The sequence below is a fragment of the Streptomyces sp. BV286 genome, from assembly GCF_019090165.1.
Taxonomy (GTDB): Bacteria; Actinomycetota; Actinomycetes; order Streptomycetales; family Streptomycetaceae; genus Streptomyces.
Genome location: NZ_JAHRIB010000209.1, coordinates 1 through 56,881, shown reverse-complemented (window position 1 = coordinate 56,881; position 56,881 = coordinate 1). Strand labels below are relative to the sequence as shown.

Below are 56,881 nucleotides of genomic sequence, written 5' to 3'. Positions count from 1 at the left end.
AGACGATCTGCGTCCCGGGCCTGGAGGACCAGTCCGCAGCGCTCGACGCGCTGCTCGCCGCCGAGGGTGCCGTACTGTCCGGCGGTCGCCGTTCGGACCTCGCCTCCCGCTACAAGTAGCCGCTGCCGCAGGGAGCCGACGTTCCGTGGACGTCGGAGCCGACCAACGAAACGGAGATCGACATGGGTAGGTTCAACGCGCAGGAAGTCGCTTACCTGAGCGAACACATCCTTGGGCGGCTCGCCACGACGGGTACGTCCGGCAAACCGCACGTGGTGCCCATCCGGTACCACTTCGATCCGGAGCGCGAGGTCATCAAGATCGGGGGGCGCGTCCTTGAGGGGCGTGGACAGGAGCGGCTCTACATCCGTCACCTCACGGTCAACCCGCAGGCGGCGTTGGTGGTCGACGACGTGGCGGACGGGCAGGCCTGGCAGCCGCGCGGGATCCTGATCAAGGGAGCGGCGGTCCTGCACACGGAGGGCGGCGAAGTGCTCGGGCCGGGCTTCGGTCCCAACTGGGTCGAGGTAGTGCCCGACTTCGTCACGTCCTGGAGCATCGACACCCCTGCGTGACAGTCCACTGTTCGCGGCGGGCACGGCTGCTCAGCACCGTGCCGAACGACGCGAGCGGCTGCGACTGTGCGTGAATGAGTCCCTCGGAACTGAGTTGGTGACATGAGTGAAGTAGTAGTGGCGACTGAGTACGGAAATCCCGAGGTGCTGTCGGTGATCGATGTCGCCGTCCCGGAACCCGGGCCGGGCCAGGTGCGCATCGCGGTCCGCGCCGCCGGGGTGAACCCTTTCGACCACAAGATGTACGACGGCACCTTCGGGACGGATCCGGCGAAGCTGCCGATGCGGCTCGGCGCCGAGGCGGCGGGTGTGGTGACCGCGGTGGGCGCCCACGCGACCGGCCCCGCAGGTCCGGTCGAGGTAGGCGACGAGGTGATCGCCTATCGTGCGCCCGGCGCGTACGCCGCCGAACTCGTCGTCCCGGCCTCGTCGGTGGTGCCGAAGCCCGGCGCGCTGTCCTGGGAGCAGGCCGGCGGCCTGATGGTCGTCGGCGTCACCGCCGCACACGTTCTCGATGCGATCGGTCTGGGCAAGGGCGAGTCGGTGCTGATCCATGGGGCCGCCGGAGGAGTCGGCCTGATGGCCGTGCAACTGGCGGTGGCGGGCGGCGCCACCGTCGTGGGAACGGCAAGTCCTGGCAAGCACGACCTGCTGCGCGAGCTGGGGGCGGTGCCGATCGCGTACGGGCCCGGTCTGGCCGACCGGGTACGTGCGGCAGCGCCGCAGGGTGTCCACGGGGCGGCCGACCTGGTGGGCACCGACGAGGCCGTGGACGTCTCCGTGGAACTCGTGGCGGACCGTTCCCGCATCGCCACCATCGCGGGGTTCGCGCGCGGGGCCCGGGCCGGCATCAAGCTCCTCGGCGGCGGGCCTGGCGCGGATCCGGGCACGGAGGTCCGGGACGCCGCCCGCCTGCGGCTCACCGTGGCCGCAGAGGCAGGGCGGCTGAACGTCCTGATCGCAGGCAGCTACCCGCTTCACGAAGCGGCTGCCGCCCATCGCCAGGTCATGACCGGTCGCACCAGCGGGAAGATCGTCCTGGTGCCCTGACCCGACCGGACCGTGCCTCGGCCGACGACCTTACGGACGCCGAAGCCACGGTCGGCAGACCGGGACGACTGTGTCCCCCCGCCACAGGCGGGGGGACACGGTCATGTCTACGCCAAACAGCCACCTCGCAGGCTTCCGAGATGCCCGGCACCGTCGTGCCGCCGCTCTTTCGGCAAGAACTCTTCATTGCGGTTGGGCCGGTTCAGCTCGCTGTCTACACTCAGTTGAGACGAGCTGAACACATCAGAGGAGCCCGGGATGCCGCGTAACCGCCAACAGATCCCCCGTGAAGAGCGGACTGGTGATCTGCTGGCTGCGGCCACCGAGCTTTTTCTCGCCAAGGGGTACGCCAAGACCACGATGGCGGACATCAGTGCCGCCGCCGGGGTGGCCAGGGGCAACGTCTACTGGTACTTCGACTCGAAGGACGACATCTTCGCCGCGGTGATGGACCGGATGCTCAGCCGCGAGATCCGTACCCTCAGCGCGGAGCAGGCGGGCACCGACCCACTGAGTCGACTGGTGCGAGGGCTGTCCGACATGCGCTATTCCCGGCCGCTGCACCAGGCCATGCACGACCGGCTCCCGCATTCCGAGGCGGTTCGGGCAGCCCACGACACTTTCCTGGGCTGGATCGTCGGACTGGTCGACGAGGTCATGGCCGAGCACGGCCTCGACGGCGACCCCGACATCGATGCCACGCTCCTCCGCGATACGGTCGTCACCGTGTTCGAAGGCGCGCACGTGCCCAACGACCGGAACAGACCGGCACACGAGATGCTGCGCTTCCTGATGGAGTCCGTCCTGGCCGGGCGGTCACCGGTCAAGAGGGCGTGACCGCTGACCGCTGATAGTGGTGGGCCGGAGTCGCGACGCCCGGAGTGGCGAGTGGTCAGAGGTGGCGAGTGGCGACTCCCGCCGACACCGCCCGTGTCTCCGTGACCGAACCCGTGGCTGGATTCCCGGCCTCCGCTCCGCGCAACCGGTCGAGCACAGCACCGGGGTCGGCCGGAGCCTCCTCGCCCCGCCACCCGACATGCCCGTCGGGGCGAACCAGCACCAGCGGCCTCTCGTAGAGCCTTGCCGCGGTCGGATCAGCGAGGAGCAGCACCGTCAACGGCACGCCACGATGGTGCGCGGCCTCCACCAGCGCGGACGGGTCCGCCGACCCCGAGACCACAAGCACGAACCCGCGGCCGAAGTGGTCGAGCACCGAGCTGCCGTCGGGCAGCCATGCGTGCGGTGCCCGGCAACCGGGCCAGGTCGACGGGACGTAGTCGTCCGGCTCGTCGGGCGGCTCCGGAGTTCCGTCCGGCACGCAGATCGGGGAGCCGCTGTAGCGGTATCCGAGCTGGATGCCCGTGCAGCGGAACTCCTTGCCCCTCGACCGGCGGATCATCTCGCCCATCTCACCGCGGACCCGGTCGCCCTCCGCGTCCGCGCGGCCGAGTGCGGCGTCGGGTGCGAGCTGGGAGTCGGACCGCCAGTTGCTCGACGCCTCCGTGACGTTGCGGACGGCGATGGGCCGCCGCTCCGACTCGTAGCTGTCGAGCAGTGCGGGGCCCGCCCAGCCCTGAAGGACCGCGGCGAGCTTCCAGCCGAGGTCGACGGCGTCACCGATCCCGGTGTTGGCACCGAAGCCTCCCTTGGGCCACAGCAGATGCGCCGCGTCACCCGCGAGGAACACCCGCCCCGCGCGGTAGCTGCGGGCCACGACGCAGTGCCCGCTCCAGGGCTGGGCGGCGAGTATCTCCACGTCGATCGGCGCGCCGACGGCTTCCTGCACCCAGGCGACCGCGTCCCCGGGATCCGGCTCCTGCTCCAGGTAGACCGAGAGCCGCCACTCGTCCACGCCGTTGACCACCGTGATGTATGGCCTGCGCGCCGATGACAGCGTGTGGATCTGCACCGCCGGGCCGCCCAACCGCTCCCGGAGCAGGGCCGGCAGTTGCGGCGCACGGAAGTGCACCGCGAAGTTCTGGCCCTGCGCGAACATGCCCTCGAACTCGACGCCCAGAGTCCGCCGGACGCTGCTGCGGCCTCCATCACAGGCCACGAGGTAAGCGCCGGTCAGTGTTTCGGAGGCGCCGCTCTCCAGGTCGCGCACCACGGCGAGGACACCATCGGAGTCCTGCTCGAACGTCTCCAGACGCGTGGCGAACCTGATCTCCACCGAGGGCAGGCCTCGTGCCGTCCGTTCGAGCAACGGCAGGAACGAGAACTTGGACAGGAACGCGGGACCCTCCGGCGTCAGCGGGCCGTACACGCCGGGAGACCGGTTCGTGACACCGTAATCGAACTCGGCGAGTACGTGTCCCGTCACTGACGTGGCGAACACTGTGCGGTGCGGATAGTCCGTGGGTGGTGCCGACTCCGCGCGCGTCTCCTCCGCACAGCCCCAGCGCCGAAGGTGTTCCATGGTGCGGGAGAAGATCGCCTCGCCCGCCGGGAAAGGCACGAGGCCGTCGCCTTGGTCGATCACCGTCACTGGAACACCGCGCCACCCCAGCTCGATCGCGAGCGAGAGGCCCACGGGGCCCGCCCCGACGACCAGGACACGCCGGGATTCGGCTCTTTCGTTGCGGTCAGACACAGGGGACCTGCCTTCCTGAACACGGGTTGGATCAATCGCGACCCAAACTCTTGAACCTGAGTCAGGCTCGCACGTTCAGGTCTCTTTTTGGAAGAGCAAGAGGGATCAGGCATCTTTCGGCAATGTCGGGGCGGTGCTACGCTTGACCCGAGTTCAAGAGATAGGGGAACGTTGTGGTGTCTCCGGCGGATCGAAGCGATGCTGTGGGTCACTGTCGGGCCCTGATCGTCGGCTACCACCGCGACATCGACAGCGGCCGGGCCACCGCCGGGATCGGCACGTTCGCCGACGACGTCGAGTTCGAGGCACGCGGACGGGTCGTCCGCGCACGGGACGAGATACTCGGCTTCCTCAAGGGGCGAGAGGCCGACACCGGACGGCAGACCGTCCATGTGCTCGCCCACGAGGTCGTCACCGGTCAGGACGACGAAGACGACGGAAGTGGCCGCAAGCGGGTCGAGCTGCAGGCCATGGTCGTGCTGCACGTCCAGCCACCCGACGGCGCCTATGTCTTGGACCGCGTCCTCAACACCGTTCACCGGTTCCGCCACTCAGGCGGGGAATGGCGGATCACGCGCCGCACTCCGAGGGCGCTGCACACCACCGTCTGACGGGCAAGGAGTCCCTCACGATGACGACCACCCCCCAGAGCACCGCCGCCTCCGCGGTCACCGAGACACAGGCTGTCGCGCTACGGATAGCCGAACTCGTGCTCAAGACCGGCCGCTACGACGACATGGCCGCCTTCTACACCTACGTACTGGGACACGGTCCGTTCTACGAGCGGACCCCGGACCCCGACGCCCCGCCGCGTCCCGCGGGGATGCCCGAGCGGGCGGTCGATGTCCGGCTGGGCTTCTTCCGCGTGCATGACGCCCCGCACGGCAGTCAGGTCCTCGCGCTGTTCGGCATCGACAGCCTGATCGGGACCGACGCGTCAGGGCCGGGCCTGCACCACTTCCAGTTCGGTGTCGGCTCGCTCGGTGAACTGGTCACCCAGTACGAGCACATGGCGTCCCTGGGTGCCCGCCCGCACCGTGCCGCCAACCACGGCCAGGCCACCAGCTTCTACTACCGCGACCCGGACGGGAACATCGTCGAGTTCTCCTGCGACAACTTCGCCACCACGGAGGAGGAGGTGACCTTCATGTCAGGCCCCGTCTTCGCGGCGAACCCCTCCGGCCTGGAGCTCAACGCCGAGCGCTTCGTCGCCCGCTACCGCGCCGGTGACCCCAAGGACGAGCTGTTGCGCCTGGACAACCAGGCGGTGGCCCTGTGACCAGGCTCGTCAGCACGGCCAAGGGGATCGGCAGACTGGAGGCCGACGGCGAGACCGTCGCCCTCCTCGACCTCGACGCGACCGACCTCGGTGCAGCCCTGCAGGCCGGTCTCGACATCGCGTCCATCGCCACGGCCACGGTCCGCGACCGGGTTCCCATGACCCGGGCCCAGCTCGTGGCGCCCGTCCCCAGGCCCTCGAAGATCTGGGCGGTGGGTTACGCCTACGCCGGTCACCGCACCGAGGTGGGGTACGCCGGCACGGCGGAGGACCCGGTCGTCTTCCTGAAGGCCCCGTCCTCGGTGATCGGCACCGGAGAGCGAATCCGCTTCCCGAAGGCCGCCCCGGACGAGGTCGACTACGAAGGCGAGCTCGCGGTCGTCATCGGTAGGCGCGCCACCGACGTGCCGGAGGCGGATGCCTACTCGTTCGTCGCCGGCTTCACGATCTGCAACGACGTCAGCGCGCGCGATGTCCAGAAGGGACGCGTTCCCGGCCGAGCAGCCAACGTCACCGCGGCCAAGAGCTTCGACACCTTCACCCCCATGGGCCCCGCCCTGGCCACGCTCGAAGAGTTCGCCGATCCTGATGACGTGCACCTGCGCACCTGGGTCGCAGGCGAGCTCCGCCAGGACGCGCGTACCTCCCAGCTCATTCACCCGGTTCCCGCGCTGGTCTCGTACCTGTCGCGGCAGACGACCCTCGAACCCGGCGACGTGATCGCCACAGGCACTCCGGCCGGGGTGGGGCACAAACGAGGCCTGTTCCTGCGGTCCGGGGACGAGGTCCGGATCGAGATCGAGGGCATCGGCACGCTTGTGAACACCTGCGCCTGACGCGCGGAGGCCATCTTGAGGACGCCGGAGTCGTGGCGTCCTGGAGGTCGGGAAAAGTCAATTCTGGCGGCCGTCGCATGTGCGAGGGCCCAGTGGTAGGAGGCAATTCAGGTGAGCAGCGATCCCCAGAGCAATTTCGGCGGCGGAAACCCATGGGACCACGTTCAGCCGTGGGACGAGGAAATTTTCGGGAAGGAGGTCCACGACGGCAGCCTGCAGAACAAGTGGGGGACCGCCGTGTCGATCGCCGGCGGGCTGCCCTACATCTGGAGGGAACTGGCCCGGCCGATCTCCGAAATCGTCTATGGCCTCCTCGAACTCCGCGCCGGAGACAAGGTCCTGCTCATCGGCGAGGGCATCGCCCCCGCGGGATGGGTGGAAGACATGCGGGAGATCGTGGGACCGGATGGCGTCGTGGATGAGGTGGAGATCATCCACGAGGGGCGCAAGGCGGTCCTGGGCAAGCTCCCCGGGCGGAACGGTCAGACCGGCTGCTGGCGCTGGGACTACGCCGACTCGAAGGCCGACGAGCAGTACGACTGCGTCGCGGTGCTCCAGGCGACCCAGCACTGCGACGACTGGGAGGAGACGGCCAGGAACCTGTTGCGCGTGATGAAGCCGGGGCGGCGCATCGTGCTGGCCGAGTCGGTCCTGAAGGGGCCGACGTTCACCGCGCGCATCAACTCCGACGTCCATCTCCGGCAATGGTTCGACAAACTGTTTCAGCAGGTCCCGGTGGAAGACATTCCCTACTGGTCCGGCGAAGAGGTCCGCGACGCATTCGGGGACACCGTCGACAGCCCACAGCTGATGGAATGGCGCGGCATCGAGATGTTCTGGGGCCGAAAGAAGTAACACCGCCGACAGCACTGAAACCATTCCGTAAAGACCCCGATCCTGCCGAGTTCCGGGCAGCGGGATCGGCTGACAACCTGAGCCGCATCAAGCGACGCCACCCCGAATGAGGAGGTTGCCGTGAGTGTCAACGAGGACATCATGGTCATGGCATCGGACCAGCCGCTGCAGAGCGTCGTCCGCGACGAGCACATGCTGCTGTCGCCGCCGCATCCGTCCAAGGTGCCCATGAAGCTGTGGGACGAGCAGCCGCCCCTGGCCGTGGTGCACTACCCGCAGGAGTACCAGGCAGAGGAGTTCGCCCCGCCGCGCGGTGTGTACGAGAACGACGAACTCCGCGTCGAGTGGCAGAAGATGGACGGTCGGCAGCCCTTCTATCACCGCAACTGCGACGTGGACGAGCTCTCCTACCAGATCGCCGGCGAGCGCACCCTGATGACCGAACTCGGCGTGATCGAGCACCGGCCCGGCGAGTTCTCCCGCATCCCGCGGGGCGTGGCCCATGACAACTACGGCCGCGCCGCAAGCCACCTGCTGTTCTACATCCCCGCCCCGGTCGCCGAGCTGGTACCGGCCCAGCGCGAGTCCCAGGCGGTGTTCCCGCCGTTTCCCGGCTGGCAGCCCGCCCCGGCCAACGAAGCAGTCAGCTGGAACCTGGGTACACCCGGTCGCGACATCACCCTTTTCGGGGTCGATGAACAGCAGCTCCTCGAACATGTCCACAGCGACGACCGCCGGATTCAGGTACTGCGCCCCGGTCGTTCCCAGGACACCACCTGGCTGTACGGCACCGACCGCGTCCGTATCGGCCTCGTCAGCACCGTGCCCGGCGGTGAACGCCGCTATCGCCGCACCCTTGATGCCGACGAGATCCAGTACCAGGCCAATGGCCACCGCACCCTGATCACCCAGCACGGCATCCTCGACCTCGAGCCCGGCGATTTCGTGCGCATCCCGCTCGGGATCTCGCACGCCAGCGTCGCGACCGAGGCGGGCGACCATGTCAGCCTGCTCTCACGCAGCGAGGTTCCCCAGGTCGCCAAGACCTCCCGTACAGCCGACCACTACTCGCCCGAACGGCTCGCGGCCCTCACCACGGAGGTCCACTCATGACGACGATGCTTGCCCTGCGCGCCCATCGCGACGCCAGCACCCTGGTCCTGGAGGACATCCCCGTTCCCGAGCCCGGTCCGATGGACGTCGTCGTGCGGGTCGCATCCGCCGGCCTGGCCCCGGGGATCATGCGGCTGCTCCACATGGGCGCGTTCAAGCATCTGCCCGCCACAGTCGGCTTCGAGGCCGCCGGCACCATCGCCGCCGTCGGCAGTGACGCCACCGGCCTCGGCATCGGCGACCGGGTCCGGGTACACCCTTTCCTGAACTGCCGCACCTGCACCTACTGTCGTACCGACCGCGACATGATGTGCCCGCAGCAGTCCATGATGGGCTACGCCGCCTTCAACGACGCTGCGATGCCCCTCTACGACGAGTACCACAACGGCGTCCTCGCGGAGTACGTGCGGCTCCCGTACTGGCTGGTCGACCCGCTGCCGCAATCCGTCGGCTTCGACGTCGCGGCCAAGGTGCACACCCTGGCCAACGCCGTACGCGCGCTCAAGTGGGCCGAGCTGCCGATGGGATCCACCGTCGTCGTCACTGCCCCGACCGGTGCCATGGGCACCGCGACGGTCAAGCTCGCGAAGCACTTCGGTGTCGCCGACCTCATCCTTGTCGGCCGCCACAGGGACCGGCTCAAAGCCGTCGCAGAGCTGTCCGGTGGCATCCCGGCCGGCATCGTCGCTCTGGAAGAACTCCCCGACGACTGGGCGACCACCGGAGCACTCGCCGGTCGGCTGCGCGAACTGGCACCCGGCGGGGCACACGCGGTCCTCGACTACGTCCCCGACGGGCCGGTCACCGGTCAGGCCATGGCGGGGCTCGCGGCCGGCGGCGCCCTGGTGCACATGGGAGGCAATCAGACGCCGCTGCCGCTGTCACCGATGGCGATGATGCTGAACATGTGGCGGTTCGTGGGCACCCGTACCTGTACCCGCAACGACGCGCTGGAAGTCCTGCGCCTGCTGGAGACCGGCGCGCTCACCGCTGACGAGCTCATCACGCATCGGTTTCCGCTCAGCGACGTGCTGGGGGCCGTCGATGCCGTCCAACGCCGCGACGAACCCATGTGGATGCCCGTGATCAATCCCTGATCCTGGGCACGAGTCCGCCTTCGTGTTCCGCCGAGCCACAGAGGATCCAGCCCTCGCTCCTGGTGGGCCTGCACGGCGGCGGTTACGACAGCCGTTACTTCGACGCGCCCGGTTCCTCACTGCTCAGCCGGGCAGCTACCGCGGGCTTCCCGGCCCTCGCAATCACGCGCCCCGGCCATCCCGCCGACGAGGAGTCCGCTCGCCGGCAACCGCCGTTCGCCGAGGCGGCTTCCATCATCGCCGAAGCGATCGCCGATGCCTGGCAGCAGTTCGGCGACGGACGCCCCGGCGTCGTGCTGCTCGGCCATTCGATCGGCGGAGCGATCGGCGTGCACATAGCGGCTGCCCGGACACTCACGTGGCCGTTGTTCGGGCTGACCGTCTCGGGCGTGGGCGACGTCATCTCGCTCCGCGCGATGGAGCAGTTCACGCGCTTGCCGCCGGGCACCGCCGTGGACTTCCCGTTCGAAGCCATGAGCCCAGTGCATCACCGGCTCGGCGACGCCTACGTCCGGGCTGTGCTCGTATTTGCCGAGCGCTGCGCGATGGAGCGGCGTCGGCCGGCGATCGTCAGCGCATGGTCATGGCGCCAAGGACATGCTCGACCTCCCTCGCCCGCATGTGGCCCACGAAGTCCGCCAACGGCCCCTGCCGAGCTTGACGTCATGGTCTGGCCAAGGAACATGAGGCACTGCTGGAGGCACTGCGGGCGAGCAACCCGGCCGAGGGGGACGAGCGTGATCGCTCGTCGTCTCGCGCGCACGGTCCTGAGCGTGCTGGCGGACGTCGCCCCGGAGTACGAGCCCACGGTCACGCGGACCGCTCTGGGTATCGCGGGTGGTGGTCAGTTCTGGCTCCGGCATGTTCGGCCCGGCTGCGGTCCTCGTGGACGACGTCGCCTCGACAGCGGCATGCCGAACGGCCGGGTGTCCTCCTGGACGGTTTCCCAGCAGGGTGTCGAAATTAAATAAACCTTAGTATAAGGCTGCTTGATACATGGACGCTTGCTTGATAGTCATCAGGAGGTTAATGCTTGGCAGGTGTTCCGAATCCCGGCCTCGATCCCCGACGTCTGCTTGGTCAGTGGTGCCGCCTGTGCCTCGCCCCTGTCCGCCGGCTACGGCTCCGTCCTGGTGCCCCGGTGGAGTGGATGCTCCTCCCGGGCTGAAAGGCCGGTGCGCCGCGCTTCCGGGAGCCGGTTCCGTCCCGTCGTCCAGTGGGAGCCTTCCTCCTCCGTCGTTACGTCAGCGGGAGCGGCTGCCTGCCCGGGTCACGTGAGCTGCGCGCCTTCGCGGAGGCGGCAAGGGAATCGGCACACACCCGACAACCGCAAGCGTCACCGATGAGAGAGAGTGGACATGTCCACCGAACCTCCCTTCCATGCCGTGACTCCCTCCGCCGATTCCCCGGCACCGCCCACCCGGCGTGCCTTCATCGCCACGACGACCGCTGTCGGAGGAGCCGCCGCGGTAGGCGGATTGGCCGCGGGATCATCCCTGTCCGCCGCCGAGGAAGCGGTGGCCGCCGAAGCGCCGCCCGGCAGCCATGTCTCGTTGACGGTCAACGGGGTCCGGCGCACCCTCACGGTCGACAACCGCACCTCGCTCCTCGACCTGCTGCGCGAGCATCTCGACCTGACCGGTTCGAAGAAGGGCTGCAACGCCGGGGCCTGCGGCGCCTGCACGGTCTTGGTCGACGGACGCCGGGTCAACTCCTGTCTGACACTGGCGGTGCGCCTTGAGGGCGCCGAAGTCACCACGATCGAGGGCCTGGCAAAGGGCGACCGGCTCCACCCGTTGCAGCAGGCATTCATCGACCAGGACGCCTTCCAGTGCGGCTTCTGCACGCCGGGGCAGATCGTGTCCGGTGTCGGGTGCATCCAGGAGGGTCACACCGGTTCGCCGGAGGAGATCCGGGAGTGGATGAGCGGCAACATCTGCCGCTGCGGCTGCTACGTGAAGATCGAGCGCGCGGTCGAGCAGGCCGCCGGCCGGAAGGGCTGATCCCATGTATCCCTTCACCTACACCAAAGCCGCGGACACGCGTGAGGCCCTCGACGCCGGTCGGCGCGGCGGTCGATACATCGCCGGCGGTACCACGCTCGTCGACCTCATGCGGGAGACCGTCGAACGCCCCAGCTCGCTGGTCGACATCAGCACCCTGCCGCTGCGCGACGTCACCGTCACCGAGCGCGGGGGCCTGCGCATCGGCGCGCTGGTGCGGATGGCGGAGGCCGCCGCCCATTCCAAGGTGCGCGCCCTGTATCCCGTTGTCTCCGAAGCACTGGAGCTGAGTGCGTCGGCTCAGTTGCGGAACATGGCAACCATCGGCGGCAACATCATGCAGCGCACCCGCTGCACCTACTTCCGTGACGTGAGCGCCGACTGCAACAAACGCGACCCCGGCTCGGGCTGTGCGGCCCGGGAGGGCTTCAACCGCACCCACGCGATCCTCGGCACCTCCGACGGCTGCGTGGCCACCCACCCCTCCGACGTCGCCGTCGCCTTCGCCGCGCTGGAGGCGACCGTGCACCTGCTGGGCCCGGACGGAGAACGCCGTGTCGCCTTCGCCGACTTCCTGCTGCGGCCGGGCAGCACCCCACAGCGTGAACATGCCGTCGGACAAGGCGAGTTGATCACGGCGGTCGAGATCCCGGCCCTTCCGCGCCCTCTGAAGTCCGGCTATGTGAAGGTACGCGACCGGCAGTCGTACGAGTTCGCGCTCACGTCGGCCGCCGTCGCACTGCACGTGCGCGGTGGCGTGATCCAGGAGGCGAAGGTGGCCGCCGGGGGAGTGGGCACGGTGCCGTGGAAGCTGCCCGCCGTCGAGTTGCATCTCGTGGGTGAGCGTCCCTCTGAGTCGTTGTGGGCGGCCGCCGCGCAGCAAGCGGCCGTCGGGGCCCGCCCCCTCGCGCACAACCGTTTCAAGGTCGAGTTGCTCAAACGCACCGTCGAACGTCAGCTGAGCACCGTAGGAGGCACCAAGTGAGCCAGCCACAGGCAGCCGTCGGTGCGGCGGAGCCTCGGGTCGACGCACGGCTGAGGGTGACCGGGAAAGCGAAGTACGCCGCCGACAACAGCCCCGACGGGTTCGTGCACGCGGTTCTCGTCGACAGCAGTGTCGGCCGGGGCCGTGTCATCGGCATCGATGCCCGCGCCGCCGAAGCCGAAACCGGCGTCCTGAAGGTGATCAGTCACCTCAACGCGCCCAAGCTGCCGCCCGTCCAAGGAGGATTCCCGCCGGGCCGGCGGCTGCGTGCCTTCCAGGACGATCGGGTCCGGTTCTTCGGTCAGCCGGTCGCGGTCGTGATGGCGACCACGCTGGAGATCGCCCAGCACGCCGCGAGCCTGGTGCAGGTCTCCTACGACGCCGAGTCCGTCTCGACCGACATCAGCGTCGCCGAACCCGCCGACGACCCCGAGACCTATGCACGCGGCGACGCCGACGCAGCCCTTGAATCCGCTCCGGTCCGGCTGGATCTGACGTACCGGATGGCCCGCAACCACCACAATCCGATGGAACCGCACGCCACCGTCGCCCGCTGGGACGGTGACCGGCTGACCGTCTGGGAGAAGACCCAGAACGTGGTGGGCGCCGTGCGCACCCTGGCCGGTGAGTTCGGCATCGCGCCCGGCAACGTCCGCGTCATCTCGCCGTTCGTCGGCGGGGCCTTCGGCAGCGCCGCCCGCACCTACGTGCACGCCGTCACCGCGGCCCTGGCCGCCCGCGAAGTGAAACGCACAGTGAAACTCGTCCTCACGCGCAGGCAGTTGTACTTCGGCGTGGGATTCCGGCCCGCCTACGAGTACGAACTGAGCCTCGGCGCCAACCGGCAGGGCCGCCTGACCGCGTCGGCGCACGACATCCGCACCGAGAGCTCCCGCTACGAGAGGCACAGCGAACACGTTCTGGAACCCGGCCGGATGCTCTACAGCACCCCCAACGTCCGCCAGGCCTACCGCCACGTCCCGCTGGACGTGAGCACCCCGTGGTTCATGCGCGGCCCCGGCTACGCCAGCGGCGCCTTCCCTGTCGAATCGGCGATGGACGAACTCGCCCACGAACTGGGCCTGGACCCGATCGAGCTGCGGCTGCGCAACGAACCCGCCGACGACGAGTCCACCAATCTGCCGTTCTCAACCCGCCGCCTGCGCGACTGCTACCGCACGGGTGCCCGCGAGTTCGGCTGGCACCGGCGCAACCCCAAGCCCCGCTCGACGCGCGACGGCAACTGGCTCATCGGTATGGGCATGGCCGCCGGTGTCTACGACACCCAGCGCAGCGCGGCCCAGGCGTCGGTCCGGCTCGACGCCGACGGCACCGCCCTGGTGCAGTCCGCGACCAGCGACATGGGCCCCGGCACGGCCACCTCGATGACCCAGGTCGCCGCCGACGCCCTTGGCCTGACCATGCGGCAGGTGACGTTCCGGCTCGGCGACTCACTCATGCCCCCGGCCCCCGTCCACGCCGGCTCGCAGACCATGGCCAGTGTCGGCTCCGCCGTCCAGGACGGCTGCGACAAGCTGCGCGAGCAGGCCATCACGCTTGCGGTCGACGACGACGGATCACCCCTGCACGGAGCCGGCGCCGCTGACATCGTCGTACGAGGCGGACGGCTGTATGTGAAGGACGAGCCCACCCGCGGGGAGACGTACCAGCGCCTCCTGGCCCGCAACAACCGCACCCACCTCGAAGCGATGGGCTCGTACGCCGGAGCGCCGGAATCGGAGAAGTTCTCCTTCTACGCCTATGCCGCGACCTTCGCCGAAGTCGCCGTCGACTCCCGCCTGGGCCTGGTCCGGGTGCGGCGCATGGTCGGCGTGTACGACGCCGCCCGCATCATCAACCCCAGGCTCGCCGACAGCCAGGCCATCGGGGCCATGGTCGGCGGTATCGGTCATGCCCTCCTGGAGCACACGGTCACCGACCACCGCGACGGCCGGATCGTCAACGCCAACCTTGCCGACTACCTCGTGCCGACCCACGCCGACATGCCCGACATGAAAGCCATCTACATCGAGGGTGAGGACTACGAGGCCGACCCGATCGGCGTCAAGGGACTCGGTGAGATCGTCATCGTCGGAGTGGCGCCCGCCATCGCCAACGCGGTCTTCAACGCCACCGGCCGGCGTATCCGCGAACTGCCCATCACCGCCGAAGCACTGCTCTGAGCCCCCGGTTGGCCGGTGCACCCACCCGGCCACCCGGCTGTCGGGGCTCCCAAGCGTCCGGCGGCTTGCCATGCCGCACCGCCGGGCACCGGGTCCGCCGCCACGTTCTCTCCCCCAGGACGCGGCGGCGGACCCCTCACAAGTCACCCCGCACGCTGTCAGGCAGCGCAGCCGACGGGCAACCGGCGTACCGAGCGGTGTGCGGTCGGTCATGCGCCGGGGTAGGCGTAACCGTTCTGGTAGGCGATCACGACGAGTTGGGCGCGGTCGCGGACACCGAGCTTGGTCATGATGCGGTTCACGTGGGTCTTGGCGGTCGATGGCGAGATGTGGAGCTGTTCGGCGATGGCGTCGTTGGAGAGTCCGGCGGCCACGAAATGGAGCACCTGGCGCTCGCGGTCGGTCAGGGCCGTAAGCGCCGGGGTCGGGATGCTCGTCCTGTCGGGTGAGGCGAGGTAGTGGGCGATGAGTGTCCTGGTCGCCCTGGGGGACAGCAGCGCCTCTCCGCGGGCGACCAGCCGGATGGCGTCGAGGAGGTAGGAGAGCTCCACGCCTTTTCCGAGGAACCCGCTGGCCCCGGCTCGCAGCGCGTGGAAGACATGCTCGTCGGCTTCGAAGGTCGTCAGGATCAGCACCCGGACGCCCGCGAGATCTTCGTCGGCCGAGATGGCGCGCGTGGCGGCGAGGCCGTCCATATCCGGCATCCGGATGTCCATCAGCACGACGTCGGCACGGGCGCTGCGGGCCAGCGCGACCGCCTCCTCACCCGTCGCAGCCTCTCCGACGACCTCCAGGTCCGGCTCCGACTCGATGAGCATACGGAAGCTGGAGCGCACGAGGGCCTGGTCGTCGGCGAGCAGAACACGGACGGTCATCCCTGCCTCCCGTTGGCGGCGGTCGCGGGCAGGGCCGTGCCCGGCCACTCTGACGTGCGAGTGTCGGACGGTGGTCCGGCCGGGGGCAGCGGTAGACGCACAACGAGACGGAAACGACCGTCGACGTCTGCACCGGCATGGAGGCTGCCGCCGAGCGCGTGGGCGCGCTCGCGCATGCCCGTCAGCCCGTGGCCGGTGCCCGTCGCGGCCGCCGGATAGGGGCCGGAGTCCACTGGGTTGGTGATCCGGATGCGCAGTTCGTCGGGCCCGTAATCGACGAGAAGTCCCGCCTCGGCGGTCGCCCCGTGCTTGTGTGCGTTGGTCAGCCCCTCCTGGACGACGCGGTAGGCGGCCAGGTCGATGGCGGTCGGCAGGGGGCGCGGGTGGCCGGCCTGTCGCTGGCGGACGCTCAGCCCGGCTGCGGTCAGCGATTCGAGGAGCTCTCCGAGGCGGGACAGGCCGGGCACGGGTTCGGTCGGTTGCGTCTCCGTCGACTCGTCGCCGGACTGGCGCAGTACGTGCAGCAGCGGGCCCAGTTCGTCCAGGACCGTGCGGCCGGCGTCACGGATGTGACCGAGCGCCACCTCGGCCTGATCCGGCCGGCCTCGCAGGAAGTGACCGGCGACTCCTGCCTGAATGGTGATGAGGGCGATGTGGTGGGCGATCACGTCGTGGAGTTCCCGCGCGATGCGCAGCCGCTCCTCGGCGACCCGGCGGCGGGCCTCTTCCTCCTTGCTCGCCTCCGCCCGCAGTGCTCGCTCCTCCATCGCGGCGGCGTAGTCGTGCCAGGTGCGCACGGTGGCCCCGACGGCGGCGAACATCCCGGTCCAGGCCAACACGGCACCGGCCTCCGGGCCGGCGGCCGAATCCGTCGCATAGGTGATGACCGCGTACAGGGTGAGGGCCGTGGCCGAGACGGTGATCAAGGCGATCCGCCGGCGGACCGTTCGGGCCACGGTGTAGACCGCGATCAACGCGGCGACCTTCAGCACCCGCGACGGATACGACGCGAGGACGGTGAAAGTCACCTCCCCGAGCACTGTCAGCGCCAGGACCAGCAGCGGGGCCCGGCGGCGGCCCAGCAGAAGCAGGAACGCGGCCGCCGCGGCGACGGCGTCGGCGCCCGACGGCCGCACGCCGTCGGGCCACCGTCCGAACAACAGGGGCAGCAGGCCGATACCGCCCACAAGCGTGGCGAGGGCGGCGTCCAGCAGGCGCGGGTGAGCGCCGGTGATCCGTTGCAGCGACGCCGGTCCGATCACGGCTTCACCGTTCCTTGGTACATATCGTCAGTGCAGATCCTTGGTTTCGGACAGATACGGCCGCCGGTCCTCACGCCTGAAGGCGTATGAGCGGGTCGACGGCGTGACCGCGGCGACCGGGATCACGCGTCGCGTCGCTTGAACAGTACGGCCGCGCCGGCCAGGAGCACGACGATGTAGACGGCGAACACCGCGAGCCCGGACCCGGGCGACAGCGAGTCACCGGCCGTCCGCACCGTCATGACCGCGTTCGCCGCGTTCGACGGCAGATACGGCCCGATGGCGTCGTTCCAGCTGCTCGGCAGTAGCTGGATCAGGCCGGGCACCACGAACAACGCGCCCACCACGAGGGTGATCGCTCCGGCGGTGTTGCGCAGCAGGACGCCGACCGCCAGTCCGATGAGCCCGGCACCGGTGAGGTAGACCGCCGCGCCGGCCAGCGCCCGGAACACTCCTGGATCGGAGAGGGAGGTGGTGTCAAGACCGCGGGAGGACATGACCGACTGACCGGCCAGGAAGGCCCCGAGGACCGCGACGAACATGAGCACGAAGCTCACCGCGGCGAAGACGGTCACCTTGCCCCACAGCACCGGCAGGCGTGAGGGGACCGCGGCCAGCGTGGCGCGGATGGATCCGGTGGCGTATTCGCCGGCGCTCATCAGCACCCCGAGCACCGCGACGGCCAACGCGGCGAGCATCACCCCGCCCAGGCTGATCGAGGTCGGGTCGCCGAAGTCATCCTCTCCCGGGCCGTCTCCCGAACCGACCACACTGCTGAAGAGCAGTCCGAAGCCGATGACCAGGGCCACGGTGATCGCCAGCGTGTAGAGCGTCGAGCGCAGCGACCGCAGCTTGATCCATTCCATGTGGACGACCCGCGCAAAGGTGACCTGCTGACCGCCCGAGTGCCGACCGGCGGTCCCGGTCGTTTTCCGTGAGTCCTGTGCGTCCTGGGTGTCGAGGGCGGCGGTGCTCATCGGCTCGTCCTTCCGGCGGTGGCGAACTCGGCGGTGGTGGCGTGGTACTCGACGGAGTCGCGGGTCAGCTCCATGAATGCCTCCTCCAACGACGCCTCCTGAACGAACAACTCGTGCAGCACCAGCCCGGCGGCCGCGGCGCGTTCGCCGATCTCGGCGGCCTCCAGCCCCTGGACGTCCAGCACGCCGGGCCGGCTGCTGCTGACCGAGACCCCGTCCCCCAGCAGAAGGTCACGCAGGGACGCGGCCTGCGGTGACTGCACCCGCACGCTCCGGCCGGCGGACTGGGCGATGAAGTCGGCGAGCGGGCCCGCGGACAGCAGCCGACCGCGCCCGATCACGATGAGGTCCTCGGCGATCAACGCCATCTCGGTCATCAGGTGAGAGGAGACGAAGACGGTCCGCCCCTGGTCCGCGAGGTCCTTGAGGAGGTTGCGGATCCACAGCACGCCTTCGGGGTCGAGGCCGTTCACCGGCTCGTCCAGCATGACGATGTGCGGGTCGCCGAGCAGGGCCGAGGCGATGCCCAGCCGCTGCCCCATACCCAGCGAGAAGCCGCCCGCACGCTTGCGGGCCACCTCCGTCAGACCGACCATGTCGATCACCTCCAGCACCCGCTGCTTGCCGATGCCGTTGCTCGCCGCCAGCGCGAGCAGGTGGTTGTACGCCGAACGACCAGGGTGGATCGCCTTGGCCTCCAGCAGTACCCCGATCTCCTGCAACGGGGCCTTGTGCTGCTCGTAGGGGCGGCCGTTGACGCGAATGGTTCCGGACGACGGCCGGTCCAGTCCCATGACCATCCGCATCGTCGTCGACTTGCCTGCCCCGTTGGGCCCGAGAAATCCGGTCACCACACCAGGGCGCACGGTGAAGCTCAGCGCGTCGACCGCGAGCTTGTCGCCGTACCTCTTACTGAGGTTGTTCACCTCGATCACAATCCACCTCCGGGTTGCTTCAGGCCTCAAGGCTCGTGCAACGGGGTCGGTCTTTGCGTCGCCCTGCGGCGGTCACTGCCCGTACCACGACCGCGGTACGCCGCTGCAGGCAGCATCGACCTTGGGGTGACGCTCGTCGTCGCCCGCTGTGATCGAAATTCCTGGGCGGGCCCGGAGCCAGGGCGAACGCTTGCCCCGCTGCGTTCCACAGCCGTTGGCTCGTCGGAAATCCCTCGCAAGGCCGCTCCGGATGTCGCGTTTCCGCGTTCTGGCGGCTGTGGCTGGCTCGGGAGGCAGGAGTGGCCGGAAGGTGTCCACGTGTCAGCAGAGTGCGGCCCCGCCGCGCCACAAGGGAGAGTTTCGTGAACGTCGCGCCATCGGTGAACGAGCCACGAGAACGTCAGGTGGCCACCGCGTGCCGGGGTCAGCGGTTCGGTTCGTAGTTGAGTTGCTTGACCTGGCGCAGGATGAGCGCCGACTCCACCGCTTGGATGCCGCTGAGGGCACCGATCTTCTCGCTCAGATAGGTGTACAGCTCGTCGGGGCTCCGGGAGTGGACCGAGGCGACGATGTTGGCCTGGCCCGTGGTGGCGGACGCGAAGTGCACTTCAGGGTGTTCGGCGAGGCTGCGGCCGACCTCGGCGAGCGCGTGGGGTGCCACGGTGAGCCAGAGCATGGCGCCGACGTCCTGCCCGAGCGGCCCGTGGTCGTACTGCACGTCGAAGTACAGCACGCCGGTGGAGAGCAGGGTTTCGAGCCGCCGCTTGACCGCGGACTCCGACTGGTCGGTGGCCTTCTGCAGGTCGGTGAGGGTGGCCCGGCCGTCTCGGCGGACCATCGCGAGCAGCGCCTTGTCGGCCGCGTCCAGAGTGACGGGTGCATCCGGCGACACCGGAGGCGGCAGTCGCAGAGCTGCCTCCTGGTCGGGGGTGAGCGCGTTGGCCTTGTTCAGCGGGCCAAGTGGGCCGCCGTAGAAGGAGTGCAGCAGGCAGTGGGCGGTCACCGTGACGATCTGCCGGGTGCGCTGGAGCCGGTCGAAGAGCAGCTCGTCGCGCGCTCCTTGCTGCTGCGTGGTTTCATGCCGCAGACGACCTCGGTGCCACCGGAGATGAGATTCACGTAGAGCGTGTCAGGGCGCTTGGCGAGCGCGTCCGCGAGCTGTTCCGTACATCCGGGGTGCAGTGCATGCGTACGAGCCAGCTCTGGCGGCCGAGGCGGTTCTCGTCCGTCATGCCGAGCACCCGCACGTTGACGGTGCTGCGCAGCCGTCGGTACCGCCGGGCGACGGTCTGGTCGGAGACACCGAGGACGGTGGCGATACGGCTGAACGGGGCGTGCCCGTCGAGCTGGAGCGCTTGCATGATCTGGAGGTCGAGGGAATCGAGTGTGGGGACGCCCACGGGTCTCCTTCGGTCAGGGGCGGAACGCGCAGCTGGGAGCGCGGAACAGCACGGGCGGTGATCGGCGCGCTCGGCGCAGCCGGGCACGGGCCCGCTTCCCCTTTGGAACGGGACCGGTCAAGGCGCCCGGACCGCGTCAGCCACCTCATCGAGGAGTGCCCTCAGCTGCGAGGTCTTCTCGGGACCGAGCTTCTCGGCGATCTGCCGTTCGATCTCCACGATCACGGCATCGGCCTCATGCAGGACCTCGCGGCCGGCGTCGGTGAGGTGCAGTTCCTGTACGTGGCGGTGGCGCGGGTGCGGTCGGCGTTCCAGGTGGCCACGCTCCTCCAGGCGGGCCACCTGGGAGGCCACTGCCTGCGGGGTGACGTTCAGGCGGCGGGCCAGTTCCGCGCCGGTCAGGCCGGGATCGGAATGGATGTTGATCAACAGGGTGTACTGCGCGGCCGCGAGACCCAGCGGTCGCAGCCGCTGATCCTTCCAGGCCTGGGCAGCCCACTCCGCCCGCCGCATGGCCCAGGTCACCCGGTCCAGTGCGTCGGCGGCGATCAGCCGGTCATCATCGTGTCTCACGCCGTGAGAATACGACACCTGGGCATATGTAAAACGCCTGATCACAGCCAACTACCTGACCACTGGTCCTTCTGGAGGGCCTGCCGCGGCTCAGTCCTCGCGAACCGTTTCGGCCACCCGGTCGAGCAGCCCCCGCAGTTGGGCGCTCTCCTGCGGGCCGAGACCGCTGGTGATCTGCAGCTCGATGCCGGAGATCACTTTGTCGGCCTCACGCAGGACCTCGCGCCCCGCATCGGTGAGGTGAAGCTCCTGCACATGCCGGTGGCGCGGGTGCTCGCGTCTCTCCAGCTGCCCGCGGCTCTCCAGCCGCGCCACCAGTGAGGCGACGGCCTGCGGGGTCACGTTGAGGCGGCGGGCCAGCTCGGCGCCCGTCAGTCCAGGGTCGGAGTGCACCGACATCAGGAGCGTGTAGTGCGAGGCCGCCAGGCCCAGCGGGCGCAGCCGCTGCTCCTTGAGTGCCTGTACAGCCAGTTCAGCGCGGCGCAACGCCCAGGTCACCCGGTCAAGAGCGCTGGGCTCGACGAGCTCCTCATTGTTTCGTTTCACCGGAGAAGGATATGACACTTCACGACCATCAAGCGTTTGACAGTGCTCTAGCGCTTGAGTGACACTGGCCCCATGACTCGTACCACCGCTTTGATCACTGGCGCATCCTCCGGCATCGGCGCCGCCTATGCGCGACTCCTGGCCGACGACCACGACCTCGTCCTGGTGGCGCGACGCGCCGACCGGCTCGCCGACCTCGCCGGGGAACTCCGCACCCATGGAGCAGCCGTCGAGGTGCTGCCCGCCGACCTCATGACTCACGACGGAATCACCGCTGTCACCGACCGCCTGGCTGCCGGGGACGTACGCACGCTGATCAGCAACGCCGGCGCCGGCGGCTACGCCCCGCTCACCGACGTCGAGTCGGCTGACATCGACCGCCTGCTCACCCTCAACGCCGTCGCTCCCGTCCGGTTGGTGCACGCCGCGCTTCCCGGAATGCTCGCGGCAGGCGAAGGTGCCATCGTCACCGTCGCCTCGCTTCTCGCCTTCAGCGCGGGTGTCACGGATCCGCGAGCACCCCGGCGCACCCTGTACGTCGCCGCGAAGGCCGCCACGCTGGGTTTCACCCGCACCCTCGCCAATGAACTCGCCGACACCCCGCTCCGCGTCCAGGTGCTGTGCCCCGGCGTGGTGGCAACGGAGTGGAACAGCGGCGCCGGCCACAACATCCCCTGGGCGATGACGCCCGAGGACGTGGCGTCGGCCAGTCTGGCCGCGCTGCGCCTGGGTGAGACAGTCTGCGCCCCCGGTCTGGAGGGTCAGGATGCCGCACTGGATGCCCTGTTCGCCGCGGAGGCCGCTTTCGTCTCGGGCGGCAACCAGCCGGCACTCGCGGCCCGCTACGCGGCTTCGCGCGCTTAGGGCAGCCGCGGTCGGTGGGTGGGTGCTCGCCTCCTGCCTGCCCGTCGAGACAACCTCGACTCTTGGCTATGAGTCATGAGAAGGGAACAGTTGATTCCGCGCTCTTGTCCTAGGTGTTGACTGGATCAATGCCTCATCACTAGCTTGGCTCCAGTTCAAGAGCGGCTGAGTGGACCTCTCACGCGTTGATGGCCAGGTGGCCTCTTCGAAGTCGCCGCCGACCGCAGGAGTTGGTCAGTCATGAGCAGCCCAGTCACCAAGCCGCCCGGCAACCGGGACGAGTTCGGCGTTCTGTGCGAGGTGGAAAGCAGGGTGCTCTGGCTGTCATCGGCGATCACCCGCCACGCGAACCGCGTCTGCGCGAACCTCTCGGGACTCAAGGTGGGCGGGCGCCAGGCGCCGTCGGCGTCCATGGTGTCGATCATGGCGTCGCTCTGGTTGCGGCGTCTGTGGCCGCAGGGCCGGGTGTCGGTGAGGCCGCACGCATCGCCCGTGCTGCACGCGATCAACTACCTGCTGGGCGAGCTGGACCCGTCCCATCTGCCGAGGCTGCGCGATTTCGGCGGCCTGCAGAGCTGTCCGAGCAGGTCCAGGAATCCGGACCCGGTCGACTGCTCGACCGGGTCCGTCGGCATAGGTGCGACCGCACCGATCTGGGGGCGCTCTCGCGGCGCTAGGGCAACGCCACGAGCGGCGACGTGAGTACCGGGCGGCATTTCTCGTTGGTGGGGGACGCCGAGCTGGACGAGGACGCGGTGTGGGAGGCGGTGCTCGATCCCGCTGTCGGCGAGCTGGGGGAGGTGGTCTGGGTCGTCGACCTGAACCGGCAGTCGCTGGACCGGGTCGTGCCCGGCATCGCCGCCGAGAAGCTGCATGGCATGTTCACCGCGTCCGGCTGGCAGGTGATCACACTCGAGTACGGGCGGCGGCTCGAGGAGTTGTTCGTCCGGCCGGGAGGCGAGGAGCTGCGGCAGCGGATCGATGCGATGACCAAGCCGGTATATGGGCGACTCCTGCGGTGCGACGCCGGGCAACTGCGCCGGCGGCTGCCCGAAAACCCTGGCGCCGACCGGATCCGCGCAGCTGCTCCTGCCGATCGGCGGCTCGCCGACCTGGCCAGGTTCGGGAGACCGGACGGCAGCTCCGCGTACGTACGGTTGTCGACGCGGCCGGTCGACGAGACGCCGGCCGCGATGCCCGATGACCCTGCCGCCCGGGAGCGTCGCCGGCGCCAGGCGGTCGCGGGGGTGTATCGCCTGCTGCGCACCGACGGTGCCAAGGCTGCCATCGCCGCGCTGGTGCTGGCGGCCGCTGATCGTCTGCCGCAGGTCGGAGTGCCGGCGGAGGTCGTGTGTCACCAGTCCCGATCTCCTGCACCGGGCGGTGCGTGCCAGGCAGGGCCACGAGCAGGCCGAGTCCTGGGTGCTGAACCAGGTCTTCCCGGCCGAGCGCGCCACACCCCGACTCACAAGTAACTTACTGTCTATCAAGCGCTTGACCCTCACCAGCGGGTTGATATTCTGGTACTTACCGAGACCCTTGAGCCATCGCTCAAGTTCGTTCACGTCGGCGCGCGCCCGCTGTCGCGTGGCGCCCATCGCGCCGACCACGGCGTCCGTCGTCTGCCCATCACCCTCGGGGTGCTGCTCGGGCGCAGGCGGTCGCAAGAAAGTGGGAGAGACCCGTGACCAACAACCCTCCAACCATCACGCGTGACGGAGTCATCGGACAGGACGGGAGCGAGGTGGTCACCGTCGATCAGGCCACCGGGGCGGAGTTCGCCCGGTACCCCGTGGCCGGAAAGGAGGAGGCGGCCGCGGCCGTCGCTGGCGCCCGCTCGGTCTCCGGGCCCTGGTGGGACCTGGGATTCGAGGGCCGTGCTGATCAACTGCGCGAGTGGCGGCGGGAGATGGCCATCAGCGGCGAGGAGGGAGTCGCTCTCATCCACGCCGAGAACGGCAAGCCTCTGGACGAAGCCCGTGTGGAGGTGCTCGGGATTCTGGAGCACGTGCAGTACGCCGTCGAGAACGCCGAGCGCGTGCTGGGGCGTCGGGACGTCCCGGACAGTCCCACCGTGCCCAACCAGCGCGCGTGGGTCGAATACCAGCCCTACGGCGTCGTCGGTGTCATCGGCCCGTGGAACTTCCCGCTGCTCACGCCGGGGGCCATCCTGGTAGAGGCGATCGCGGCCGGAAACGCCGCCATCCTCAAGCCCAGCCAGATCACGCCCGGCATCGGCGAGTGGCTCGTCCGGGCCTGGCAGCGCGCGGTCCCCGACTTCCCGGACGTTCTCCAGTGCCTCAACGGGTTCGGGGCCACGGGCCAGGCACTCATCGAGTCCGGCCTGAACAAGCTCGCGTTCACCGGCAGCGTCGCCACCGGCAAGACCGTGGCCGCCCAGTGCGCGCAGACCCTGACCCCCGTTCTGCTGGAACTCGGCGGGAAGGACGGTGTCATCGTGGCCGAGGACGCCGACCTGGACGAAGCCGCCAGGCACATCGTCTGGGGCGCCATGCAGAACACCGGACACGGCTGTATCAGCCTCGAAGTGGCCTACGTCGTCGATTCGGTGCACGACGCGTTCGTCGAGAAGATCAGTGACCTTGCCAAGCAGGTACGCGCAGGCAGCGACGACGCCGCGGAGATCGGCCCTGTTCCCCTGCCCACCCAGATCCCGGTCATCCGGGAGCACATCCGGGACGCTCTCGACCGCGGCGCCACAGCCGCTGTCGGCGGCCTCGACGCGGTGGGGGAGCGCTATGTCACCCCCACCGTCCTCGTCGGCGTGAGCCCCGACGCCCTGGCGGTGACCGAGGAGACGTTCGGGCCCACGCTCGCCGTCGTCAAGGTCGCCGACACCGAGGAAGCCATCGCGCACGTCAACGGCGGCCGCTACGGGCTGGGCAGCGCCGTCTTCAGCCGTGACCGCGGCGAGGACATCGCCCGTCAGCTCCGCGTCGGAATGACCAGCATCAACGACGCCCTGGTGTTCTCCATCAACCCCGCGGTGCCCTTCGGTGGTCGCGGCGACAGTGGCTACGGGCGCAAGCAGGGCGAGGAAGGACTCCGGGAGTTCGCCTACCCGCACTCCTTCACCGCCAAGACCGGCCCCGCCCAGTTCTCGGCCACCACGTTCGGCAGGCCCGCAGGTGCGATGGCGGGAGCTCTCGCCGGCGTGCGCAACAGGATCCTGGCCGAAAGCGGCGAAAAGACCGACTGACGGACCGACCCCGGGCCGTCGGACCACTCCGGAGAAACGACGCGCACCTTCGCGGAGCGTGACTGTGATCGGCACGTCCCGACAATCACCGCGCCACCAATGAGGGAGAGCGGACATGTCCAACGAACGTCCCGTCCACGCCGTGACTCCGCCCGCCGAGGCCCCGACCGCGGCCACTCGGCGAAGATTCATCGCCGCAACCGCCGCTGCCGGAGGAGCCGCCGTGGTCGGCGGTCTGGCCGCGGGACAACCCGTGCTCGCCGCTGAGGCGGTGCCCGGCAGCCGTGCCGCCACATCGGTCGGCGGCGCGAAGGACGATCGGAACGCCAAGAAGGAGAAGAAGATGCGCATCGTGGCCGTGGAAGAGGCGTTCTCCATTCCTGGAGCCATCCGGCAGGAGGCAGCGATCCGTCAGCGCATGGATGTGCCGGAGGCGATCAAGCAGGAGTGGTTCCGGCGCCTGGACGATCTGACCGAGCTGCGCCTGGCGGACATGGACGCCAACGGCGTCGATGTCCAGGTCCTCTCGTACTCCACGCCGGGCCTCGAAGTGATCGAGGACCCGGCGGAGGCGGTGGCCGTCGCGCGGCGCGTCAACAACCATCTGGCCAAGGTGGTCGCCGCACATCCGAAACGGTTCGCGGGCTTCGCGGTCCTGCCGTTGCAGGACCCCAAGGCCGCGGTCGTGGAGCTGCGCCGGGCGGTGAAGGAACTCGGGCTCAAGGGCGTGCTGTACAACGACCACGTGCGGGGGCACTACCTGGACGAACCGCGGTTCAGGCCCGTATGGGCCGAACTGGAGCGCCTCGGCGTGACGCTGTATCTGCATCCGGCTGTCATCCCGGCCGACAACTGGCGCGTATTCGACGGCTACCCGGTGCTGGTCGGGCCGTCCTGGGGCTGGACCGCGACGGTGGGTGCCCATGCGCTCCGACTGATCTACGGCGGCGTCTTCGACGAGTTCCCGGGCGCCTCGGTGACGTTGGGGCACATGGGCGAGCTGCTGCCGTTCCAGATGGCCCGGCTCGACAGCCGCTACCCCCAGGTGCCCGTTGAGCAGAGGGTGCAGCACGTGCCCTCGTACTACCTGCGGAAGAACGTGTACGTCACCACCAGCGGAGTCATGTCGCATGCCGCCCTGCTGGGAGCCGTCCATGCCGTCGGTGTCGACCGGGTGCTGTTCTCCATCGACTACCCGTTCGAGTCCAGCTCCGAGGCGGTGAAGTTCCTGCGTTCCGCGCCGTACGCGCCGGCCGACCTCGCGCGCATCGCGCACGGCAATGCCGACCGCCTGCTGGGGCTGTGAACGACCGACAGCCCGCGTAGTCCCGCCTTCTCCTCACTCGCGATGCGATCAGAGGAGCCACGATGCCGAAAGCAGTGCGATACGGGGAGTACGGGGACATCGACGTACTGAACGTGGTCGAGGCCGACGTACTGCGGGAACCAGCCACGCTGTTCGCCGACGGTGAGCTGGAACTCCCCATCGCCCGCGTCCACCCGCTCGCTGAAGTCCGCGACGCCTTCCTCGAACTGGAACGCCGGCACACGGAGCCGCGCCCTGCACACGGGATTCGTCTTCGTGAACAACTACAACCGGAATTTCACGGGTGCGCCGTTCGGCGGTGTCGGCGCGAGCGGCTTCGGCTGCGAAACCGCGGCGGAAACCCTGCGCGAGTACGGCTACAGCAAGAACATCCGCCTGGTCTCCGGCAGGGGCGAGATCCCGCGCTGGGCGCCGTCCCTCGAGGTGACGGGACACGACCGGTGAACAACCATCCCTGCGAGGCGGCGTAACCGCCTCGCAGGGATGGTGTACAGCACCCAACGGCACCCATGGGCCGACGGTGCCGCACGCCTCGGCCGTTCACAGACCCTGACCGATGCCCCGCGCTGTCGCGAGCAGGGGCTGGGACAGTTCAGCGAGCCTTGCGCGGGTGCAGCGGACGGATGGAGCCGCCACGACCACGGCGGCCACGGCTGCGCCTGTACGGTCGCGCACGCACGCGCCGACGGCGTGCACTCCGCGCTCGCTCTCCTGGAGATTGAGGGCGTAGCCGTGGCGGCGTACGGACACCAACTCGTTCATCAGGCTCTCGAAGTCCTTGGGAGCTTTGGCCCGGTCCTCGGGGAGCCCGTTGGGGTACAGGGCCCGGAGCCGGTCAGCCGGCAGTGCGGCGAGCAGGGCCTTGCCGCCCGAGGTCACGTGGGCGGGCAGGAGTGTGCCGGTGCGGTAGCTGACGCGCAGCGCCTGTGAGCCTTCCACGCCGTCGAGGAACCGGCTGCCGTTGCCCTCGAGCACCATCAGGTGCGTCGTCTCATGGACGGCGTCCGCCAGCTGTTGCAGGTGGGGATGGGCGATGGTGATCAGGTCCGGAGGAGGGGCCGCCTGGCTTCCCCTGATCGCCTGCAGAGCCGGCCCCGGCCGGTACACCTTGTGGCGGTCCTGCACGGCGAATCCCTCGAAGACGAGCATCGCGAGGATGCGGTGCGCGGTCGAGCGCGCGACGCCGAGCCGGTCGGCGACGTCCATCACCCGAAGCTCGTCGAGTTCGTGCAGCAGCCGAACGACGCGCAGGGCGTTGCCGGCGGCGCTCACCGGATACGAGGGGCTCGGCGAAGGACTGCCTGAATTCTCCATAGAGGAATCCTACCCTTCATGGATTCCGGTGAGGGGAAATCGCGGCGTAGCGTCAGGGACGGCGCGGAACGATGCGCGCTTCTTCCGGCGGTCGCCGTACGACCCGAACGTGGAGGTTCCATGACCGACACCACCAGCGAACAGACCGAGCGCAAGCTGCTCGACGAGCTGTACGCGGATTTCGAGGACGCGGGTCTGATCCCGCTGTGGACCCAGGTGGACGGCCTGATGCCGATGTCGCCGAAGCCTGCCGCGGTGCCACACCTGTGGCGGTGGGCGGAGCTGCTGCCCATCGCGCAGCGCTCCGGCGAGCTCGTGCCGGTGGGCCGTGGCGGCGAGCGCCGCGCCATGGCCCTGTCCAACCCCGGTCTTCCGGGCCTGCCTTACGCCACCCCGACGCTGTGGACCGCGATCCAGTACCTGGGACCGCGCGAGGTCGCACCCTCGCACCGGCACAGCCAGGGCGCCTTCCGGTTCATAGTCGAAGGCGAGGGAGTGTGGACCAATGTCGACGGTGACGCGGTGGCAATGCGACGGGGTGACCTGCTGCTCACGCCGAGCTGGGCCTTCCACGAGCACCAGAACGTCACCGATGAGCCGATGGCCTGGCTCGACGGCCTGGACATCCCGCTCGTCTCCAAGCTGGACGCCGGCTTCTTCGAATTCGGCCCCGACGAGCTCTCCACCCGTGAAACCCCCGAGCGCTCGCGCGGCCAGCGACTGTGGGGCCACCCCGGACTGCGCCCGATCAGCCGGCCCGACCAGCCCAACTCCCCGCTGAACGCGTACCGCTGGGAGCACACCGATGCCGCTCTGACCGCCCAGCTGGAACTGGAGGACGAGGGCGTCCCCGGCGTGCTGGAGCCCGGGCACGCCGGAGTCCGCTTCTCGAACCCCACCACCGGCAGGGACGCCTTGGTCACGATGCGCACCGAGATGCGCCGTCTGAGGGCCGGCACCCGGACCACCCCGGTGCGCACGGTCGGCTCCGCGGTCTGGCAGGTGTTCGAGGGTGAGGTAGTCGCGCAGGTCGGCGACAAGGTCTTCGAGATTGCCAAGGGCGACCTGTTCGTCGTCCCGTCCTGGTGCGAGGTCTCGCTGTCCGCCCGCACCCAGGTCGACCTCTTCCGCTTCAGCGACGAGCCCGTCTACGAGGCCCTCGGTCTCGCCCGTACCTCCCGAGGAGAACACAAGTGAAGCTCGCCACCATCCGCATCAACGGCACCACGCGCGCCGTCCGCGTCGACGAGGACAAGGCCGTCGACCTCGGCGAGAGCGACCTGGTGGCCTTCCTGCGCCACAGTGACTGGGCGACGCGTGCCGCGGACGCCGACGGTGACACATACGAAGGCGCCCTGGACTATGCCCCCGTGGTCGTCGCGCCGGAGAAGGTCGTGTGCGTCGGTCTCAACTACCGCACCCACATTCTGGAGATGGGCCGCGAACTCCCCTCGCACCCCACGCTGTTCAGCAAGTTCGCGAGGGCGCTGGTCGGTGCCTACGACCACGTGACCCTGCCCGCCGCGTCCACGCAGATGGACTGGGAGGCCGAGCTCGGCGTCGTCATCGGTGCCGAGGTCCGGCACGCCGACGCAGAGCAGGCGCGGTCTGCGATCGCCGGGTACACCGTGCTCAACGACGTCACCGCACGCGACTGGCAGTACCGCACCACCCAGTGGGACCAGGGCAAGACCTTCGAGGCCACCACCCCCATCGGGCCGTGGCTGGTGACCGCCGACGACCCCGCGGTCTCCGCCCAGGGCCTGAACCTGACCTGTGAAGTCGACGGCGACACGGTCCAGAAGGCCGACACCGGTGACCTCGTCTTCGACCCGGCCACCCTGGTCGCGTACCTCTCCGAGATCGTCACCCTCGTGCCCGGCGACGTGATCGCCACCGGAACCCCGGGCGGGGTCGGCCACGCCCGCAAGCCCGCCCGCTATCTGCAGGACGGTTCACTCCTCGTCACCCGGATCGAGGGAATCGGCGAGACTCGCAACACCTGCCGCCGGGAGACACGGTGAGCGCAGGCCCGGCCATGGTGCTGGAGCAGGCGGCCAAGGGCACGGCGGCCTTCGAAGCCGCCGTGCACCGGCTGACCGACCCAGGGTTCACCAGGCCCTCGTACCTGCCGGGCTGGAGCCGCGCCCACGTCGTCGCCCACGTCGCCCGCAACGCCAACGCACTCGTCAACCTGCTGATCTGGGCGCGTACCGGTGTCGAGACGCCCATGTACGCAAGTGGCGACCAGCGTGCGCGCGAGATCGAGGAGGGCGCCCGCCAGCCGGCCGAGAAGCTGCGCGCCGAGCTGCTCGCGGCCGACGGCCGTCTCGCCGAGGAGCTCGCCGCGCTGCCCGACGAGTGCTGGGCGGCGACCGTCCGCACCGCGCGAGGCCGTGAGGTGCCCGTCTCTCAAGTGCCCTGGATGCGGGTGCGCGAGGTATGGGTCCACGCCGTCGACCTGAACATCGACACCAGCTTCGACGACGTGCCGCACGACGTGTGCGTGGGCCTCGTCGACGACGTGGCGGCCTCCTTCTCCGGTCGGCCGGACCATCCCCCCGTCCGGCTGAGTTCCGAGGGCGGGGCGCACACCTGGCTGCTGGGCGACTCGGCCGACACCGGGCCGGTCGCGGTGAGCGGTGACCTGCCCAGCCTGGCCGCCTACGCGACCGGGCGCCCCGTCCCCGGCCCGTTGTACCCGACCGGCGGGGGATCCCTGCCGAGGCTGCCCGCGTGGCTGTGAGCCCGAAGGAAAGACGATGAAAGTTGCCTGCATCGGCGCAGGTCCCGGCGGATTGTTCTTCGCCACGCTACTGAAGCGGAGCCGGCCCGACGCCGAGGTCGTGGTCTTCGAACGCAACCGCCCGGACGACACGTTCGGCTTCGGAGTGGTCTTCTCGGACGCCACACTCGACGCCATTGACGCCGCCGATCCCGTCCTCAGCGAGGCGCTGGAGAAGCACGGTCGGCACTGGGACGACATCGAGGTCCGCGTGCACGGCGCACGGGAGCGCGTCGGCGGCATGGGCATGGCGGCTGTCGTACGCAGGACGCTGCTGAGCCTGCTGCAGGAACGGGCCCGCGCCGAGGGCGTACAGATGCGCTTCCAGAATGAGGTCCGCGACCCTTCCGAGCTGGACGACTTCGACCTGGTCGTGGTGTGCGACGGCGCCAACAGCCGCTTCCGCACCCTGTTCGCCGACGACTTCGGACCGACCGCCGAGGTGGCGAGCGCGAAGTTCATCTGGTTCGGCACCACCTACGCGTTCGACGGGCTCACGTTCGTCCACCAGGACGGTCCCCACGGTGTCTTCGCCGCCCACGCCTATCCGATCAGTGACTCGCTGAGCACCTTCATCGTCGAGACCGACGCGGACTCCTGGGCCAGGGCCGGTCTCGACGCCTTCGATCCGTCGACCCCGCCGGGCATGAGCGACGAGAAGACCAAGGGGTACCTGGAAAACCTGTTCCGCGAACAGATCGACGGGCACCCGCTGGTCGGCAACAACTCCCGCTGGGCCAACTTCGCCACGCGCAGGGCCCGTTCGTGGCGACGGGGCAAGTGGGTGCTGTTGGGCGACGCCGCGCACACCGCGCACTTCTCCGTCGGGTCCGGCACCAAGATGGCCATGGAGGACGCGGTCGCGCTGGCCGAGGCCCTGGGGGAGGCATCGCACAGCGTGCCGGAGGCACTGGAGATCTACGAGGAGCGCCGCCGCCCAAAGGTGGAGAGGATCCAGAACTCGGCGCGGCCCAGCCTGTCCTGGTGGGAGCACTTCGGCCGCTACGTCCGTACGCTCGACGACCCGACGCAGTTCGCCTTCCACTTCCTCACCCGCAGCATCCCGCGGGGCAAACTCGCCGTGCGCGACGCGTTGTACGTGGACCGCGTCGACGGATGGTGGCGGGGCCGTCACCATGCGGAACCCCTGAACACGCCTTTCCAAGGCGGGCCGTACCACCTTCCCTCGCGGCGGGTGACGGTCGACGACGACGTCCTGACCGGGACCGACGGCACCGGCATCCCGATGGTTCCCTTCAGCGGTCAGTCGTCGGGGGCGGGCGTGTGGATCGAGGCCCCGGACACCGAGGAGGGGTTGCCGCTCGCCCTTGATCAGGTGCGTCAGACGGCAGAGGCAGGCGTCCTGCTCGTCGGCGTACGCGGTGGCACGGCGTTGACCCGCGTACTGGTCGCGGAGGAAGCCCGGCTCGTGCACAGCCTGCTCGCCGCGGTCGTCGGCGCGTACGACGACGACACCGCGACCACGCTCGTCCTCTCCGGCCGGGCCGACCTCGTCGGAGGCAGCAAGTGAGCGCCCTGGAAGCACTGTTCACACCCCGAGCCATTGCCGTGCTCGGCGCATCGGCCACGCCCGGGAAGCTCGGCGCGGCGATGGTCAACTCCCTGGCTTCCTTCCCGGGGCCGGTGATGAAGGTCAACTCCGGCCGTCCAGACCCTGATCGGGGCTTCTTCCCCACCGTCGGCGACGCCGCCGCAGCCCACGGCATCACACCCGACCTGGTCGTCTCCTGCATTCCGGCGGCCGTGACCGCCGACGCCCTGCGCGAGGCGGCAGCCGTCGGCGCCCGCGCCGCACTCGTGTGCGCCGGCGGGTTCGCCGAAGCCGGGGGTGACGGACCGCTGCACCAGATGGCGTTGACCGCGGTGGTACGGGACACCGGCATCCGGGTCCTCGGACCGAACACCTCGGGCTTTCTTGCCCCCCATCGACGGCTCACGGCCAGCTTCGTCCCGGGCGCGCCCGACCTGGAACCGGGCCCGGTGGCGGTCGTGGCCGCAAGCGGCGGCGTGAACCACGCGCTGGCGTTCGCGCTGGCAGAGGCCGGTGTCGGCCTCCGCCTCGGAGTCGGGCTGGGCAACAGCCTGGACGTCACCCAGGGCGACGTCCTCGACCACCTTGCGGAGGACGACGGCGTACGGGCCGTCGCCCTGCACGTGGAGACCGCCGCGGAGGGCCGCCGCCTCACCGAGGCGGTACGGCGTCTGACCGACCGTGTCCCTGTGGTGGCCCTGGTCGTGGGCCGCAGCGACATCGGCGACTTCGCCCGCTCCCACACCGGCGCCCTGGCCACCTCCTGGCGCGTGACCAGGACGGCCCTGCGCCAGGCCGGAGCCGTTCTCGTCGACGACGAGCGCGACCTCGTCGACGCCGTCACCGCACTCAGCCGTGTACGACTTCCCGCGCATCCCCGTGCAGGCGTCGGCCTGGTCACTGCCCAGGCCGGACCCGGTCTGCTGCTCACGGACGACCTGCGCTCCCACGGCATCCAGGTTCCACCGCTCGTCGAACGGACGGTGAAGGAGCTGCGCGAGCTGCTCCCGGCCCTCACCTATCTGAACAACCCCGTCGACACCGGTCGGCCCTCACCCACGATCACGCAGATCGTGGAGCGGGTCTCGGAGGACCCCGGTATCGACCTCACCGCCGTCTACGGGCTGTTGGAACCCACCACCGTGGACCTCCCGGCCGCGCTGACCGCCGCCCGTACGGCCACCCCGCTCGTCGCCGTCGTCGGCGGACCCGTGGAGCAGGCGCGACGGACCCGCCGTGAACTCGGCGAAGCCGGCATTCCCTGCGCGGCCACGCCGGCCGCGGGATCGGTGATGGTGCGCGCGCTCGTCGAGGACGCGGCTGCGCGCACTCGACTGGAGGCCGTCCTCACCGCCTCCGATGCCCCCACCCTGCCCCCGCCGGGGCTGGTCGACGAGCACACGGCCAAGGGTGTCCTAGCGGACTTGGGCATCCACACGCCTGTACGGCGCGTGTGCGCCGACCCCGCCGCGGCGCACGCGGCTCTCGATGAGCTCGGCGGCTCGGTCGTCGTGAAGATCCTCGACGCGGACATCCTGCACAAGACAGAAGTGGGCGGGGTCCAGGTCGGCATCCGCACGCACGAGGAGCTCGACGCAGCCCTCGCCCGCATGCCCGCGAGCCCCGCGCTACTGGTGGAACAGATGGCCCCCGCCGGTCCCGAACTCATCGTCGGCATACGCCGCGACCCGGTCTTCGGCCCCGTGCTGGCTCTGGGCGCCGGGGGAACGGCCGCCGAAATCCTCGGCGACGTCTCCCTGCGCCTCGCGCCTCTGTCCGCGAACGAGGCCCACGGGATGCTCGACGAACTCGCCACCCGCCAGCTGTTCCTCGGCGCACGCGGCGCCACCCCGGTCGACCGCGCGCGACTCACCCACGTGCTGCTCGCCCTGGCCTCCCTCGCGGCCGACGACGCCGTGACCGAGTGCGAGATCAACCCGTTGCGCGTCCTGCCCGACGGCGACGTCGTCGCGCTCGACGCCGTACTGCTGCTGTGTGACCCCTGGGATCAAGGAGGATCCGATGACGCGTGAGGGATTCGTGCCCTGGCCCGAGGAGGCGGCCGACCGCTACCGCGAGGCCGGATACTGGCGTGGCAAGCCGCTCGGCTCGTACCTTCACGAATGGGCGGAGACCTACGGCGACGCGGTGGCGGTAGTGGACGGCGACACGCGTCTGACCTACCGCCAACTCGTCGACAGGGCTGACGGATTGGCATGCCGCCTGCTGGACAGCGGTCTCAGATCCGGGGACGCGATGCTCGTCCAGCTGCCCAACGGCTGGGAGTTCGTCACACTCACCCTTGCCTGTCTGCGGGCTGGAATCGCTCCCGTGATGGCGATGCCCGCGCACCGCGGTCACGAACTGCGCTACCTGGCCGCCCATGCCGAGGTCACCTCGATCGCCGTACCGGACCGACTCGGCGACTTCGACCACCAGGCTCTGGGGCGGGAGGTCGCCGAAGACACCCCGAGCGTACGGTTGTTGCTCGTCGCGGGTGGTACGGCCCGTACCGACGCCACGGACCTGCGCGCCCTGGCCGAACCGGCCGACGACCCGGCCGGCGCACGGGCCCGGCTCGACGACATTGCCCCGGACAGCGGGGACATCGCCGTCTTCCTGCTCTCCGGCGGCACGACCGGACTGCCGAAGCTCATCACCCGCACCCACGACGACTACGAGTACAACGCGCGGCGCAGCGCCGAGGTCTGCGGCCTCGACTCCGACTCCGTCTACCTGGTGGCGCTGCCCGCCGGACACAATTTCCCCCTGGCCTGTCCCGGTATCCTGGGCACCCTCATGAACGGCGGCCGGGTCGTCCTGGCCCGCACCCCGGAACCCGGCAAGGTGCTGCCTCTGATGGCGGCCGAGGGCGTGACGGTCACCGCCGCCGTACCGGCCGTCGTCCAGCGCTGGATCGACGCGGTGGCCTCCGGCCGCCACCCCGCCCCGCCCGCCCTACGACTCTTGCAGGTGGGGGGCGCCCGCCTCGCGCCGGAGGTCGCCCGCCGCGCCGAACCCGTGCTCGGTGGCACGCTCCAGCAGGTGTTCGGCATGGCAGAGGGACTGTTGAACTACACGCGCCCCGACGACCCCGACGAGATCAAGATCGAGACACAGGGACGTCCCATGTGCCCGGACGACGAGATCCTCGTCGCCGACGCCTCCGACGAGCCGGTCCGGCCCGGCGAGATGGGCGCGCTGCTCACCCGCGGCCCGTACACCCCGCGCGGCTACTACCGGGCCGCCGAGCACAACGCCCGAGCGTTCACCCCCGACGGCTGGTACCGCACCGGTGACGTCGTCCGGCTGCACCCGTCGGGCAATCTCGTCGTCGAAGGAAGGGACAAGGACCTCATCAACCGGGGCGGCGAGAAGATCTCCGCCGAGGAGGTCGAGAACCTGATCTACCGCCTGCCCGGTGTCGCCCGCGTCGCGGCCGTGGCCAAGGCCGACCCCGACCTGGGGGAGCGGGTGTGCGCGGTCGTGGTCGTCGAGCCGGGGACCCACTTGAGCCTCGAATCGGTCCGTGCCGCCCTCACCGCCATGCAGGTGGCGCGATACAAGCTCCCGGAAGACCTGCTCGTCGTGGAGGAGTTGCCGCTGACCAAGGTCGGCAAGATCGACAAGAAGCGTCTGCGGGAGGTGGTCCGTGGCAAGGCGGACTCCGTCGAGGCGGTGTGACGGCGCTCGCCGCGCCGACGAACAGGCCAGCGGCGTCACACGGTGACCTTCGCTTCCCCGGAGGGAGGCAAGTGGCCATGCCGGCCTTCTGGTGGTACCTGGGAACAGCTTCAGGTACCACCACCGCCGTCGCCCCGTGTCCCGACCGTCGGGCCAGTAGCGGGATGTACCTCGCCCTGGTGACCGGCGACAGGCGTCCTCTCGTACGTCGTGCGCGTGGCGAACGGCGGCCCGGACTCGGGTGGCGGTCGTCATTCCCCGTCGCAGACGCCCTCTACAGCGAACTTCTGGTAGAGGTGCGGGTAGGCCACGGTACCGGCAGGGTAGCTCGCCAGATGCGAGGCGAACTCCGGCGTACCGAGCGCTGAACGGAGGTGCTCGGTGGATTTCCAGACCGCGACGTTGGTGAAGAGCCGGCTGCCGGCCATGCCCCGGTACAGCTGCACCGAGAGGAGGCTCCCCGACCTCTGCATGTACTCCGCGTCGTCCTTCCAGGCGGCCACCACCTCGTCCTCCTTGCCCTCCGGGGCGACAAAGGTGTTGATGATGGTGACCGGGCCGGCCTCCTCCTTCTGCTGGTCGTGGAAGTGGGGGGACTCGTCGAGCTGGCCGAACTTGAGCATGGTTCCTCCATGTACTCGCGTGTGGTGAGTTGTGATCAATGGGCGGTCCGGGTGAAGGGCCAGGCCCCTGTGGTACCGCCCGGGGTGTGTCTTCAGGCGTGGTGTTTGTCGAGGAAGTCGGTGGTGAGCTGCAGCCATTCGTCGGTGCGTTCCAGCATGGGCAGGTGGCCGGTGGCGATTTCGGCGAGTTGGGCGCTGGGGATGGTCTCGGCGAGGTGGCGATGCAGGGCGGGGGAGACGAGGCGGTCGTCGGTGGTCGAGATCACCAGGGTGGGGACCGTGATGTCGGCGAGGTCGTCCCGGACGTCGAGTTGGCCGACGAGGTCGGTCTGCTCGGAGCTGCCGTCGACCGTACTGGCGGCGACATAGCCGAGGGTCTGCTGCAGTTGTTCGGCGGGCATGGATTCCAGCGCCTGGGTGCCGAGGGCCATCATGAGCTGGAATGCGGCGAGCAGCTGGCGGTCGCCGGATGCGGCGATCTTGCTCTGGATGGTGGAGGCGAGAGCGAGCCGGTTGTCGCGGTGCGGGAAGGCGGCGGTCAGGACGAGCGCGGTGACGCGTTCGGGGTGGCGGGTGGCGGTGCGGATGGCGACCGGGCCGCCGAGGGAGTAGCCGGATATGGCGAAGCGGTCGATGCCTTCGGCGTCGGCGGCGGCGACGAGCTGGTCGGCGAGGTCGTCGAGGGACAGCGGGGTGGCGGAGCGGGGGGTGTCGCCGCTGCCGGGGTAGTCGATGCCGACGACGGTGTGGCGGGTGGCGAGGGTTTCCAGGACGGGTCCGTAGGTGCCGGCCAGGCTGCTGCCTGCGCCGTGGGCGAGGAGCAGGCCGGGGCCGGAGCCGAGGCGGGTACGGGCGTACTTCGGTTCGACCAGATTCCGAGATGACATGACCATTCACCTTTCGCAGGTATACCGACACGCAAGAATCATCCAGTGCGTGTGATTACTTCCTCAGGTCTATCACACAGTCCGTATGATTGCCGCCTGTGACCTCAATCACACGCGTCGTATGATGCGGGGGTAGGGTGACGGCATGAAGCAGCCCCTCCACCGCCGTCAGCCGACCCCGGGCAACCCGCGCGTACAGCGCACCCGCAACCGAGTGCTGGCCGTCGCGCGGGAACTGCTGCCACAGGTCGGACCGGCCGGACTGACCTATGCCCTGCTCGCCGAGCGGTCAGACGTCACCCGCCAGACCCTCTACCGCCACTGGCCCACCCGCGCCGCGCTGCTCTTCGACCTCGTCCTCGAAGGCCCCGACCTCGGCACGTACCCCCAACCGGGCACCGACGTGGGCGCCGTAGCCACCGCCTGGCTGAAGAGCCTGCGCGCCGGCGTCAGCGTCCCGGCCGTGCGAGCCGCGGCCCTGGCCGTCACCGCCCAGGCCGACCACGACCCCGACAGCGCCCGGGCACTCGCCCGCATCGGCCAAGACCGCTACGTCGGCTTCAACAAGCTGCTGGAGCCTTCGGGCATCCAGATCAGCGACGACGAGTTCACCCTGCTTTACGGGCCCGTCCTCGCCCGGCTCTTCCTCGACCGCGGCCAGGTCACCGACACCTTCATCGACGCCGTCGTCAACCAATGGCTCACCACCCTGCACCCCTCCGACACACCGCAGGACTCCCGGTAGTAGTCACCGAAAACTGTTGACGGAGAGGAACAACCGCGTTCTAGCAGGTAGACCGGACTCCTGACAGCCCGTCATCGCCGCCCCTGTGGAGTGAGTCTCGCCGTCCGCTGCTGGGCACTACTGCACACCAGGCATGGCCGCCGCCCACCTGTCCATGTGCGCATGTGGAGCGCCGTCAGGTACTCCCGGACGTGGTCGCCGACGCTTGGCCGGCCGAGCCAGTCTGGTCGACCACCGACCTGAGCGACGCCCCGCGCCAGCACGTAGTTCTCTCAGGCACGGTCGCCAGTGCGGCGATCGGCTTCATAGAGGCTTCATGTGCTGAGTGGTACGTGCTTTATGAGGCGGCTGTTGTCTGGTGGTCATGCACGTACTCCTCGTCCCGCCGGTGGGCAACGTCGGCCAGCCTGCTGTGCGGCACCTGACTTCTGCGGTCGGCACCTCGCTGTCGGAGCTCGGCGATGACGCAGGGCATGAACGAACCGCCCGCCTGTTCACCTCGGTGGGGGCAGCGACGGCGTTGCTCGCGGTCCGATCCACTAGGCGACCGGTGAACGCCGGTCTACGCGGCCACGTCGGCGCTGTGGGTTCCCACGCTTGAACGCCGGACCGTCCTGTCGGCGGCAACTGGCCAGGTCGAGGCGCGACTTGGCCGCTCACGCTCCCCGGTCGGCCGGACCGCGTGCACGCCGGCCCGGGGAGCCGGCCCGGCGACGGCACCGTGACGCACACACACACACGAACTGACTCGCACACAGAACGAAGAGGAGCACCGGAAATGAACCTGCGACGGAACATCTCGCGTCGAAGGATGATCGAAGGAGCATCGGCCGCGGCACTCGTCACGGCTGCTGCGGCCACCATGCCTGCTGCCATGGCCAGTCCGGAGGCAGCATCGTCCGGCTCGGGGTTCCCGAAGGGCAACTGGCGTATCGACACCCACGCGCACTATTCCCCCGACGTGTACAACGACTACCTGAAGCGGTACGGCCTGCTCGGCGCCATCACCGGGGCGTACGGCCCCTGGTCGGTCGACCGGCACCTGGCCTTCATGGACCAGTACCGGATCCAGGCCAGCGTGCTGTCGTTCGGCGACCTCCAGGTCACCGTCGGCCCGGTCGACGACCGACGCGCCACAGCCCGTGCGGTCAACGACTACGCCCGCGACCTCGTGCAGACCCGTGGTGACCGGTTCGGGATCTTCGCGGTCACCCCGATGCCCGACATCGAGGGCTCGGTGGCCGAGATGGACCGCGCGCTCGGCGAACTGGATCTCGACGGCATCTGCCTGCTCACCAACTACAAGGGCACCTACCTGGGGGACCCTTCGTTCGCGCCTCTGTACGAGATCCTCAACGACCGCGGTGCGTACGTCTACGTCCACCCGACGGGTCCGGAGAACAACCCGGCTCCCAAGCTGTGCTTCGGCCCCGACATCCCGGCCGGGAACAACGTCTTCGAGTACAACTTCGACGCGACCCGCGCGATGACGAGCCTGATCTACAACGGTGTCCTGCGGGACTACCCGAACATCCGCTGGCACTTCACCCACAGCGGCGGGGCACTGCCGTTCCTGGCCTTCCGGCTCGCGACCCGGCACTCGGCCTTCCCGCCGTTCAACGAGGTGCTGCCCGAAGGCCCCCTCAAGTACATGAAGCGGATGTACTTCGACAACGCACAGGCGTTCACCGCCGCGCAGCTGCAGCCGCTGTCATCGCTGGTGCCCGACAGCCACATCATGTTCGGCAGCGACTGGCCGGCGACCCGCCACCTCTACGCGGCCGACAACGTCGAGACGATGCCCTTCCTCAAGGGCAGCCTGCCCGATCTCAAGGCAGCCGACCCCGAACCGACCGTCGATGAGATCTACAGCCGGCGCCAGCGAATCGCTCTCGAGCGGAACAACGCCCTCGAGCAGTTCCCGAAGCTGAAGGCGCGTATACGCCGCTCCGGCTCTCGCTGAGCCGCGACTGCGAGCCAAGCCCGCCGCCCGCTGCCCCGCCGACGGGGCAGCGGGCGATGCTCTGCGTAAAGGCCAGCGCGGCTGGCGGAGAAGCGGTCGACGGGAATCGACGTCGCGTGCCGGGCGAACGCGGCCCGCAGGATGGGGAAGCCGGTTTGCACAGGTCAGCTTGGTACGTGGAAGGTCGTCGCTCCTGCCGCAGCGAGACCACCGCGGCAATTCCACGGCCGGCTTCTGTGGGCGGCGTGGGGGAAATCAACCTTCTCGTACACGGCAGACCGTGCACCGGGTTGCCGGCATCGGCGTTCCACCGTCCGGGTTGTGCGCGCCTTGGAGGCGCAGCGCACGAGGGGCACGTTGGGCCCCGGCGTGACTCGGGGCGTCGCTGCAGGAGTGGGCGCCAGCGGGAGAGCCGGCTTCATGGAAGCTTCATGCGCCGAGTCGTACGTGCCTTATGAGGCGGCTGTTGCCTGGAGGGCATGCAGGCCTTCCTCGTTCCGCCATCGACCCTCGTTGATCATCATGCTGCTCTGCGGCACCTGACAACGGTCGCGTATGCCGCGCTGTCCGGTTCCGTCGTGCTCGGCGCGCTCCTTCATCTGCAGCCGAGCGGGCACGTGGATCCGGTGGAGCACACGCTCAGCGAGTACGCGCTGCACGAAGGAACCGCCGGCCTGTTCACGGCTTGTGTGGGGGCAGCGGCGGCCGGGGCGGCGGCGTTGCTCGCGGGTCTGCTCCGGAGCCCTCTGCCGACCGGCACTGCGGCACCGGCTGCCTTGAGCGTCGGCTGCGCCGGTCTCGTGCTCAGTGCCGTCTTTCCCACCGATCCGAAGCACGGTGGCTCGTCGCTGGGCGGATTGGTGCACCGCTATGCGGCGGGAGCTTCGCTGGCCGCGCTTCCCGCGGTCGGTCTGCTGCTTGCCCGGGGTCTGCAGCGGCATTCTCCGCTGCGCGAAAGAGCCCGACGAGTACGGCTTCTGTCCTGCTCGAGTTCTGCAGGCGTGCTGCTCTTCTTCGCCACCCACGTGAGCGCGGCCCGTCCGGTCACGCCGATGACCGGGCGGGTCTCCCGGCTGCTCGGGCTGACCGAGCGCACGGCACTGGGACTGGAAATGGCGCTGCTGTTGGCCATGGTGAACACACTGCGGGGCGGGCGAGGCCGGTGATGATCATGCTCGCCGTTGTCCTGGCCGTCTTGGGCGCGTGCGGTTACGCGGTAGGTGCCAAGCTCCAGCACGAGGCCGCGCGGCCGCGGCGCGGCGACGCGTGCGCGTCCCGGTCACTTCGGGTCCTCGTGCGGTGTCCGCGCTGGTGGGCCGGACTGGCAGTCCTGGGGGTGGCCACCGCGCTGCATGTCGGTGCCCTGTGGCTTGCTCCGGTCACCGTGGTGCAGCCGCTGGGAGTGACCGCTGTCCTGGTGAGTGCGGTGTGGGGGCTGCGAGCACGCAGGGCTCACCTGACCACGGCCACGGGACTTGCGCTGGTCGCCGTGGTCGCCGGGGCTGGGATGTTCGCTCTGCTCGCCGCGCGCGTCACCGAGCCCACGCAGGTCACGGCGGCGGCCCAACTGTGGGCGGGGCTGCTGGTCTCGCTGGCAGTCCTCGGCTGCAGTGGACTCGCGGTACTCCTGCGCGGTCGTGGACGGTTCCTGGTGCAGGCCGTCGGTGCCGGGATCGCGTACGGCTGTATGCCCGTGCTGATCCGGGCCGCAAGTGAGGAGTTCACGTCGAACGGCGTGAGCGCGGCGCTGGGCGGCACGCTCGGCGGCCTGACGCTGGCCGGCCTCGCGGGCTTCTGGTTGTCCCAGCGTGCCCTGGCCGTCGGACCGCCGGAGGTCACTCTCGCCTGTCTCACCGTGGTCGACCCGTTCGTCGCCGTGGTTCTCGGCGTCGGCGTGCTCGGCGAAGCTCCCGGGCTGTCACTCGCAACCGTCGTCGCCGGACTGGCCTGCTGGACGCTCGCGGTCGTGGGTGTGCTGCGGCTCTCCCTTGCCACCCCCTTCCCTCATCTCACCCCGGGCCGGCAGTCGCCAGGCCGTTCCTCAACACGTCAGGAGTACGTCATGCACAATGCCCATCCCCGCACGCAGACCATCGTGATCGGCGCCGACACCTTCCCGCCCGATGTCAACGGAGCGGCCAACTTCGCCCAGCGGCTCGCCGAGGGACTCTCCGGCCGCGGCCACGACGTCCATGTGATCTGCCCGGCGACGGAAGCCGGCGCCGGAACCAGCGTGGAGAAGGGGATCACCGTGCACCGGCTGGCCTCCCACCGCACTCCGTTCCACCCCACCTTCCGCGTCTGCCTGCCCTGGCAGGTCGCCCGGTCCACCGCCCGGCTGCTGGAGGTGATCCGTCCCGACGTCGTGCACATCCAGTCCCACTTCGCCGTCTGCCGGAGCCTGGCGACCGCCGCGCGCCGCCGGGGGATACCGGTGGTGGCCACGAACCACTTCATGCCGGAGAACCTCCTGGGCTACACCCGGATTCCGGCCCGACTCGCGGGCGCGGCCTGCCGGTTCGCCTGGCGCGACCTGGTGCGCGTGTTCCACGGAGCCCGCGTGGTCACCGCGCCCACCCCCAGGGCCGTACAACTGCTGCACGACAACGGTCTGGCCTCCCCGGCCCAGGCCGTCTCCTGCGGACTCGACCTGGAACGCTTCGCACAGCCGACGAAGAACCATGACGAGGCGGGCACCCGCGTGCTGTTCGTCGGCCGGCTCGACGAGGAGAAGAACGTCCACGAACTGCTGCACGCACTGGCGCTCCTGCCCAGGCATCTCGATGTGCGAGGCGAAATCGTCGGTAGGGGCTCCTGCCGACGCGCACTCGAGGACCTGGCGGACGAGCTCGGCATCCGGGACCGGGTGACCTTCCACGGCCTCGTCAGTGACCAGGAAGTTCTGGACGCCTACGCCCGCTGTGACATCTTCTGCATGCCCGGCACCGCGGAGCTGCAGAGTCTGGCCACACTGGAAGCCCTGGCCGCGGGCAAGCCTGTCGTCGCGGCCGACGCGATGGCCCTGCCTCACCTGGTTTTTCCCGGCCGCAACGGCCACCTCTTCCCGCCCGGTGACGTGCGCGCCCTCGCCGACCGCCTCATGGAACTGCTCGACGACCCCGCGGCCCGGCGCCGGATGGGCGAGGCGGGCCGGGAGATCGTCACCGAGCACGACATCCACCGTACGCTGGCCACATTCGAGGCTCTCTACCTCCAGGCCGCCGGTCATCCCGCGGCCAAGACGACCCTCCCCCTTCCCTTCCCCACCTCGGCGATGGAAAGCGAGCACGATGAGTACGCAGCGCGTTCTGGTCGTCGATGACGAACCCAAGATCCGCATGACCGTGCGCGGCTACCTGGAGGCGGACGGTTTCCACGTCATCGAAGCCGCGGACGGACCATCCGCACTGCAGGCGGTCACCCGCGACCGGCCGGACCTCGTGGTGCTTGATGTGATGCTCCCCGGGCTGGACGGATTTGAGGTCCTGCGCCGCATCCGGGAGGCGAGCCAGATCCCCGTCATCATGCTCACCGCCCGGGACGAGGAGGTCGACCGGCTGATCGGCTTCACCACTGGCAGCGACGACTACGTCACCAAGCCGTTCAGTCCCCGCGAACTGGCACTACGGGTACGCGCCATCCTGCGGCGCACCGACAGCCGCCCCGAGGCGGCCCACGAGGACGCCGTGCTGCGCTTCGACGGGCTGACTGTCGATCCCGAGACACGGACCGTCGTCGTCGATGCCGACCGGACGGTGGAGCTGTCCGCTCTCGACTTCGATCTGCTGTTCGCGATGGCCCGGGCCCCCGGGCGGGTCTTCACCCGGCGCGGACTGCTGACTCAGGTGTGGGGCGAGGACTTCTTCGGCGACGAGCGCGTCGTGGATGTACACATCCGTACTCTGCGGCGCGCACTGGGCGACGAGGCGAGCGCACCCCGGTTCGTCGGCACCGTCCGCACCATCGGCTACCGGTTCGTAGGGCGCCCCGCCTAGCGGCCAGGAAGGACACCCACCCATGCCGCCCCCTGGCTTCCCGGCCTACCACAGGTGTTGTGCGCGACTGCGCCGAATCCAGCAGCGGATGTCGCTCCGCAACCGACTGGTGCTCTCGCACGTCATGGTGCTCCTCCTGGCACTGGCGGCCATGGCGGCGATCAGTGCGCTGATCGAGGTGTGGCTCGGGCTCGACGACATCGAAGGCGACGTGGTCGTGCAGATCGGCCTGTTGTTCGGACTGGCCGCGGCTTTCCCGGCGTCCGTTGCCCTGTCCCGGTTTCTGCTACGTCCCCTCGACAAGGTGCGCGCCGCCACGCGCCGGCTCGCCGAGGGACACTACGACGACATCCTCGAACTCCCCAGCGAGCCGGGCCTGGCCGCGCTGGTCGAAGACGTCAACACGCTGGCGGCAGCCCTCGCCGACACCCAACGCCGCCGCGCCCGGCTCATTTCCGAGGTCGCCCACGAGATGCGGACCCCCATCACCCTCCTACGCGGCCAGATCGAGGGCGTGGCCGACGGCATCTTCATCCCCGACGAGGCGATGTTCGCCTCCCTCGCCGACGACCTTCACCGGCTGCAACGCCTGGCGGGCGACCTCTCCAGCCTGTCCCGGTCGGAGGAGGCCGCCTTCGATCTTCACCGCAAGCCCACCGACGTGGCCACGCTGGCACGGGCCACCGCCGAGCGACTACGCCCCCAGTACGACGACCAGACGGTAGCCCTCGCCGTGGACGCAGGCACACCAGTCGTCGCCTTCTGCGACCCGGACCGGATCACCCAGGTCCTGGTGAACCTGCTCGGCAACGCACTGGCCGCATGCGATCCGCACGGGCATGTGGCGCTGTCCGTGCACACCGAACCGTCTCCCGGCCACCACGTGATCGTCCGCGTCCTGGACGACGGCACCGGCATCGCCGAACACGACCTCGAGCGCATCTTCCACCGCTTCGAACGCCTCGAACATCCCGGCCGACCCGCTGCCGCCGGCGGCAGCGGCATCGGTCTGACCATCGCCCGGGGCATCGCCCGAGCCCACGGCGGAGACATCACCGCGGAATCCGCTGGGCTGGGCAAGGGAGCAACGTTCACCTTGCGCCTACCGCAAGAACCCGCCCCAGAGGGTGGCATGACTCAGGATCCCGCTGACTCCATCGACCCATCGCCCCCGGAGCGGCGGTGATGGGCAGGTCCCGGTCGTGAAGGACGCCGAGCAGTTGCGGCCGACTGCAGCGCCTGTTCACCGTGACCTTCCCCGTCACCCCGGGCTCGGAAGCGGTCGGCATCGTCGACCGGGACGACGAGGGCGTCACCGGCACCCCCGTCAGGGACGGGGAGTGGGCGCCGACGTGGACAGTCCGCTTCATGGAAGCTTCATACGCCCAGTGGTACGTGCTTTATGAGGCGGCTGTTGCCTGGAAGGCATGCAGGCCTTCCTAGTCCCGCCATCGACACACGGCGGGGCGGAACCTCGAACCGACGCTCACCGGCCCCGAGACCAAGTGGCCGATCGTCGGACTGTTCAGTTCCCGATCCGTCCCTGGTAAGCCGTCTGGCCGAGGTGTATTGGCCCACGCTCATCAGGTGGGCGAGGCAGGGGCGGCTCCATGGAGTCCTGGATGAACCGCGTAACTATCTGAAGGAACGTGAGAGTGGAACAGACCATGATGGCGGCCCGCTTGTTCGAGCATGGCGGGCCCGAGGTGCTCAAGTACATCGAGGCGCCGATTCCCGAGGTCGGCCCCGATGACATCCTGCTGCGCGTGCACGCCACGGCCGTCAACAGCTGGGACCTGCGCTACCGCTCAGGCAACCTGCCGCAGCCCCTCCCAGGACGGCCGCCGTGGCCTGTGCCGTTCCAGCTCGGCCGGGACGCGGCTGGTGAGATCGTCGCAACCGGCGAGAACGTCACCAGGTGGCGCGCCGGCGACAGGGCGGTGCAGCTTCCGCACCCGCCGTGCCGTAACTGCGCCCTGTGCGTACGCGGGCTCGAAAACCTGTGCATCGACACCGCCTACCCCGGACACCAAGTCTTCGGCGGATACGCCCAGTACGTTGTGCGTCGCCAGGACGCGATCCTGCCCATCCCCGACGGCATCGACTTCGAGACGGCCGCAGCCACCATGTGGACCTACACCACCCCGCTCAACTGCGCGCGGCAAGCCCCTGTCGGTCCCGGCGACACGGTGGTCATCACCGGCGCCAGCGGTGGGATGGCGATCGCCTGCGCACAACTGGCGAAGCTGAGCGGAGCCACCGTCATCGGCACGACCACCAAGCCGGACCGCGACGAAGCCCTCCGGAAGCTCGGCTACGACCACATCGTGCACTCCACCGATCCCCGACTGCCTGCACAGGTCAGGGAGCTGACGCACGGTCTGGGCGCCGACGCCGTCTGGGACTGTGTCGGCGGCAACGACTTCTTCCAGCTCTCCCTTTCGTGTATACGCCTCGGCGGCACGGTCATCGTCCTGGGCACACCGACCGATCAGGGATCCCGGCTCGAGCTGGACGCACTCGCTCTCATCGGCGGGCAGGTGAAGATCGCCAGCGTGCGCGGCGCGACCCTGCGGGACCAGCAGCTGTGCCTGGAGCTGCTGGCAGACGGAAAGATCAACCCGATCATCGACCGGGCCTTCCCCCTGGCAGAGGCAGCCCAAGCCCACACGTACCTGGAAAGCCAACGACAGATCGGCAAAGTACTCCTCCTGCCCTGACACTCCGACCCGAGTACTGAAGAGGTGCTGGCGGCAGAACCCCGGCCAGAGACAGGTGGCAACGCTGTGATCGTCAGCCTTGTAGGCGGCCCGCTCAATGACCGAGAACTGTCGACCACCCTGGATTCGCAGGCCGGGGGATCGGCTCACCGCGGGTGATGCCGACTCGGGGCTGGAGGCCGCTGTGACCCCGCGCGCTTGTCCGCGTCGGCGCCGCGCAAGGACCGGCCGACCCAGAGCGGTCGTTGTCCGCAGATGTGAACCAACCACCTGGATCTGCTGACGGTTTCAGCATCGGATCACCGACCGGATGCTGCCTGCCCCTGATTCCTGCTCCGCGGGACGATGGTGGCATCCGGTCTCCGCTTTCCTGCCGGCCCCGGGGCGTCTCGTCAGCGCTCCCCCCGATGATCAGGCCAGTCCCAGGAACGCTTCGGCGTTGCCGGCCTGGACGCCCTGGACGCCCTGGATGCCCTGGGTGTCCTGTGTGCCGAGACCTGCCCGTGGCTCGGTGCGAGGGGCCTCAGGTGCCTTGAGGTGGGGCGTCCGCGTGACGCTAGAGCGTCACGACCGGCTCGCCGTCGAGGAAGATCGCGTGTGTGTTGTAGTACGCGTCGAGGCCTTCGGGGGCGAGTTCGCGCCCGTAACCGGACTGCTTGACGCCGCCGAACGGCACTGCAAGATCGAGGGTGATGCCGTTGTTGATCGAGACCGTACCGCTGCGGATCTTGCGGGCGACCTCGAGCGCGTGCTGCTCGTCGCTGCTGTAGACGACGCAACTGAGCCCGAACTCGGTGTCGTTGGCCAGCCGAATCGCCTCGGCCTCGTCGCGGTAGGTGAGCACCGCGGTCACCGGGCCGAAGATCTCCTCCTGTGCGACACGGGAGTCGGGCGACACATCGGTGATGATGGTCGGTGAGACGTAGTAACCCTTGTCGAACCCGGGCGCGTGGTCGCCACCGACGGCGAATGTCGCGCCTTCCTGCCGGGTCGTCTCGAAGAAGCCGAGGACCCTGTCGTAGTGCGCCTTGTTGATCATCGGGCCGACCATCGTGTCCGGGGCGTGCGGACCTCCGACCTTGAGACGTGCGAACGCCTCGACCAGTGCCCCGATGATCTCGTCCTTGCGGCTCTCGGGAACGGTCAGACGGATCGGATTCGTGCGCTGCGTGCCGTTGTTGTTGCAGACGTTGATGGGCAGTGTGTAGACGAGCCGATCCAGATCCGCGTCCGGCAGAATCAACGCCGCGGACTTGCCGCCGAGTTCGAGCGTGACCTGCTTGAGCGTGGCGCCGCGGCCGCGGCGATCGCACGCCCGACGCCGGTCGATCCGGTGAACGTCACCTTGTCCACGCCCGGGTGGCTGACGAGCTGCTGGCTCTGCTCAGGCGCGGCGGCCAGGACGTTGATCACACCGGTCGGCAGGCCGACCTTGAGCGCGGCGTCCGCGATGTGGCCGGCGCTGACGCACATACTCCTTCGACACAGACATGAATGTGCCTTTTGTAGAGGTGTCCATGCTGTCGCATGATGGCGCTGCGCACAAAAGATAAGTCTTGGCTTCGGAGGCACCTTCATGTCCTATCTCCTGCACATCGATTCCTCCTCCCTGGGCGCCGACTCGGTGTCCCGGCAGGTCGCCCAGTCCTTCCGGGATTCCTGGCAGGGCGAGGTCATCCACCGTGACCTCGGAGCCGCACCGGTGCCTCATCTCAGTGCCGCCGGCATCGCTGCGCGCAGCGCGGACCAAGCGGCTCGCACCCCGGAGCAGGCCGCGGCCGTAGCGATCCAGGGAGAGCTGATCGGGGAGTTCCTCGGCGCGAGTGCCTACCTGTTCACGGTGCCGATGTACAACTACTCGATGCCCTCGGTGTTCAAGGCGTGGCTGGACCAGCTCATGGTGGTGGGCGCGACGATGGCGCTCCCCGACGGTCCTCCGGCCGCCGGGCGTCCTGCCCTGGTGGTATCCGCCCGTGGTGGCGGTTACGGCCCCGGCACCCCCAACCACGGCATGGACCATGTGATCCCCACCCTGGAAACCGTCCTGGGACATCAGCAGACGCTCGGCCTCGACGTGAGCGTCCTGACCCCCGAGCTCACCCTCGCCCCGGTCGTCCCCTACATGGCCGAACTCATACCGCTGCACGAGGCGTCCCTGGGGGACTCCCATGAGCAGGCCCGCAAGCTCGCCGAAGCCTTCCAGGCCGCCCTGTAGGGCCTGAAAGGGTCGCTCTCGGCTGCACACACGCCCGGCGCGGGACGGTCTTCCGGATTGCCCTGAGGCTGTCCGGCGCTGGGAGTCGCCGCTATCCATGGTGGCTGGCTCCCGACCCGACCCGGCCCAGCCGGAAGTCCCGCTGCGATGACGGGACGCAATCCGTGCACGCAGGCAGCTCGGTCGCCTGCTCGTCCGGCGGGTCGTCGACACCTGTCCCTTCAGCCAGGTAGCCGTACATCGGCGACCCACCCGCCATCGGCGGCCCTCTGCGTGACCCGCCCCCGATCGGAAAGACCTGTGCACGCGAATGAGGCTTCCATGACCCCGTCCACCGCGCCGGAATCATCGACGCCGGATACCGGCTCTCCTCTGGTCATCGAGTTGTGGACCGATCTGGGCTGCCCCTGGTGCTACATCGGCAAGCACCGGCTTGAGCAGGCCCTCACCACAGCTGCAACCGCGCAGGCGCAGGTGGTCCTTCGTTCCTTCGAACTGGATCAGGACATGGCGTCAACACCGGTACCGGTGCCGGAAGTGTTCGTCGCCAAGCACGGAGGCACGGCCGAGCAAGCCCGCCGGATGGAAGCACAGATGGCCGAACTGGCCCGGGCCGAGGGTCTGCCGTACAGCGTGGACCGCCCGGCCGCGAACACCTTCGACGTCCACCGGGTACTGCATCTCGCCCGCGCTCACGGCGTGGCCACGCCGATGTTCTCGACGCTGCAGCGCGGCTACTTCGCCGGCGAGCTCGACCCGTTCGACGACGACGTACTGGTGCAGGTCGCCGCCGACGCCGGAGTTCCGGCGCAGGAGACCCGTGCGCTGCTGTCCGGGGACACCTACGCACAGGCTGTCCGCGACGAGCGGGCGGCGGGCCAGGCGCTCGGCATCACGGGTGTGCCGTTCGCGGTCTTCAACGGCACTCACGCCGTTGCCGGCGCCACCCATGTCCAGGGCTACGCAACCGCCATCGCGCAGGCATGGGGAGCGCCCGAATGACCGCACCCACCACGCGTCACACCGAGTCGGCCGACTGCGACACCCTCGTCGCGGTCGGCGACGGCGATCTCCACGACACGCCTCGACTCGCGCTCAAGCTCGTCAGCGCTCCGGAAGGCGCCTTCTGTGACGCCCAAGGCCACTGCTCGGATGGAGTGACGAAGATGAACCCTGCCCTGTCGCCCGGTCCCGTAGAGGTGAACCCATGCGCATAACCGTTTTCGGCGGTACCGGCCCCACCGGCCTGCTCCTGATCAACCAGGCCCTGGCCGAGGGTCACGATGTCGTCGCCTACGCCCGTACGCCCGCGAAACTGCCCTCCCACCAGCGGCTCACGGTGATCCAGGGACAACTCGACGACGCATCGGCCATCGGTGAGGCGGTACGCGGCAGCGACGCCGTGCTCAGTGTGCTGGGCCCGGGTACCAACAAGGCGGAGATTCCGCCGCTGGTCTCCGGCTACCGCAGCATCATCGCGGCGATGCGGGAACACGGGGTCGACCGCCTCGTCGCGCTGGGCACCCCGAGCATCACCGACCCGGCCGACCGCAGGGAGCTCAAGGTCGGGCTCATGGTCACCGGCATCCGGAAGTTCCAACCCATGGCCTACGACGCGATCGTCCGCATCGGCCAGACCGTCCGCGACTCCGGGCTGAAGTGGACCATCGTCCGCGTCCCGCTGCTGACCAACGGCCCGAAGACCGCCACGGTCAACGTCCGCGCGGTCGGCGACAAGGGCGGTGCCCGCCTCTCGAGGTCCAACGCGGCCGTGTTCCTCCTCCAGCAGGCCACCGACTCCACCCACATCGGCGCAGCACCGTTCATCACCGACAAATAGGGGAAGAGTGCGGCGCCTTTTGCGTGAGCTTGACTCTCAGGCTCACGCAAACGGCGCCGCACCCATTCGAATTTAGGGGCCACTCATCACCCGCATGGCCAGGCGGCTGACTCGGATGGGGCCCGCCCGCGGCTGGGTGAAGAAGACGGAGACAACCGGCTGAGCCACATACGCGGACGAACCTCGTGGCTCAGCGCTCCACCAGCTTGATCGGGTCCGCAAGGAACTGCCGGGTTTCGGCACCTGTGCTTCTTCGCCACCGTCGCACCCTTGAGAAGCGCTGCGTGGTCGACCTCGGACACCGACTGGTACGCCGAACTCGCCAAGGGCTGGGCCGCGCGGCAGCGTGCCAACGACGAGAAGTGGGGGATCTCCGCCGGCGGGCTGTTCGTCAGCCGCTGCGGGTGCTGGGTCGACGACGTCTGGGCGGGCCTGTCCCGGACGATCGCGCACCCCGGGCTGTGTGGCTCCCTCCGGACAGTGAGGACGACGGATGCCCCAGCGCCGTCCCGCGTGAGCCGTGTCTCACCTGGGCAGCGCCACTGGCTATGCAACGAGTTGCATAGCAGGATCGAGGTATGGCGCTCGAGCACGCGATCCTCGTCTCCCTGTTGGAGAAGCCGGCCTCCGGTTATGAGCTGGCCCGGCGGTTCGAGCGGTCCATCGGATACTTCTGGACTGCCACGCACCAGCAGATCTACCGCGTTCTCAAGCGTATGGAGAGCGAGGGGCTGCTCGCTGTTCGTGCGCTGTCGCAGCAGAGCCGACCGGACAAGAAGGAGTACTCCGTCGTAGGCCCGGGCCGCGCCGCCCTCTCCCAGTGGCTGCACGAATCGATCCAGCCCGAGAGCATGCGGCACGATCTCGCGGTGAAGATCCGCGCCGCGGCCTTCGATGACCCGTCCGTGCTGATCCGTGAGGTCGAACGGCACCGCCAGGTGCACGGCGACCGACTCGCGCACTACGTGGCCGGGGAGCTGCGGGACTTCACCGGCCCGGCGGCCCCCGTCCCGCTCGACACCGGCCAGGAGTTGCAGCATGTCGTGCTAAGGGGCGGTATCGCGTACGAGCGGATGACGATTGCCTGGCTCGACGACGTACTTGCCACCCTCCGCCGACTCGGCAAGCCCCACCCGCGCGCCTGACGTGCCGGCCCGGCCGCCCGCGCTTCTCGAACTTCACTCCCGCACTCACCACCCTCCACCCTCAACCCTCGGAAGGCGGACCTCCATGGCCGACCCCCTCCTCTTCAACCCCCGTACGTACGACCCGGCGCACTTCGACATCGAGACCCGCAGGTTGCTGCGTGCCACGGTCGACTGGTTCGAAGACCGCGGGAAGCAGAAGCTCATCGAGGACTACCGTTCCCGCGCCTGGCTGGCCGACTTCCTCGCGTTCGCAGCCAAGGAAGGGCTGTTCGCCACCTTCCTCACGCCCGCGTCCGCCGCCGGAAACAAGGGCCAGCGCTGGGACACGGCCCGGATCGCCGCTCTCAACGAGATCTTCGGCTTCTACGGCCTCGACTACTGGTACGCGTGGCAGGTGACCATCCTCGGCCTCGGTCCGGTTTGGCAGAGCGACAACCTGGCAGCTCGTACCCGCGCGGCCGAACTCCTCGCCCAGGGTGAGGTGTTCGCCTTCGGTCTCTCCGAGAAGACCCATGGCGCCGACATCTACTCCACCGACATGCTGCTGACGCCCGACAGCAACGGCGGCTTCAGCGCGACGGGCTCCAAGTACTACATCGGTAACGGCAATGCCGCGGGGATCGTCTCGGTCTTCGGCCGACGCACCGACATCGAAGGGCCGGACGGCTACGTCTTCTTCGCCGCCGACAGCCGCCACCCGGCCTATCACCTCGTCAAGAACGTCGTTGACTCCTCGAAGTACGTCAGCGAGTTCCGCCTCGAGGACTACCCGGTGGGCCCGGACGACGTCCTGCACACGGGACGCGCGGCCTTCGACGCCGCCCTCAACACCGTCAACGTCGGCAAGTTCAATCTCTGCACTGCCTCGATCGGCATCTGTGAGCACGCGATGTACGAGGCGGTCACGCACGCGCACAACCGGATCCTGTATGGCCGCCCCGTCACGGACTTCCCGCATGTGCGCCGCGAGCTGGCCGATGCGTACGTCCGCCTCGTCGGCATGAAGTTGTTCAGCGACCGGGCTGTCGACTACTTCCGCTCTGCCTCTTCGGAAGACCGCCGCTATCTGCTGTTCAACCCGATGACGAAGATGAAGGTGACCACGGAAGGCGAGAAGGTCATCGACCTGATGTGGGATGTGATCGCCGCCAAGGGCTTCGAGAAGGACACCTACTTCGCACAGGCCGCCGTCGAGATCCGGGGTCTTCCCAAGCTCGAGGGCACGGTCCATGTCAACCTCGCGCTGATCCTCAAGTTCATGCGGAACCACCTCCTGAATCCGGCCGAGTTCGCAGCCGTTCCGACTCGCCTCGACGCGGCTGACGACACGTTCCTCTTCGAGCAGGGACCGGCCCGCGGCCTTGGCTCGGTGCGTTTCCACGACTGGCGCCCCGCCTATGACGCATACGCCGGGGTGCCGAACGTCGCCCGCTTCCGGGAGCAGGCCGACGCCCTCTGCGAGTTCGTCGCCTCCGCAGCCCCCGACGAGGCACAGAGCCGCGACCTCGATCTTCTTCTCGCCGTCGGCCAGCTGTTCGCGCTGGTGGTTCACGGCCAACTGGTCCTGGAACAGGCCCGTCTGACGGACCTCGACGAGGATGTGCTCGACGAGCTGTTCTCCGTCCTGGTCCGCGACTTCTCCGCCTTCGCCGTCGAACTGCACGGCAAGGACTCCTCCACTGCGGCCCAGCAGAGCTGGGCGCTGGGTGCCATCCGGCGTCCCGTCGTCGACGAAGCGCGTTCAGGGCGCGTCTGGGAACGGGTGGAGGCGCTGTCCGGGGCGTACGAGATGGCACAGTGACAGCCTGCCCAGGCGGCTAGGGTCCACCGCGAAAGTGGATCTTGGTCGTTAGTGATCACGCCCTGTGGGGCGTGGTGATCTGACGTTTGGACAGTGAGCCCGGCTTGAGCCGTTGTTGCCGCAGGGCATCAAGCCGGGCCGTCCGCCGGTGTGGACGCGACGGCAGCTGATAGACGGCACCCGGTGGTCGTCCCGTACCTGTACCCGTACCCCTGTGCTCCCTGGCGTAATGTGCCGGAACGCTACGGGCCCTGGGAATCGGGTCTACGACCTGTTCCAGCGCCGACAGCGCGATGGAACCTGGGCCAGGTCCGTCACTCAGCTCCAATCTCAGGCGGACGAGAAGGGCCTGATCACCTGGGACGTGACTATCCCTGGTCGACCCTGACCACGTACTTGCCCCGCACCCCGCCCGCCTCCAGCGCCCGGTGTGCGGCCGCTGTCTCTTCCAGCGGGAATACCGTGTCCACCGCCGGCCGCAGCTTCCCCTCTGCCACCTGGCGGGCGAGGTCGTCGAAGAGCGCACGTTCGGGGTTGCCGCTGAAGAAGCGCACCCGGCCGCGTCCGTGGACGGCGCTGGCTGCGATGTAGCCCAGCGAGGCGGCGGGCCGCGTCAGGTCGAAGGCGATGGTGACCATGCGTCCGCCGGGCTTCAGTAACCGCCGTACGGTACGCAGGTCGGTGCCCGCCGTGTCGAGGACCACGTCGAACAGTCCCAGTTCCGCAGGGGACACGGTCCGGTGGTCGACGGCGTGGTGGGCACCGAGCGTTCGGACGAAGTCGAGGTTGGCAGCGCGGGCCAGGGCTGTGACCTCGGCGCCGTACGCCTGTCCCAGCTGGACGGCGGCGTTGCCGACGCCGCCCGCCGCGCCCCGTACAAGCAGTCGTTCGCCGGGGCGCAGTGCGGCCTTGTCGCGGAGGGCCGTGACGGCCGTGGTGGCCACCGGCAGCGCGGCAGCGGCCACGAGGTCCAGTCCGTCCGGGACCCGGCCGAGCCGCTCGGGCCGTACCGTCACGTACTCGGCGGCGCTGCCGAATCCGGAGCTGCGGCCCAGGACGCCCCACACCTGGTCGCCGACCGCTACGCCACTCGCGCCGGTGCCGAGTGCGGCGATTTCGCCGGTGAAGTCCAGCCCGATGCGCTGCGGGAATTTTCGGCCGGTGATGAGGCGGAGCCGACCGGAACGGGCCGCCAGTTCGCCGCCGTTCACGCTGAACGCGCGCACGCGCACGAGGACCTCGCCGGGTGCCGGTCCGGGGCGTGGCACTCGGCCCACGTACAGCACCTCGGGGCCGCCGAAGCGGTCGAACAGTACGGCTTTCATCGTGCGGTCGTCCATCGTTGCGTTCTCACCTTCGCCACCAGCGGCCGTGCGGGGGATCGTGGCGCCGAGCGTAGGCTGGCAAGCGGACGAGATCGTCCATTTGACCGGAGGTGAGAGACAGCGGTGGGGGAATCCTCTCGGATCGCGGGGCAGGACGGTCTGCGGGCGGACGCCCGGCGCAACCGTCGGCGCATCCTCTCGGCTGCCCGCCTGGTCTTCGCCGAGCACGGCATCGACGCGCCCATGGCGACCGTGGCCCGGCGGGCGGGGGTCGGCGTGGCGACGCTGTACCGGCGTTTCCCGACGCGGGACGCCCTGGTGCGGGCCACGTTCGCGCACCAGACGGACACCTGTGCTCAGGCGCTCACCGAGGCGCTGGCCGACCCCGATCCGTGGCAGGGCTTCCAGCGACTGGTCGAGACGGTCTGCGAACTACAACGGGAGGAACGGGGCTTCCCGGCCGCGTTCGTCTCGGCCTTTCCGGACAGCACGCGAGAACACGCGCGGGTACGGGAACAGGCCGAGCGGGACTTCATGATCCTGGTCCGCAGGGCTCAGGCGGCGGGCGTGCTGCGGGCCGACTTCCACCCCTCCGACTTTGCCGTGGCCCTGTTGTCCCACTGCGGTCTGGTCACCGCACTGCCGGGTGACCGTGCGGCGTCCCGGCGTCTGGTGGCGTACTTGCTCCAGTCGTTCCGCGCCGAGGCGGCCCACGGAGCGCTGCCGGCGCCGAGCGCACTGTCGCTGCGCAGTCTTCCGCTCGCTGCCCACGGCCCCCAGGGACAGCGGTCCTCCGGAGTCTGATACGAAACGGCGCCTGCCGCGTGACCGTCCTTCGGGCGACCGCGCCACGTTCGCCAGGGGTGTGGCTCTTTTGCAGTGAGCTGGTGATGCTGTGCGCCGTTGCCGTTCGTGGTCGGACGGCGGATTGTTGTGTCTCAGGGCGTTGTCCTGGAGGCGGCGATGGTGCCGTGGCTGGAGGAGAAGGCCCCGGACGTCGGTCGGGTCAGGTGCTGATTCACCCTGCCGTCCCGGCCACCCGTCCCGGCCACCCGTTCCAGGGCGCCAGTGTTTCTGCTGGTCAGCGCCCGTTCCAGCGTTCCAGCGTCCCAACATGATCGCCTTTTGTGGCGGGCGGAACAGATCACGGAACAAGCTGTGGCCGTCCCAGCAGTCCGCTGGACGACCCACTTCCGCACCATGGAGATCTCCGATGCGTTCGCGACTTGCCGCCCGCTCCACCCGCCTCGCCCTGGCCGTGGCCGCCGCGGCCGCCCTGGCCGCCACCGCAACCCCGGCCGCCACCGCCGACAGCGCAAACACCGCCACGCGGGCCTGTGCCACCAACGACCTGACCTTCAAGATCACCTCGAAGACACAGGCGGGCGGCTACCTCCTCGTCACCGCCAAGGCCAAGTCCGGCATCACCTGCTCCCTGCAGGGCGTCTTCCCCTCCGCGTCCTTCGGCTCCGCCGCAGACACAGAGCTGCGGCCCGCCGAACACAGCGTCAGCGACGACGTCGTCCTCTCCGGCTCCACCGCCGCCTACGCCGGCATCAACCCCAAGTCCACCAACAACGACAACGGCAGGCTGTTCGACAAGCTCCACCTCTCCGTCGCAGGTGACGTGGACAACTTCGTCACCCTCAACCTCCCCCACACCGTCCAGGTCGACCGCCCCCTCGCCACCAACTGGCACGCCGACCCCGCCGACGCCGTCCCCTACAGCTGACCCC

General features: G+C 69.2%; 55 protein-coding genes and 1 pseudogene (1 of these 56 cut by a window edge). 42 read left to right on the top strand and 14 right to left on the bottom strand.

The features are described 5' to 3' along the window. From KUF83_RS39495 to KUF83_RS39480, 4 genes are all read left to right on the top strand, one after another. On the top strand, positions 1-119 hold the 3' portion of the coding sequence (locus KUF83_RS39495; RefSeq protein WP_308403367.1) for an SDR family NAD(P)-dependent oxidoreductase. The gene continues 703 nt to the left of window position 1, outside the view; 119 of the gene's 822 nt are visible here — the last part of the coding sequence; its start codon lies off the left edge, out of view; its stop codon occupies positions 117-119. Between the two features lie 63 nt (positions 120-182). Next, positions 183-575, top strand: coding sequence for a pyridoxamine 5'-phosphate oxidase family protein (locus KUF83_RS39490; protein WP_217459933.1), 393 nt, complete (start codon positions 183-185; stop codon positions 573-575). Between the two features lie 117 nt (positions 576-692). Beyond that, positions 693-1,625, top strand: coding sequence for an NADP-dependent oxidoreductase (locus KUF83_RS39485; RefSeq protein ID WP_217459962.1), 933 nt, complete (start codon positions 693-695; stop codon positions 1,623-1,625). Between the two features lie 258 nt (positions 1,626-1,883). Continuing rightward, the gene (locus KUF83_RS39480; protein WP_217459932.1) at positions 1,884-2,462 is read left to right on the top strand and encodes a TetR/AcrR family transcriptional regulator; all 579 of its coding nucleotides are present in this window, start codon (positions 1,884-1,886) and stop codon (positions 2,460-2,462) included. Between the two features lie 55 nt (positions 2,463-2,517). Here the strand turns inward: KUF83_RS39480 and KUF83_RS39475 are convergent, their stop codons facing one another. Next, positions 2,518-4,218: an FAD-dependent monooxygenase gene (locus tag KUF83_RS39475; protein ID WP_217459931.1), complete on the bottom strand. Its 1,701-nt coding sequence runs from the start codon at positions 4,216-4,218 to the stop codon at positions 2,518-2,520. A gap of 203 nt (positions 4,219-4,421) precedes the next feature. On the opposite strand from KUF83_RS39475, the gene KUF83_RS39470 reads away from it, so the two are divergent. The 10 genes from KUF83_RS39470 to KUF83_RS39425 all read left to right on the top strand — a co-directional run bounded on the left by KUF83_RS39470 (position 4,422) and on the right by KUF83_RS39425 (position 14,569). Beyond that, entirely contained in the window at positions 4,422-4,829 is a 408-nt protein-coding gene (locus KUF83_RS39470) for a nuclear transport factor 2 family protein (protein ID WP_217459930.1), read from the top strand. A gap of 20 nt (positions 4,830-4,849) precedes the next feature. Next, positions 4,850-5,497 (top strand): VOC family protein, encoded by a 648-nt coding sequence (locus KUF83_RS39465; protein WP_217459929.1) that lies wholly within the window; start codon positions 4,850-4,852, stop codon positions 5,495-5,497. After that, complete coding sequence (locus tag KUF83_RS39460) at positions 5,494-6,333, top strand: fumarylacetoacetate hydrolase family protein (protein ID WP_217459928.1); 840 nt, start codon at positions 5,494-5,496, stop codon at positions 6,331-6,333. The genes KUF83_RS39465 and KUF83_RS39460 overlap by 4 nt, the downstream gene beginning before the upstream one ends. A 111-nt stretch (positions 6,334-6,444) precedes the next feature. Continuing rightward, complete coding sequence (locus KUF83_RS42910; protein WP_217459927.1) at positions 6,445-7,188, top strand: methyltransferase domain-containing protein; 744 nt, start codon at positions 6,445-6,447, stop codon at positions 7,186-7,188. A gap of 120 nt (positions 7,189-7,308) precedes the next feature. Beyond that, complete coding sequence (locus tag KUF83_RS39450) at positions 7,309-8,301, top strand: hypothetical protein (protein WP_308403366.1); 993 nt, start codon at positions 7,309-7,311, stop codon at positions 8,299-8,301. Further along, positions 8,298-9,398, top strand: a complete 1,101-nt coding sequence (locus KUF83_RS39445; protein ID WP_217459926.1) for a zinc-binding dehydrogenase — start codon at positions 8,298-8,300, stop codon at positions 9,396-9,398. Before KUF83_RS39450 ends, KUF83_RS39445 begins: the two co-directional genes overlap by 4 nt. A 62-nt stretch (positions 9,399-9,460) precedes the next feature. Further along, a complete protein-coding gene (locus tag KUF83_RS39440; RefSeq protein ID WP_217459925.1) occupies positions 9,461-10,369 on the top strand; it encodes an alpha/beta fold hydrolase in 909 nt (302 codons plus the stop codon). A gap of 387 nt (positions 10,370-10,756) precedes the next feature. Then, positions 10,757-11,401 (top strand): (2Fe-2S)-binding protein, encoded by a 645-nt coding sequence (locus KUF83_RS39435; RefSeq protein ID WP_217459924.1) that lies wholly within the window; start codon positions 10,757-10,759, stop codon positions 11,399-11,401. A 4-nt stretch (positions 11,402-11,405) separates the two neighbouring features. Next, the gene (locus tag KUF83_RS39430; protein WP_217459923.1) at positions 11,406-12,386 is read left to right on the top strand and encodes a xanthine dehydrogenase family protein subunit M; all 981 of its coding nucleotides are present in this window, start codon (positions 11,406-11,408) and stop codon (positions 12,384-12,386) included. After that, positions 12,383-14,569 carry a xanthine dehydrogenase family protein molybdopterin-binding subunit gene (locus tag KUF83_RS39425; RefSeq protein WP_217459922.1) on the top strand — a complete coding sequence of 729 codons (2,187 nt, stop codon included), beginning with the start codon at positions 12,383-12,385 and terminating at the stop codon, positions 14,567-14,569. Before KUF83_RS39430 ends, KUF83_RS39425 begins: the two co-directional genes overlap by 4 nt. 209 nt (positions 14,570-14,778) lie before the next feature. Here the strand turns inward: KUF83_RS39425 and KUF83_RS39420 are convergent, their stop codons facing one another. The 5 genes from KUF83_RS39420 to KUF83_RS42905 form a co-directional block, all read right to left on the bottom strand. Further along, the gene (locus KUF83_RS39420) at positions 14,779-15,444 is read right to left on the bottom strand and encodes a response regulator transcription factor (protein ID WP_217459921.1); all 666 of its coding nucleotides are present in this window, start codon (positions 15,442-15,444) and stop codon (positions 14,779-14,781) included. Then, positions 15,441-16,706: a histidine kinase gene (locus KUF83_RS39415; RefSeq protein ID WP_308403365.1), complete on the bottom strand. Its 1,266-nt coding sequence runs from the start codon at positions 16,704-16,706 to the stop codon at positions 15,441-15,443. Before KUF83_RS39415 ends, KUF83_RS39420 begins: the two co-directional genes overlap by 4 nt. Positions 16,707-16,828: 122 nt before the next feature. Then, positions 16,829-17,683 carry an ABC transporter permease subunit gene (locus tag KUF83_RS39410; protein ID WP_217459920.1) on the bottom strand — a complete coding sequence of 285 codons (855 nt, stop codon included), beginning with the start codon at positions 17,681-17,683 and terminating at the stop codon, positions 16,829-16,831. Further along, complete coding sequence (locus KUF83_RS39405; protein WP_217459919.1) at positions 17,680-18,618, bottom strand: ABC transporter ATP-binding protein; 939 nt, start codon at positions 18,616-18,618, stop codon at positions 17,680-17,682. Before KUF83_RS39405 ends, KUF83_RS39410 begins: the two co-directional genes overlap by 4 nt. A 424-nt stretch (positions 18,619-19,042) precedes the next feature. Further along, on the bottom strand, positions 19,043-19,621 hold the full coding sequence (locus KUF83_RS42905) for an Lrp/AsnC family transcriptional regulator (RefSeq protein ID WP_308403364.1): 579 nt from the start codon (positions 19,619-19,621) through the stop codon (positions 19,043-19,045). Between KUF83_RS42905 and KUF83_RS42900 the strand changes: the two genes are divergently transcribed. Further along, complete coding sequence (locus KUF83_RS42900; protein ID WP_308403363.1) at positions 19,610-19,741, top strand: hypothetical protein; 132 nt, start codon at positions 19,610-19,612, stop codon at positions 19,739-19,741. The genes KUF83_RS42905 and KUF83_RS42900 overlap by 12 nt on opposite strands. Here the strand turns inward: KUF83_RS42900 and KUF83_RS42895 are convergent. The 3 genes from KUF83_RS42895 to KUF83_RS39390 all read right to left on the bottom strand — a co-directional run bounded on the left by KUF83_RS42895 (position 19,734) and on the right by KUF83_RS39390 (position 21,137). Continuing rightward, entirely contained in the window at positions 19,734-20,018 is a 285-nt protein-coding gene (locus tag KUF83_RS42895; RefSeq protein ID WP_308403362.1) for an AsnC family protein, read from the bottom strand. The genes KUF83_RS42900 and KUF83_RS42895 overlap by 8 nt on opposite strands. Before the next feature lie 117 nt (positions 20,019-20,135). After that, positions 20,136-20,591 (bottom strand): MarR family winged helix-turn-helix transcriptional regulator, encoded by a 456-nt coding sequence (locus KUF83_RS39395; protein WP_217459918.1) that lies wholly within the window; start codon positions 20,589-20,591, stop codon positions 20,136-20,138. A gap of 90 nt (positions 20,592-20,681) precedes the next feature. Continuing rightward, a complete protein-coding gene (locus KUF83_RS39390) occupies positions 20,682-21,137 on the bottom strand; it encodes a MarR family winged helix-turn-helix transcriptional regulator (protein ID WP_217459917.1) in 456 nt (151 codons plus the stop codon). A gap of 72 nt (positions 21,138-21,209) precedes the next feature. Here KUF83_RS39390 and KUF83_RS39385 point away from each other — a divergent pair, with 72 nt between their 5' ends. The 6 genes from KUF83_RS39385 (at position 21,210) to KUF83_RS39360 (ending at position 26,992) form a co-directional block, all read left to right on the top strand. Next, positions 21,210-22,001, top strand: coding sequence for an SDR family oxidoreductase (locus tag KUF83_RS39385; protein WP_217459916.1), 792 nt, complete (start codon positions 21,210-21,212; stop codon positions 21,999-22,001). A gap of 240 nt (positions 22,002-22,241) precedes the next feature. Then, positions 22,242-22,703: a hypothetical protein gene (locus tag KUF83_RS43165; protein WP_217459915.1), complete on the top strand. Its 462-nt coding sequence runs from the start codon at positions 22,242-22,244 to the stop codon at positions 22,701-22,703. Next, the gene (locus tag KUF83_RS43160) at positions 22,700-23,476 is read left to right on the top strand and encodes a hypothetical protein (RefSeq protein WP_217459914.1); all 777 of its coding nucleotides are present in this window, start codon (positions 22,700-22,702) and stop codon (positions 23,474-23,476) included. The genes KUF83_RS43165 and KUF83_RS43160 overlap by 4 nt, the downstream gene beginning before the upstream one ends. Positions 23,477-23,685: 209 nt before the next feature. Continuing rightward, positions 23,686-25,221 carry an aldehyde dehydrogenase family protein gene (locus KUF83_RS39370; RefSeq protein WP_217459913.1) on the top strand — a complete coding sequence of 512 codons (1,536 nt, stop codon included), beginning with the start codon at positions 23,686-23,688 and terminating at the stop codon, positions 25,219-25,221. Positions 25,222-25,336: 115 nt separating this feature from the next. Next, positions 25,337-26,527 carry an amidohydrolase family protein gene (locus tag KUF83_RS39365; RefSeq protein WP_254645046.1) on the top strand — a complete coding sequence of 397 codons (1,191 nt, stop codon included), beginning with the start codon at positions 25,337-25,339 and terminating at the stop codon, positions 26,525-26,527. Between the two features lie 162 nt (positions 26,528-26,689). Continuing rightward, on the top strand, positions 26,690-26,992 hold the full coding sequence (locus KUF83_RS39360; RefSeq protein ID WP_217459912.1) for an aldehyde dehydrogenase family protein: 303 nt from the start codon (positions 26,690-26,692) through the stop codon (positions 26,990-26,992). A 96-nt stretch (positions 26,993-27,088) separates the two neighbouring features. On the opposite strand, the gene KUF83_RS39355 is transcribed toward KUF83_RS39360, so the two are convergent. After that, a complete protein-coding gene (locus tag KUF83_RS39355; RefSeq protein WP_254645045.1) occupies positions 27,089-27,862 on the bottom strand; it encodes an IclR family transcriptional regulator in 774 nt (257 codons plus the stop codon). 120 nt (positions 27,863-27,982) lie between these two features. On the opposite strand from KUF83_RS39355, the gene KUF83_RS39350 reads away from it, so the two are divergent. Genes KUF83_RS39350 through KUF83_RS39325 form a run of 6 tightly spaced genes read left to right on the top strand, consistent with a single transcriptional unit; the run spans position 27,983 to position 35,883 of the window. After that, positions 27,983-29,059, top strand: coding sequence for a cupin domain-containing protein (locus KUF83_RS39350; protein ID WP_217459911.1), 1,077 nt, complete (start codon positions 27,983-27,985; stop codon positions 29,057-29,059). Further along, positions 29,056-29,886: a fumarylacetoacetate hydrolase family protein gene (locus tag KUF83_RS39345; RefSeq protein ID WP_217459910.1), complete on the top strand. Its 831-nt coding sequence runs from the start codon at positions 29,056-29,058 to the stop codon at positions 29,884-29,886. Before KUF83_RS39350 ends, KUF83_RS39345 begins: the two co-directional genes overlap by 4 nt. Further along, the gene (locus KUF83_RS39340) at positions 29,883-30,608 is read left to right on the top strand and encodes a maleylpyruvate isomerase family mycothiol-dependent enzyme (RefSeq protein ID WP_217459909.1); all 726 of its coding nucleotides are present in this window, start codon (positions 29,883-29,885) and stop codon (positions 30,606-30,608) included. The genes KUF83_RS39345 and KUF83_RS39340 overlap by 4 nt, the downstream gene beginning before the upstream one ends. A 16-nt stretch (positions 30,609-30,624) precedes the next feature. Further along, complete coding sequence (locus tag KUF83_RS39335) at positions 30,625-32,178, top strand: FAD-dependent monooxygenase (RefSeq protein ID WP_217459908.1); 1,554 nt, start codon at positions 30,625-30,627, stop codon at positions 32,176-32,178. Next, positions 32,175-34,232: an acetate--CoA ligase family protein gene (locus KUF83_RS39330; protein WP_217459907.1), complete on the top strand. Its 2,058-nt coding sequence runs from the start codon at positions 32,175-32,177 to the stop codon at positions 34,230-34,232. The genes KUF83_RS39335 and KUF83_RS39330 overlap by 4 nt, the downstream gene beginning before the upstream one ends. Next, on the top strand, positions 34,222-35,883 hold the full coding sequence (locus tag KUF83_RS39325) for a (2,3-dihydroxybenzoyl)adenylate synthase (RefSeq protein ID WP_217459906.1): 1,662 nt from the start codon (positions 34,222-34,224) through the stop codon (positions 35,881-35,883). The genes KUF83_RS39330 and KUF83_RS39325 overlap by 11 nt, the downstream gene beginning before the upstream one ends. Before the next feature lie 251 nt (positions 35,884-36,134). Here the strand turns inward: KUF83_RS39325 and KUF83_RS39320 are convergent, their stop codons facing one another. Next, on the bottom strand, positions 36,135-36,506 hold the full coding sequence (locus KUF83_RS39320) for an antibiotic biosynthesis monooxygenase (protein WP_217459905.1): 372 nt from the start codon (positions 36,504-36,506) through the stop codon (positions 36,135-36,137). A gap of 92 nt (positions 36,507-36,598) precedes the next feature. Beyond that, complete coding sequence (locus KUF83_RS39315; RefSeq protein ID WP_217459904.1) at positions 36,599-37,393, bottom strand: alpha/beta fold hydrolase; 795 nt, start codon at positions 37,391-37,393, stop codon at positions 36,599-36,601. Positions 37,394-37,538: 145 nt separating this feature from the next. Between KUF83_RS39315 and KUF83_RS39310 the strand changes: the two genes are divergently transcribed. The 7 genes from KUF83_RS39310 (at position 37,539) to KUF83_RS39280 (ending at position 46,816) form a co-directional block, all read left to right on the top strand. Beyond that, entirely contained in the window at positions 37,539-38,138 is a 600-nt protein-coding gene (locus tag KUF83_RS39310) for a TetR/AcrR family transcriptional regulator (protein ID WP_217459903.1), read from the top strand. Positions 38,139-38,916: 778 nt separating this feature from the next. Beyond that, positions 38,917-40,101, top strand: a complete 1,185-nt coding sequence (locus KUF83_RS39305; protein ID WP_217459902.1) for an amidohydrolase family protein — start codon at positions 38,917-38,919, stop codon at positions 40,099-40,101. A gap of 479 nt (positions 40,102-40,580) precedes the next feature. Beyond that, positions 40,581-41,267 carry a DUF998 domain-containing protein gene (locus KUF83_RS39300; RefSeq protein WP_217459901.1) on the top strand — a complete coding sequence of 229 codons (687 nt, stop codon included), beginning with the start codon at positions 40,581-40,583 and terminating at the stop codon, positions 41,265-41,267. Between the two features lie 5 nt (positions 41,268-41,272). Beyond that, a complete protein-coding gene (locus KUF83_RS39295; RefSeq protein WP_217459900.1) occupies positions 41,273-43,423 on the top strand; it encodes a glycosyltransferase in 2,151 nt (716 codons plus the stop codon). Continuing rightward, positions 43,392-44,096, top strand: a complete 705-nt coding sequence (locus tag KUF83_RS39290) for a response regulator transcription factor (protein ID WP_217459899.1) — start codon at positions 43,392-43,394, stop codon at positions 44,094-44,096. Before KUF83_RS39295 ends, KUF83_RS39290 begins: the two co-directional genes overlap by 32 nt. An 88-nt stretch (positions 44,097-44,184) precedes the next feature. Further along, on the top strand, positions 44,185-45,282 hold the full coding sequence (locus KUF83_RS39285) for a cell wall metabolism sensor histidine kinase WalK (protein ID WP_254645044.1): 1,098 nt from the start codon (positions 44,185-44,187) through the stop codon (positions 45,280-45,282). Between the two features lie 469 nt (positions 45,283-45,751). After that, positions 45,752-46,816 (top strand): alcohol dehydrogenase catalytic domain-containing protein, encoded by a 1,065-nt coding sequence (locus tag KUF83_RS39280; protein ID WP_217459898.1) that lies wholly within the window; start codon positions 45,752-45,754, stop codon positions 46,814-46,816. A 556-nt stretch (positions 46,817-47,372) separates the two neighbouring features. On the opposite strand, the pseudogene KUF83_RS39275 reads toward KUF83_RS39280, so the two are convergent. Beyond that, positions 47,373-48,289: pseudogene (locus KUF83_RS39275) on the bottom strand (aldehyde dehydrogenase family protein). Positions 48,290-48,392: 103 nt separating this feature from the next. Between KUF83_RS39275 and KUF83_RS39265 the strand changes: the two are divergent. From KUF83_RS39265 to KUF83_RS39240, 6 genes are all read left to right on the top strand, one after another. Further along, the gene (locus KUF83_RS39265; protein ID WP_217459896.1) at positions 48,393-49,031 is read left to right on the top strand and encodes an FMN-dependent NADH-azoreductase; all 639 of its coding nucleotides are present in this window, start codon (positions 48,393-48,395) and stop codon (positions 49,029-49,031) included. A 321-nt stretch (positions 49,032-49,352) separates the two neighbouring features. Next, positions 49,353-50,033 (top strand): DsbA family protein, encoded by a 681-nt coding sequence (locus KUF83_RS39260; RefSeq protein ID WP_217459895.1) that lies wholly within the window; start codon positions 49,353-49,355, stop codon positions 50,031-50,033. Next, positions 50,030-50,248 carry a hypothetical protein gene (locus KUF83_RS39255; protein WP_217459894.1) on the top strand — a complete coding sequence of 73 codons (219 nt, stop codon included), beginning with the start codon at positions 50,030-50,032 and terminating at the stop codon, positions 50,246-50,248. Before KUF83_RS39260 ends, KUF83_RS39255 begins: the two co-directional genes overlap by 4 nt. Further along, positions 50,239-50,871 (top strand): NAD(P)-dependent oxidoreductase, encoded by a 633-nt coding sequence (locus tag KUF83_RS39250; protein ID WP_217459893.1) that lies wholly within the window; start codon positions 50,239-50,241, stop codon positions 50,869-50,871. The genes KUF83_RS39255 and KUF83_RS39250 overlap by 10 nt, the downstream gene beginning before the upstream one ends. Before the next feature lie 578 nt (positions 50,872-51,449). Beyond that, the gene (locus tag KUF83_RS39245) at positions 51,450-52,016 is read left to right on the top strand and encodes a PadR family transcriptional regulator (RefSeq protein ID WP_217459892.1); all 567 of its coding nucleotides are present in this window, start codon (positions 51,450-51,452) and stop codon (positions 52,014-52,016) included. An 85-nt stretch (positions 52,017-52,101) separates the two neighbouring features. Continuing rightward, the gene (locus KUF83_RS39240) at positions 52,102-53,820 is read left to right on the top strand and encodes an acyl-CoA dehydrogenase family protein (protein ID WP_217459891.1); all 1,719 of its coding nucleotides are present in this window, start codon (positions 52,102-52,104) and stop codon (positions 53,818-53,820) included. Positions 53,821-54,188: 368 nt separating this feature from the next. Here KUF83_RS39240 and KUF83_RS39235 read toward each other — a convergent pair whose 3' ends face one another. Beyond that, a complete protein-coding gene (locus KUF83_RS39235; protein ID WP_217459890.1) occupies positions 54,189-55,160 on the bottom strand; it encodes an NAD(P)-dependent alcohol dehydrogenase in 972 nt (323 codons plus the stop codon). Between the two features lie 108 nt (positions 55,161-55,268). On the opposite strand from KUF83_RS39235, the gene KUF83_RS39230 reads away from it, so the two are divergent. Both KUF83_RS39230 and KUF83_RS39225 read left to right on the top strand, forming a co-directional pair. Next, a complete protein-coding gene (locus KUF83_RS39230) occupies positions 55,269-55,949 on the top strand; it encodes a TetR/AcrR family transcriptional regulator (protein WP_217459889.1) in 681 nt (226 codons plus the stop codon). Positions 55,950-56,358: 409 nt separating this feature from the next. Beyond that, on the top strand, positions 56,359-56,877 hold the full coding sequence (locus KUF83_RS39225; RefSeq protein ID WP_217456058.1) for a DUF4232 domain-containing protein: 519 nt from the start codon (positions 56,359-56,361) through the stop codon (positions 56,875-56,877). Positions 56,878-56,881 lie beyond the last annotated feature (4 nt).

Excerpts from the sequence above, each read along its gene's own strand:
- KUF83_RS39490 (WP_217459933.1), top strand. The coding sequence starts at position 183 with ATGGGTAGGTTCAACGCGCAGGAAGTCGCTTACCTGAGCGAACACATC.
- KUF83_RS39480 (WP_217459932.1), top strand. The coding sequence starts at position 1,884 with ATGCCGCGTAACCGCCAACAGATCCCCCGTGAAGAGCGGACTGGTGAT.
- KUF83_RS39465 (WP_217459929.1), top strand. The coding sequence starts at position 4,850 with ATGACGACCACCCCCCAGAGCACCGCCGCCTCCGCGGTCACCGAGACA.
- KUF83_RS39445 (WP_217459926.1), top strand. The coding sequence starts at position 8,298 with ATGACGACGATGCTTGCCCTGCGCGCCCATCGCGACGCCAGCACCCTG.
- KUF83_RS39435 (WP_217459924.1), top strand. The coding sequence starts at position 10,757 with ATGTCCACCGAACCTCCCTTCCATGCCGTGACTCCCTCCGCCGATTCC.
- KUF83_RS39430 (WP_217459923.1), top strand. The coding sequence starts at position 11,406 with ATGTATCCCTTCACCTACACCAAAGCCGCGGACACGCGTGAGGCCCTC.
- KUF83_RS39420 (WP_217459921.1), bottom strand. The coding sequence starts at position 15,444 with ATGACCGTCCGTGTTCTGCTCGCCGACGACCAGGCCCTCGTGCGCTCC.
- KUF83_RS39410 (WP_217459920.1), bottom strand. The coding sequence starts at position 17,683 with ATGAGCACCGCCGCCCTCGACACCCAGGACGCACAGGACTCACGGAAA.
- KUF83_RS39385 (WP_217459916.1), top strand. The coding sequence starts at position 21,210 with ATGACTCGTACCACCGCTTTGATCACTGGCGCATCCTCCGGCATCGGC.
- KUF83_RS43165 (WP_217459915.1), top strand. The coding sequence starts at position 22,242 with ATGAGCAGCCCAGTCACCAAGCCGCCCGGCAACCGGGACGAGTTCGGC.
- KUF83_RS39365 (WP_254645046.1), top strand. The coding sequence starts at position 25,337 with ATGTCCAACGAACGTCCCGTCCACGCCGTGACTCCGCCCGCCGAGGCC.
- KUF83_RS39355 (WP_254645045.1), bottom strand. The coding sequence starts at position 27,862 with ATGGAGAATTCAGGCAGTCCTTCGCCGAGCCCCTCGTATCCGGTGAGC.
- KUF83_RS39350 (WP_217459911.1), top strand. The coding sequence starts at position 27,983 with ATGACCGACACCACCAGCGAACAGACCGAGCGCAAGCTGCTCGACGAG.
- KUF83_RS39335 (WP_217459908.1), top strand. The coding sequence starts at position 30,625 with ATGAAAGTTGCCTGCATCGGCGCAGGTCCCGGCGGATTGTTCTTCGCC.
- KUF83_RS39325 (WP_217459906.1), top strand. The coding sequence starts at position 34,222 with ATGACGCGTGAGGGATTCGTGCCCTGGCCCGAGGAGGCGGCCGACCGC.
- KUF83_RS39320 (WP_217459905.1), bottom strand. The coding sequence starts at position 36,506 with ATGCTCAAGTTCGGCCAGCTCGACGAGTCCCCCCACTTCCACGACCAG.
- KUF83_RS39315 (WP_217459904.1), bottom strand. The coding sequence starts at position 37,393 with ATGTCATCTCGGAATCTGGTCGAACCGAAGTACGCCCGTACCCGCCTC.
- KUF83_RS39310 (WP_217459903.1), top strand. The coding sequence starts at position 37,539 with ATGAAGCAGCCCCTCCACCGCCGTCAGCCGACCCCGGGCAACCCGCGC.
- KUF83_RS39305 (WP_217459902.1), top strand. The coding sequence starts at position 38,917 with ATGAACCTGCGACGGAACATCTCGCGTCGAAGGATGATCGAAGGAGCA.
- KUF83_RS39300 (WP_217459901.1), top strand. The coding sequence starts at position 40,581 with ATGCAGGCCTTCCTCGTTCCGCCATCGACCCTCGTTGATCATCATGCT.
- KUF83_RS39295 (WP_217459900.1), top strand. The coding sequence starts at position 41,273 with ATGCTCGCCGTTGTCCTGGCCGTCTTGGGCGCGTGCGGTTACGCGGTA.
- KUF83_RS39290 (WP_217459899.1), top strand. The coding sequence starts at position 43,392 with ATGAGTACGCAGCGCGTTCTGGTCGTCGATGACGAACCCAAGATCCGC.
- KUF83_RS39285 (WP_254645044.1), top strand. The coding sequence starts at position 44,185 with ATGTCGCTCCGCAACCGACTGGTGCTCTCGCACGTCATGGTGCTCCTC.
- KUF83_RS39265 (WP_217459896.1), top strand. The coding sequence starts at position 48,393 with ATGTCCTATCTCCTGCACATCGATTCCTCCTCCCTGGGCGCCGACTCG.
- KUF83_RS39260 (WP_217459895.1), top strand. The coding sequence starts at position 49,353 with ATGACCCCGTCCACCGCGCCGGAATCATCGACGCCGGATACCGGCTCT.
- KUF83_RS39255 (WP_217459894.1), top strand. The coding sequence starts at position 50,030 with ATGACCGCACCCACCACGCGTCACACCGAGTCGGCCGACTGCGACACC.
- KUF83_RS39250 (WP_217459893.1), top strand. The coding sequence starts at position 50,239 with ATGCGCATAACCGTTTTCGGCGGTACCGGCCCCACCGGCCTGCTCCTG.
- KUF83_RS39245 (WP_217459892.1), top strand. The coding sequence starts at position 51,450 with ATGGCGCTCGAGCACGCGATCCTCGTCTCCCTGTTGGAGAAGCCGGCC.
- KUF83_RS39240 (WP_217459891.1), top strand. The coding sequence starts at position 52,102 with ATGGCCGACCCCCTCCTCTTCAACCCCCGTACGTACGACCCGGCGCAC.
- KUF83_RS39235 (WP_217459890.1), bottom strand. The coding sequence starts at position 55,160 with ATGGACGACCGCACGATGAAAGCCGTACTGTTCGACCGCTTCGGCGGC.
- KUF83_RS39225 (WP_217456058.1), top strand. The coding sequence starts at position 56,359 with ATGCGTTCGCGACTTGCCGCCCGCTCCACCCGCCTCGCCCTGGCCGTG.